This window comes from Microcystis sp. 49638_E5, from assembly GCF_021300285.1.
Classification (GTDB): Bacteria; Cyanobacteriota; Cyanobacteriia; order Cyanobacteriales; family Microcystaceae; genus Microcystis; species Microcystis aeruginosa_C.
The window spans coordinates 1-55,785 of sequence record NZ_JAJTDH010000033.1 but is presented as its reverse complement, the minus strand read 5'-3'; the positions used below and the strand labels follow the sequence as shown (position 1 = coordinate 55,785).

Annotated in this window: 55 protein-coding genes, 1 tRNA gene and 5 pseudogenes; 23 read left to right on the top strand and 38 right to left on the bottom strand. The window is 42.9% G+C overall.

Annotated elements, in window-relative coordinates:
- The 10 genes and pseudogenes from LW728_RS11335 to LW728_RS23200 form a co-directional block, all read right to left on the bottom strand.
- Nucleotides 1-2,298, bottom strand: a 2,298-nt coding sequence (locus LW728_RS11335; RefSeq protein ID WP_502845975.1) for a calcium-binding protein, incomplete at its 3' end; no start/stop codon positions are given.
- 127 nt (nt 2,299-2,425) lie between these two features.
- Nucleotides 2,426-2,554, bottom strand: a complete 129-nt coding sequence (locus LW728_RS11330) for a hypothetical protein (RefSeq protein ID WP_287666011.1) — start codon at nt 2,552-2,554, stop codon at nt 2,426-2,428.
- 115 nt (nt 2,555-2,669) lie between these two features.
- On the bottom strand, nt 2,670-3,647 hold the full coding sequence (locus LW728_RS11325; protein WP_287766711.1) for an RpnC/YadD family protein: 978 nt from the start codon (nt 3,645-3,647) through the stop codon (nt 2,670-2,672).
- Between the two features lie 19 nt (nt 3,648-3,666).
- A complete protein-coding gene (locus tag LW728_RS11320) occupies nt 3,667-4,002 on the bottom strand; it encodes a DUF4347 domain-containing protein (RefSeq protein WP_287766709.1) in 336 nt (111 codons plus the stop codon).
- Between the two features lie 360 nt (nt 4,003-4,362).
- The gene (locus tag LW728_RS11315) at nt 4,363-4,719 is read right to left on the bottom strand and encodes a type II toxin-antitoxin system VapC family toxin (RefSeq protein ID WP_002777558.1); all 357 of its coding nucleotides are present in this window, start codon (nt 4,717-4,719) and stop codon (nt 4,363-4,365) included.
- Between the two features lie 5 nt (nt 4,720-4,724).
- Complete coding sequence (locus LW728_RS11310; protein ID WP_002733873.1) at nt 4,725-4,985, bottom strand: hypothetical protein; 261 nt, start codon at nt 4,983-4,985, stop codon at nt 4,725-4,727.
- A 432-nt stretch (nt 4,986-5,417) separates the two neighbouring features.
- A complete protein-coding gene (locus tag LW728_RS11305; RefSeq protein ID WP_287766707.1) occupies nt 5,418-6,533 on the bottom strand; it encodes a TIGR03032 family protein in 1,116 nt (371 codons plus the stop codon).
- 341 nt (nt 6,534-6,874) lie between these two features.
- The gene (locus tag LW728_RS11300) at nt 6,875-7,213 is read right to left on the bottom strand and encodes a XisI protein (protein ID WP_002732736.1); all 339 of its coding nucleotides are present in this window, start codon (nt 7,211-7,213) and stop codon (nt 6,875-6,877) included.
- Nucleotides 7,198-7,617, bottom strand: coding sequence for an element excision factor XisH family protein (locus LW728_RS11295; RefSeq protein ID WP_002764234.1), 420 nt, complete (start codon nt 7,615-7,617; stop codon nt 7,198-7,200). Before LW728_RS11295 ends, LW728_RS11300 begins: the two co-directional genes overlap by 16 nt.
- Before the next feature lie 93 nt (nt 7,618-7,710).
- Nucleotides 7,711-7,824 (bottom strand): annotated as a pseudogene (locus LW728_RS23200) (TIGR03032 family protein); the annotation flags it as partial.
- 308 nt (nt 7,825-8,132) lie between these two features.
- Here LW728_RS23200 and chrA point away from each other — a divergent pair.
- On the top strand, nt 8,133-9,281 hold the full coding sequence (gene chrA, locus LW728_RS11290; RefSeq protein WP_287669301.1) for a chromate efflux transporter: 1,149 nt from the start codon (nt 8,133-8,135) through the stop codon (nt 9,279-9,281).
- 195 nt (nt 9,282-9,476) lie between these two features.
- Here chrA and hisG read toward each other — a convergent pair whose 3' ends face one another.
- The 3 genes from hisG to deoC all read right to left on the bottom strand — a co-directional run bounded on the left by hisG (nt 9,477) and on the right by deoC (nt 11,961).
- Nucleotides 9,477-10,127: an ATP phosphoribosyltransferase gene (gene hisG / locus LW728_RS11285; RefSeq protein ID WP_287669299.1), complete on the bottom strand. Its 651-nt coding sequence runs from the start codon at nt 10,125-10,127 to the stop codon at nt 9,477-9,479.
- 206 nt (nt 10,128-10,333) lie between these two features.
- Nucleotides 10,334-11,071 (bottom strand): HAD family hydrolase, encoded by a 738-nt coding sequence (locus LW728_RS11280; protein ID WP_002801430.1) that lies wholly within the window; start codon nt 11,069-11,071, stop codon nt 10,334-10,336.
- Nucleotides 11,072-11,283: 212 nt separating this feature from the next.
- Nucleotides 11,284-11,961, bottom strand: coding sequence for a deoxyribose-phosphate aldolase (gene deoC, locus LW728_RS11275; RefSeq protein ID WP_002801431.1), 678 nt, complete (start codon nt 11,959-11,961; stop codon nt 11,284-11,286).
- Between the two features lie 159 nt (nt 11,962-12,120).
- On the opposite strand from deoC, the gene acnB reads away from it, so the two are divergent.
- From acnB to ureC, 8 genes and pseudogenes are all read left to right on the top strand, one after another.
- Nucleotides 12,121-14,730, top strand: a complete 2,610-nt coding sequence (gene acnB / locus LW728_RS11270; protein ID WP_002801432.1) for a bifunctional aconitate hydratase 2/2-methylisocitrate dehydratase — start codon at nt 12,121-12,123, stop codon at nt 14,728-14,730.
- A gap of 139 nt (nt 14,731-14,869) precedes the next feature.
- Nucleotides 14,870-15,163, top strand: a complete 294-nt coding sequence (locus tag LW728_RS11265) for a BrnT family toxin (RefSeq protein WP_002735016.1) — start codon at nt 14,870-14,872, stop codon at nt 15,161-15,163.
- The gene (locus LW728_RS11260) at nt 15,111-15,377 is read left to right on the top strand and encodes a BrnA antitoxin family protein (protein WP_002746336.1); all 267 of its coding nucleotides are present in this window, start codon (nt 15,111-15,113) and stop codon (nt 15,375-15,377) included. The genes LW728_RS11265 and LW728_RS11260 overlap by 53 nt, the downstream gene beginning before the upstream one ends.
- Before the next feature lie 131 nt (nt 15,378-15,508).
- Entirely contained in the window at nt 15,509-15,862 is a 354-nt protein-coding gene (locus LW728_RS11255) for a hypothetical protein (RefSeq protein ID WP_287669290.1), read from the top strand.
- Nucleotides 15,831-16,091 carry an element excision factor XisH family protein gene (locus LW728_RS23195; RefSeq protein ID WP_039899558.1) on the top strand — a complete coding sequence of 87 codons (261 nt, stop codon included), beginning with the start codon at nt 15,831-15,833 and terminating at the stop codon, nt 16,089-16,091. Before LW728_RS11255 ends, LW728_RS23195 begins: the two co-directional genes overlap by 32 nt.
- 4 nt (nt 16,092-16,095) lie before the next feature.
- Nucleotides 16,096-16,438, top strand: a pseudogene (locus LW728_RS11250) (XisI protein).
- A gap of 178 nt (nt 16,439-16,616) precedes the next feature.
- Nucleotides 16,617-17,513, top strand: a complete 897-nt coding sequence (locus LW728_RS11245; protein ID WP_002801433.1) for a polyphosphate kinase 2 family protein — start codon at nt 16,617-16,619, stop codon at nt 17,511-17,513.
- Nucleotides 17,514-17,594: 81 nt separating this feature from the next.
- Entirely contained in the window at nt 17,595-19,304 is a 1,710-nt protein-coding gene (ureC, locus tag LW728_RS11240) for an urease subunit alpha (RefSeq protein ID WP_287669281.1), read from the top strand.
- A gap of 601 nt (nt 19,305-19,905) precedes the next feature.
- Here ureC and LW728_RS11235 read toward each other — a convergent pair.
- The 7 genes from LW728_RS11235 to LW728_RS11210 form a co-directional block, all read right to left on the bottom strand.
- The gene (locus LW728_RS11235; protein ID WP_002754850.1) at nt 19,906-20,061 is read right to left on the bottom strand and encodes a hypothetical protein; all 156 of its coding nucleotides are present in this window, start codon (nt 20,059-20,061) and stop codon (nt 19,906-19,908) included.
- The gene (locus tag LW728_RS11230; protein WP_287766705.1) at nt 20,058-20,450 is read right to left on the bottom strand and encodes a toxin-antitoxin system TumE family protein; all 393 of its coding nucleotides are present in this window, start codon (nt 20,448-20,450) and stop codon (nt 20,058-20,060) included. The genes LW728_RS11235 and LW728_RS11230 overlap by 4 nt, the downstream gene beginning before the upstream one ends.
- On the bottom strand, nt 20,440-20,730 hold the full coding sequence (locus LW728_RS11225; RefSeq protein ID WP_002754848.1) for a hypothetical protein: 291 nt from the start codon (nt 20,728-20,730) through the stop codon (nt 20,440-20,442). The genes LW728_RS11230 and LW728_RS11225 overlap by 11 nt, the downstream gene beginning before the upstream one ends.
- A 199-nt stretch (nt 20,731-20,929) precedes the next feature.
- Nucleotides 20,930-25,324 (bottom strand): AAA-like domain-containing protein, encoded by a 4,395-nt coding sequence (locus LW728_RS11220; protein WP_287766703.1) that lies wholly within the window; start codon nt 25,322-25,324, stop codon nt 20,930-20,932.
- Nucleotides 25,325-25,392: 68 nt separating this feature from the next.
- Entirely contained in the window at nt 25,393-25,728 is a 336-nt protein-coding gene (locus LW728_RS11215; RefSeq protein WP_002754817.1) for a XisI protein, read from the bottom strand.
- The gene (locus tag LW728_RS23190; RefSeq protein WP_002761389.1) at nt 25,716-25,847 is read right to left on the bottom strand and encodes an element excision factor XisH family protein; all 132 of its coding nucleotides are present in this window, start codon (nt 25,845-25,847) and stop codon (nt 25,716-25,718) included. Before LW728_RS23190 ends, LW728_RS11215 begins: the two co-directional genes overlap by 13 nt.
- 27 nt (nt 25,848-25,874) lie before the next feature.
- Nucleotides 25,875-27,491 (bottom strand): AAA-like domain-containing protein, encoded by a 1,617-nt coding sequence (locus LW728_RS11210; protein ID WP_287766702.1) that lies wholly within the window; start codon nt 27,489-27,491, stop codon nt 25,875-25,877.
- Nucleotides 27,492-27,759: 268 nt separating this feature from the next.
- Here LW728_RS11210 and LW728_RS11205 point away from each other — a divergent pair, with 268 nt between their 5' ends.
- Both LW728_RS11205 and LW728_RS11200 read left to right on the top strand, forming a co-directional pair.
- Nucleotides 27,760-28,008, top strand: coding sequence for a DUF433 domain-containing protein (locus tag LW728_RS11205; RefSeq protein WP_002743172.1), 249 nt, complete (start codon nt 27,760-27,762; stop codon nt 28,006-28,008).
- Nucleotides 27,999-28,367 carry a DUF5615 family PIN-like protein gene (locus tag LW728_RS11200; protein WP_185240764.1) on the top strand — a complete coding sequence of 123 codons (369 nt, stop codon included), beginning with the start codon at nt 27,999-28,001 and terminating at the stop codon, nt 28,365-28,367. The genes LW728_RS11205 and LW728_RS11200 overlap by 10 nt, the downstream gene beginning before the upstream one ends.
- Before the next feature lie 138 nt (nt 28,368-28,505).
- Here the strand turns inward: LW728_RS11200 and LW728_RS11195 are convergent, their stop codons facing one another.
- Complete coding sequence (locus LW728_RS11195) at nt 28,506-28,835, bottom strand: helix-turn-helix transcriptional regulator (protein WP_287766701.1); 330 nt, start codon at nt 28,833-28,835, stop codon at nt 28,506-28,508.
- The gene (locus LW728_RS11190; protein WP_223211100.1) at nt 28,832-29,173 is read right to left on the bottom strand and encodes a type II toxin-antitoxin system RelE/ParE family toxin; all 342 of its coding nucleotides are present in this window, start codon (nt 29,171-29,173) and stop codon (nt 28,832-28,834) included. The genes LW728_RS11195 and LW728_RS11190 overlap by 4 nt, the downstream gene beginning before the upstream one ends.
- A 227-nt stretch (nt 29,174-29,400) precedes the next feature.
- Here LW728_RS11190 and LW728_RS11185 point away from each other — a divergent pair, with 227 nt between their 5' ends.
- The 3 genes from LW728_RS11185 to LW728_RS11175 are packed head-to-tail and all read left to right on the top strand — an operon-like array spanning nt 29,401 to nt 30,386.
- Nucleotides 29,401-29,652, top strand: a complete 252-nt coding sequence (locus tag LW728_RS11185; protein ID WP_287107184.1) for a hypothetical protein — start codon at nt 29,401-29,403, stop codon at nt 29,650-29,652.
- Nucleotides 29,653-29,712: 60 nt separating this feature from the next.
- Nucleotides 29,713-29,976, top strand: coding sequence for a hypothetical protein (locus LW728_RS11180; RefSeq protein WP_002766985.1), 264 nt, complete (start codon nt 29,713-29,715; stop codon nt 29,974-29,976).
- Complete coding sequence (locus LW728_RS11175) at nt 29,973-30,386, top strand: type II toxin-antitoxin system VapC family toxin (protein ID WP_271935268.1); 414 nt, start codon at nt 29,973-29,975, stop codon at nt 30,384-30,386. Before LW728_RS11180 ends, LW728_RS11175 begins: the two co-directional genes overlap by 4 nt.
- 10 nt (nt 30,387-30,396) lie before the next feature.
- Here LW728_RS11175 and LW728_RS11170 read toward each other — a convergent pair whose 3' ends face one another.
- A complete protein-coding gene (locus tag LW728_RS11170; protein WP_287766699.1) occupies nt 30,397-31,716 on the bottom strand; it encodes a tetratricopeptide repeat protein in 1,320 nt (439 codons plus the stop codon).
- 291 nt (nt 31,717-32,007) lie between these two features.
- Nucleotides 32,008-32,081: transfer RNA gene (locus tag LW728_RS11165), tRNA-Arg, on the bottom strand.
- A gap of 43 nt (nt 32,082-32,124) precedes the next feature.
- Between LW728_RS11165 and moaC the strand changes: the two genes are divergently transcribed.
- Nucleotides 32,125-32,673 (top strand): cyclic pyranopterin monophosphate synthase MoaC, encoded by a 549-nt coding sequence (gene moaC, locus LW728_RS11160; RefSeq protein WP_287766697.1) that lies wholly within the window; start codon nt 32,125-32,127, stop codon nt 32,671-32,673.
- A gap of 121 nt (nt 32,674-32,794) precedes the next feature.
- Here moaC and bchH read toward each other — a convergent pair whose 3' ends face one another.
- Together bchH and LW728_RS11150 are read right to left on the bottom strand one after the other, a co-directional pair.
- Complete coding sequence (gene bchH / locus LW728_RS11155; RefSeq protein ID WP_287766696.1) at nt 32,795-36,460, bottom strand: magnesium chelatase subunit H; 3,666 nt, start codon at nt 36,458-36,460, stop codon at nt 32,795-32,797.
- 365 nt (nt 36,461-36,825) lie between these two features.
- A pseudogene (locus tag LW728_RS11150) lies at nt 36,826-37,107 on the bottom strand (flavin reductase family protein); the annotation flags it as partial.
- A gap of 543 nt (nt 37,108-37,650) precedes the next feature.
- On the opposite strand from LW728_RS11150, the gene LW728_RS11145 reads away from it, so the two are divergent.
- Together LW728_RS11145 and LW728_RS11140 are read left to right on the top strand one after the other, a co-directional pair.
- Nucleotides 37,651-37,935: a UPF0175 family protein gene (locus LW728_RS11145; protein ID WP_002754799.1), complete on the top strand. Its 285-nt coding sequence runs from the start codon at nt 37,651-37,653 to the stop codon at nt 37,933-37,935.
- The gene (locus tag LW728_RS11140; RefSeq protein ID WP_110578515.1) at nt 37,922-38,404 is read left to right on the top strand and encodes a PIN domain-containing protein; all 483 of its coding nucleotides are present in this window, start codon (nt 37,922-37,924) and stop codon (nt 38,402-38,404) included. The genes LW728_RS11145 and LW728_RS11140 overlap by 14 nt, the downstream gene beginning before the upstream one ends.
- Nucleotides 38,405-38,476: 72 nt before the next feature.
- Here the strand turns inward: LW728_RS11140 and LW728_RS11135 are convergent, their stop codons facing one another.
- A complete protein-coding gene (locus LW728_RS11135; RefSeq protein ID WP_287766694.1) occupies nt 38,477-40,207 on the bottom strand; it encodes a diflavin flavoprotein in 1,731 nt (576 codons plus the stop codon).
- A 365-nt stretch (nt 40,208-40,572) separates the two neighbouring features.
- Between LW728_RS11135 and LW728_RS11130 the strand changes: the two genes are divergently transcribed.
- Complete coding sequence (locus LW728_RS11130; protein ID WP_002754794.1) at nt 40,573-40,866, top strand: hypothetical protein; 294 nt, start codon at nt 40,573-40,575, stop codon at nt 40,864-40,866.
- A 330-nt stretch (nt 40,867-41,196) separates the two neighbouring features.
- Here LW728_RS11130 and hypF read toward each other — a convergent pair whose 3' ends face one another.
- The 3 genes from hypF to LW728_RS11115 are packed head-to-tail and all read right to left on the bottom strand — an operon-like array spanning nt 41,197 to nt 44,691.
- On the bottom strand, nt 41,197-43,461 hold the full coding sequence (hypF, locus tag LW728_RS11125; protein WP_287766692.1) for a carbamoyltransferase HypF: 2,265 nt from the start codon (nt 43,459-43,461) through the stop codon (nt 41,197-41,199).
- Nucleotides 43,462-43,511: 50 nt separating this feature from the next.
- Complete coding sequence (locus LW728_RS11120) at nt 43,512-44,186, bottom strand: ATP-dependent Zn protease (RefSeq protein WP_287668267.1); 675 nt, start codon at nt 44,184-44,186, stop codon at nt 43,512-43,514.
- A gap of 52 nt (nt 44,187-44,238) precedes the next feature.
- Nucleotides 44,239-44,691, bottom strand: a complete 453-nt coding sequence (locus tag LW728_RS11115) for a coiled-coil domain-containing protein (protein ID WP_287766690.1) — start codon at nt 44,689-44,691, stop codon at nt 44,239-44,241.
- Nucleotides 44,692-45,482: 791 nt separating this feature from the next.
- Here LW728_RS11115 and hisN point away from each other — a divergent pair.
- Nucleotides 45,483-46,289 carry a histidinol-phosphatase gene (gene hisN / locus LW728_RS11110; RefSeq protein WP_287766688.1) on the top strand — a complete coding sequence of 269 codons (807 nt, stop codon included), beginning with the start codon at nt 45,483-45,485 and terminating at the stop codon, nt 46,287-46,289.
- Between the two features lie 273 nt (nt 46,290-46,562).
- On the opposite strand, the gene rpe is transcribed toward hisN, so the two are convergent.
- Together rpe and LW728_RS11100 are read right to left on the bottom strand one after the other, a co-directional pair.
- Nucleotides 46,563-47,270: a ribulose-phosphate 3-epimerase gene (gene rpe / locus LW728_RS11105; RefSeq protein ID WP_002736739.1), complete on the bottom strand. Its 708-nt coding sequence runs from the start codon at nt 47,268-47,270 to the stop codon at nt 46,563-46,565.
- Between the two features lie 100 nt (nt 47,271-47,370).
- A pseudogene (locus LW728_RS11100) lies at nt 47,371-47,583 on the bottom strand (hypothetical protein).
- Between the two features lie 16 nt (nt 47,584-47,599).
- Between LW728_RS11100 and LW728_RS11095 the strand changes: the two are divergent.
- A pseudogene (locus tag LW728_RS11095) lies at nt 47,600-47,803 on the top strand (zinc ribbon domain-containing protein); the annotation flags it as partial.
- A gap of 30 nt (nt 47,804-47,833) precedes the next feature.
- Here the strand turns inward: LW728_RS11095 and LW728_RS11090 are convergent.
- Nucleotides 47,834-48,712, bottom strand: a complete 879-nt coding sequence (locus LW728_RS11090; protein ID WP_061433410.1) for an NAD(P)-dependent oxidoreductase — start codon at nt 48,710-48,712, stop codon at nt 47,834-47,836.
- 157 nt (nt 48,713-48,869) lie between these two features.
- A complete protein-coding gene (locus LW728_RS11085) occupies nt 48,870-50,738 on the bottom strand; it encodes a BRCT domain-containing protein (RefSeq protein ID WP_287766686.1) in 1,869 nt (622 codons plus the stop codon).
- A 469-nt stretch (nt 50,739-51,207) separates the two neighbouring features.
- Between LW728_RS11085 and LW728_RS11080 the strand changes: the two genes are divergently transcribed.
- On the top strand, nt 51,208-51,852 hold the full coding sequence (locus LW728_RS11080; protein WP_287766684.1) for a DUF3782 domain-containing protein: 645 nt from the start codon (nt 51,208-51,210) through the stop codon (nt 51,850-51,852).
- A 33-nt stretch (nt 51,853-51,885) separates the two neighbouring features.
- Here LW728_RS11080 and LW728_RS11075 read toward each other — a convergent pair whose 3' ends face one another.
- Genes LW728_RS11075 through LW728_RS11065 form a run of 3 tightly spaced genes read right to left on the bottom strand, consistent with a single transcriptional unit; the run spans nt 51,886 to nt 52,586 of the window.
- The gene (locus tag LW728_RS11075) at nt 51,886-52,071 is read right to left on the bottom strand and encodes a type II toxin-antitoxin system HicA family toxin (protein ID WP_002762193.1); all 186 of its coding nucleotides are present in this window, start codon (nt 52,069-52,071) and stop codon (nt 51,886-51,888) included.
- On the bottom strand, nt 52,068-52,292 hold the full coding sequence (locus tag LW728_RS11070) for a type II toxin-antitoxin system HicB family antitoxin (RefSeq protein WP_002734968.1): 225 nt from the start codon (nt 52,290-52,292) through the stop codon (nt 52,068-52,070). The genes LW728_RS11075 and LW728_RS11070 overlap by 4 nt, the downstream gene beginning before the upstream one ends.
- A 45-nt stretch (nt 52,293-52,337) precedes the next feature.
- Complete coding sequence (locus LW728_RS11065) at nt 52,338-52,586, bottom strand: DUF433 domain-containing protein (RefSeq protein WP_052276594.1); 249 nt, start codon at nt 52,584-52,586, stop codon at nt 52,338-52,340.
- Between the two features lie 281 nt (nt 52,587-52,867).
- On the opposite strand from LW728_RS11065, the gene LW728_RS11060 reads away from it, so the two are divergent.
- The gene (locus LW728_RS11060) at nt 52,868-53,056 is read left to right on the top strand and encodes a hypothetical protein (RefSeq protein ID WP_104397005.1); all 189 of its coding nucleotides are present in this window, start codon (nt 52,868-52,870) and stop codon (nt 53,054-53,056) included.
- Nucleotides 53,053-53,343: a type II toxin-antitoxin system RelE/ParE family toxin gene (locus LW728_RS11055; RefSeq protein ID WP_002744303.1), complete on the top strand. Its 291-nt coding sequence runs from the start codon at nt 53,053-53,055 to the stop codon at nt 53,341-53,343. Before LW728_RS11060 ends, LW728_RS11055 begins: the two co-directional genes overlap by 4 nt.
- A 766-nt stretch (nt 53,344-54,109) precedes the next feature.
- On the opposite strand, the gene LW728_RS11050 is transcribed toward LW728_RS11055, so the two are convergent.
- Nucleotides 54,110-55,069, bottom strand: coding sequence for a DUF1214 domain-containing protein (locus LW728_RS11050; RefSeq protein WP_287766682.1), 960 nt, complete (start codon nt 55,067-55,069; stop codon nt 54,110-54,112).
- Nucleotides 55,070-55,785: the final 716 nt, after the last annotated feature.

Below are 55,785 nucleotides of genomic sequence, written 5' to 3'. Positions count from 1 at the left end.
AAACTGAGTTCCCGTAATATTGAATCGTTCAATATTGCTGTAACTAGCAATGAGAGTGGAACCATATCGAGCTTTGACTGTATTTCCATCTGTATTGTAAACACCGTAATTGCCATTGTCGTAGTTATAACTACTGTAATCTAAAATCAGTGTATCTGTTCCTGCTCCCCCGTCTAGACTATCTCCTGCACCCGCAGAATTAGGAATAAGCGTATCATCTCCATCTCCACCTAAAAGGGTATCTTTACCATCGCCTCCTTGCAGTCTATCGTTACCTGCACCACCGCTTAACCAGTCATTTCCTTGATCACCAAAAAGGAAATCATTTCCTGCACCACCATCAAGAGAATCATTACCCACAGTACCAGCAATAAACTCACTTCCATCATCCCCAGGTAAAGCATCAAGAGTTAGCTCTTTTGCTCTTGTTTGTACCCTACGCCAATCATCGAGTAAATATTTTCGTGCATCCACATTATCAACATTTAAAATAGCTTGACCGTAGAGAATAGGATCAGCCTTATGGACACTATACTCCTTAGCAACACCCAAATCAGTAAATAAACCTTTGATATCAGAGTTGTATGAAGGTAGAGCGATTAAACGCTTCATATAGGGATCACCCCCTTGAATATTCAGCGTTTTCAACTGTTTAATAATGCCATTATATAAAGCTGTTTGTGCATTGGAGAAAGAATTTTTACCACTACCCCCAATATTAAAAACAAACTCTTTTTCATAATGTCCATACTCCGTTGCCGTAATGGTTAAAGGAGTTCCCCCAATCATTCCAGCAATCAACTGAAGCGTATCTGATGCAGATTGCCCCATCTGTTGAGCAACTTCTGGTTTTCCACCCTCTGCTTCAAAGCTAAATTGACTGACAAACTTACCCGTTGCAGCATTGTAATATACAGAATAATAAGCACGGGGATCTTTATTAGCGATCAGATTCCACGCCCATCCACCAACAACAGAGCCTAAAAAGTTTCCAATTCCGGGAACAATAAAACCACCGATTACCCCACCAATCGAAGCACCAAAATTATTTAAGTCAGCCCCCGTCCATACCTTATCGACATAATTAAAAAGTTGAGTGCTTGCAAAAGATTGCAATGCGCCAAACCCCGTATTAACAACCTCTCCAATAATTGATGCTTTTGTAAGGCTGAGGTTTATATTAGGATCTACTCCTAAATAATTAACAGCAAACGGTTTGCCAAAAGCAGCCTCAGTTAACCCAGAAAAAATATGATTAGTTAGTGAAGCAGTAACTTGATCAATCGCAATTTGAGCAAGGGGATCTTCTATATCAAATTTCTCTGAAAAAGCTTGACTAATTGCAGAACTACCAAAACCCAACAATGTATTAGTAAAGTTCCCATAAAGTCTTGTATATAAAGCTCGTGCTGGTATTGAGCTTCCCACACTTGCCAGTTGATAAGCTAAATTATCTCCTAACCACCCGCCAAGGGTTTTTGTTGCAGTTGCGGCAATTAATTGACTCCCGAAGTCTTCATTTCCATAGTGCATTGCTAACTTAGTAGCGAGAGTTGAACTAACATTTCCTAACCTAGTAACAGTTTGCCTTAGTTCCATTTCTCTAGTTGGCAACTGGCGCGTACCCATGACATTGAAGATTTCCTCTTCTGATGGAATATATCCAGCAACCAAAGTTTCTGCAAACATAACAAAGGCAGAAGCGGCTTTGTCTGCTATTCCCCAAAGAGAAGTGTTTAGATTGGTAACGCCTGCATCTTGAAGATAGTCTGTTAAATCATGTTCTATTGTTCCTAATAGCAGTGCGGGATTGTTTTCTGCATAAGTAACGAGGAGACTTGAAGTACCAGTAAAACCCAAACCATTAAGCTCTGTAGAAACTTGGCCTTTGGGATTGCCAGTAAGCATATAAAATGCGTCCACCGCCATCAGATGACCAGGTTTTGTGGCATAATCTGAGTATTTCGTGGGAACGGTAGAATCATCAGCCGAAAATTTATCTAATGTACTTCTGGAAATTTGAATAAGTTGCTGGTTTGTTACTTTTGGATTAGCTAAAAATTGATCAACGACTAACTTCGTAGCAGAATATCCATTAATAATATTGCCGCGATCGCTTGAAAATCGAGAAGTAATTGCATTGATAGCATTACTTATATCAGATGAGTTTCCTCTGAAACTCCACTGCGCTGGATTTAAATCAATATTTGGGTTGCTCATAGCTCTCAGTAATATGTTTTTCAATTGTAGAAAATGATCTAAAATCAAATTATTGGCAAAGCTTTTAGCTTTAACCATAATTTAGTAATGTAGAGTGGACATAGCCCACAAATTGCTTTGCTATTATTTATTCAGCCGAGTCAGCCGGTTTTTAAACAACTGCCTAACTAGCTGGTGTGGGTTAGGGTTGAAGACTGTCAAACCATCAATTAGCGGTTAAACCTTGATTTCTCACACCAGCCACCTGATTAGCTTGAACCAAGCCATCAGATTGAGCAAAATCGAACAAAACATCGTAAACAGCAGGAAAAATCGGCAACAGGGTAGAAGTCATGACATTAACTGCAAAGGTTTATTGCTAACAGTTTTAGCCTAACAATTGCCAATTTTTCAAGACCCCTGTAACAGAAATTAATATTTATACAGAAAACGGGTTTCTCAAAGAAGTTCTAGGATTGGATTTTTGCCAAAGACTGCTTAAATGTAGCTGCTAATTTTAGTAGCTCTTCTAAGATAGTAGGGTTAGTCATTTTGCCGATTATCTCTTCAATTTCTGAAGAAATCTCTCCAAACCGCACAGTTAAAACTGTTTTTATGTCATCACGGCTTTTTTCTAACGCGCCAATTTCCTTGCCAATTTCCTTGCCAATTTCCTCGCCAATTTTCTTACCGCGTTTTATTCCTCGCAATTCCATATTACTCATTAAAGGCATGGTTCTTTCCTCCTCAAATTGTTTGATTTTACTTTCTAAACTTGACTGTAATTCAGGGGATAAAGTCATCATATTGTCGATGATTTCAAACAGTTTAATTATCTGTTCCCTCTCGAACTCCTTTTCATATAATCCCCTGATTAACCTCCACTTCCACTGTTCCCGTTCTGGCAGCTTCCCAGTAGTCGCTTTTGTTTTCAGGTGTGCCATGACTATTATAGCAAAGGGATTGCTACTTGCTTCTAGTTCTGACCAGCTTTCCTCATAGTCCAGTAATTTGACTGTTGGGAATTTGAGGCTGACTTCACAGCCGGCGATAGTATAATTATAGGAATCTGGTCGCCAATTTACTCGTTCATCCCCTAAAATTGCCAGACTGATAACTGGTTTCTGATACAAATCAAAGGCCCGATAGTTATAAATATACATCCTCTGGGGGAAATTTTCTTCGTATTGACTTTGAATTTCAATATGAATCAAAATCCAGACTTCTTCACCCCTGAGTAACCAGACTTTATAGAGTTTGTCAGCGAAACGTTTTTTTGTCTTTGCTGAAGCGGTAATCCGTTTGAGTTCTTTTTCTAGAGATTCGGGAGTTTTTGTCCAATCAATTAGTTGGTGAACTTCAGGAAAGAAGAAGTATAAAAACGCTTCAAAATACTCGCTTAATGCTTCTTTCCAGGGTTCATCATAATTGGCTGTTGTTTGGTTCATTTGAGTTGTCCGCTTACTCTTAGGGGTGAAGCGCGATAGCGTAACGCACCGATTTAATAATACAGGTGGTGGTGGTAATCTGGGGATTTTGTTGTAAAAAAGTGGATATTTGTTCGATTCCGTCTTGATTGGGAGAGAGAATAACGGTGGCGACTTCTGGAATTACCCCAGCTTGTAGGGTTTGATAATCGGTAACACCAGCATCGAGGAAAACTACAGTATTTAATTCGGGTGCGGTTAAACGCTGATTTCTCGCACTATCCACCCGATTAGCTTGACTCAAGCCATCAGATTGAGCAAAATTGAACAAAACATCGTCAATAGCAGGAAAAATCGGCAACAGGGTAGAAGTCATGACATTGACCGCAAAGGTTTATTGCTAACAGTTTTAGCCCAACAAGCGCCAATTTTTCAAGACTTCCATAACATAAATTAACATTATATAGAAAACGGGTTTCTAAATAGACGTTTTCTCATGGTTTCTTGAAAAAAACCATTTTCTCAGTTTCGTGGGTTGTTGCAAGATATGCAATCTGAACGACGTTCATAAATTGTATTTTTATTAGTTTATGGGACACAAACAATTCCTAATCCTGCCATTTGACGAATATGGCTGGTTATAATTAAATTAAAAATGGATTTTAGGTTCGATCCCCCCTGCCCCCCTTGATAAGGGGGGTGCCGATAGGCGGGGGGATCTGACAACTTTTAACGCCTACCTACTTACCTTAAATATTTGTAAACGATGAGCCATAACTAAAATAGAACAATCTGTGTAACTCCATTTTTTATCATTGTACTTACAGAAAGCTTCCCATATTGCCAGATCATCGCCATCTGACACATTGATATAACGATGATCTTCTCTTAGTATTTGACCCACTTGGATTGAGGATCGACTAGATACCTTGCTCCGAATCCAAGTAACAGTTTCATCGAATACCGATTCGAGAATAATCCAATTATTATGAGGATTTTCTAAGTAATATTTTTGAGCGCTTTCGTGATGAGTTTCAGATTTGACAAAAAAGGCAATTAAAGCAGACGTATCAACAATAATTTCTTTGTCCACAATTTTTAATAAATAATTTCATCGATGTTTTCAGCGTAGTTAGTTACAACTTGACCCCGATTATCTTGTCCGATAATATATTTAGGCTCAGGTTGGACAATTTCTAAACTTCCACAAAGTTCCCAAGTACGAGTCTTGGTAATATCTGGTAATTCAGCTTGAACATAATTTTCCAAAGCTTTGATAACAATCTCTTGAACCGAGGATTTTTGTTCTTGCAAACGAGATATTAATTCGTCGGGAATTTCGATCAATATTTGAGTCATTGATAAACCTTAGAGATTAACGTTGTTTTACTAACATTATAGCCTGTTTGTGAATTATAACCAAGAGACGCAAATGCAATTACCTGAATCAGTTACCAAAAGGCTAACAACTGTTCACTGATTCAGGTGATTCGCCATAAGTCCAGAAAACGGGTTTCTGAAGATTGTCTCTCAATTACTCCCTCACAATGACAATTTTAGCGGGTCATGGCGAGAAGGCGATGGCCACAAGTCCAGAAAACGGGTTTCTTGAAGAAACCCGTTTTCTAGATATTAGGATAAGATTATTGGATTTTTGCCAAAGACTGCTTAAATTCTGCGAGAGAATTAGCAGTAGCTGCTAATTTTAGTAGCTCTTCTAAGATAGTAGGGTTAGTCATTTTAAGGAGTTGACATGATTTTTTCCTGAATAATAGGGTGAAAAGTAAACAATTAAGTCCCTAAAGAAGGCACCATCCAGACGGATTGAGTGCCGTCGAGGTCGGTATCCGGTCCAATCAGTGCCGGGTTGCGGTAGCCCGGTAGGACGGAGACAGCGAAAACCTCCTCCACGCCGCTATTGAACCAAAAAGTTGCCACCAGTTGACCGGTGGCCAGGTTGACAATAGCCAACCCGCACTGCAATTGATTACGCCGCTCATCCAGGGGTAAACCGCCAAAAATCGCCGTTTCCCGCACTTGGGACAACCCGACAAAGGCGTGACCTTCCCAACAGTCTAAACCCCGGGTAAAACCGGGCAATTCCGCGATGATTTCCGTGCTGCCAGTTTGGGGATGCCAACGGTTCAAGGTTCCATAACCGGAATTGAGAAAATAGAGATTACCCTGGTAAAGACGGGGAGAATGGGGCATCGCTAAACCCCGCAGAATCACCTCTCCCCTCGGCACATCAATTAAGCATCCCCCTTGAGCTTTATTCTCTCGCCAGAGGCTTTCCTCGTTGGTTTCCCCCAATGCCGTTACATAGGCGGGAGTGCCGCTATTTTCAGCCATAGCCAAGCCATTGAGGTGGCAGCGGTCTCCGGGGACTAACTCGGTAATAAAGGGCGGTTTCCACTGGGGGAGAAAACTCCAATTTCCTTCGATAGTTGCCAGACAGTTAAATAGGGTATTGACCACCCAAAGGCGATTACTGCCAAAGGCCAAATCATGACCCATAATCGGACCGGTGAGGTGAGAGGAGCGAGCTAAAAAGGCGATATCCTGTTCCCCTTCTGGTTTAATCTGGGGGGCAATCTCTCGATTGGCGGGTAAATGCCAAATTGCCTGACGAGCGCCCACAGTAATTCCGGTAGCGGTTCGGGTTAAACCCATTGCTTGGTCAAAATGGGCGAAACTCACCCGTATTTGTCCTTGATAAGTGCCAATGCTGGCCACTCGTCCCGCTTGGTAGGTGGAAATCAACACTGAGAGGTCAAGCTGGTTGAGTAATTCCGGCAGATTGAGGCTGTACTCATAATTGACCGGCACTGCTTGGCGCTGAGATGGACTCGCTGCTGGCTCTTGGGTATCTGAAAACTGGTTAGTCTTGGGCGGCAAGCTGTCCATAGAGTTTTTTTTGCATCGATTAGAATCGATTGTGATAATTGATTATTGTTTATGGTTTGTTGACTAAGGGGTTCTAATTAATCCCCCCTTGCCCCCCTTAATAAGGTTTGATCCCCCCTTGCCCCCCTTAATAAGGGGGGTGGTGATGGGTTTCAGTTGGCATTAATGGGGTTCATTATAGACAAATTAATCAATATTATTTATAAACTTTTCTTAACTTTTTTTGTATAAAATTTACCTGAACGGTAGTATTAAATACTTATGATTGAGTTTGTATAAAACACTTTTGCAATTTAAGCTTGTGTATAAAGTTTTATACACAGATTCAACATTTCTGGTCACTAAGCCACAGCAAATCCCGTATATTTGCGTATTTTAGGATAACGAAAACCCAGGACTATATCTTCTTTGGGAATACCTGCCTCCATCAAATCAGTAGCTATGCCTTCCTCCGTTTCATCACATTGAATCCAGACTTTATCGACAACCAAGCTAAGGTGAATTGGTGTTGCATGGAGATACTTATTGCCACTCCAACCGAAATCTAAAACTAGATAATGTCCTCGTTCATCATCAAATATAACCTGAGAAGTGTAGCCATCAGGTAAAGTAGCACGATAGTTAGCATGATTCTGGAGAACAGTCTTAATAATACCTTGATATTTTAATCGGGTATCCATTGCACGATTACCTCACTTTCATCATCAAAGACAATTAATTTCACAATCTGATTCTTTAGCAATACCTGCCCTAATTCTATACTAAAAACACTGTTAAAAGTTGGCTGAGATATGGCCAGATAAAGAACTCGCTCAACTTTCATCTCGTTAAGGATTTGACGATACAAGACGTACTGCCCCAAAGCTTGCTGTAAATCCTTTACGTCAGACTGTCCTACAAAGCTTTTCACTTCAACGACAATTTTCCGCAATTCTTTCTCCGCACTGATTAAGCGTTCTGCTCCCAAATCAGCGGATAAACGCTTCTTGCCAATTTGAAGTGGAAAAGGATCGTGAGTGATTGCCCACCCGTCCTTCTCTAAAGCAAGTTTTACAGTGTCGTGGTAAATATCTCTTGCAGACACAAAAATTCAGAGGATAAATACTCTAATCAGCAGTATAGCAAATTTTTCTGTTCTCAAGACCTCTTGTAAAAATCAAAAGACGAGTGCCTACAGCAATTCCGGTAGCAGTTCGGGATAATTGACCGGCACTGCTTGGCGCTGAGATGGACTCGCTGCTGGCTCTTGGGTATCTGAAAACTGGTTAGTGTTAGGCGGCAAGCTGTCCATAGAGTTTTTTTTGCATGGATTAGAATCGATTGTGATAATTGATTATTGTCTATGGTTTATTATGGTTTCAGTTGGCATTAATGGGTTCTATTATAGACAAATTAATCAATATTATTTATAAAGTTTTCTTAACTTTTTTTGTATAAAATTTACTTGAACGGGAGCATTAAATATTTATGATTGAGTTTGTATAAAACACTTTTGCAATTATGGAATTTTGGAATTGACGAAATCTAGCCAAGAATTTAACTTAAGCTTATTCTTTTGGATATAAACTTGATTCTAGAAAAACTATTGGTAATCAGAAAATGCTGACTTCATCGCCTCCTAATCTCTCGCAACTTGCCCTTTTATTTCTCAAAATCGGGATTATCGGTTTTGGCGGTCCGGCTGCCCATATCGCTTTAATGGAGGAAGAAGTGGTTAAGCGTCGCGCTTGGATGACTAAGGAGCGATTTCTCGATTTGGTGGGGGCAACTAATCTGATTCCCGGTCCTAATTCCACGGAAATGGCCATTCATATCGGTTATATTTTTGGTGGTTTAGCGGGTTTAATAATCACGGGGGTTTGTTTTATCACTCCTGCGGTGTTAATTACGGGTTTTCTAGCGTGGATTTATACTAACTACGGGACTTTACCCGATGTGGCTCCGATTTTTGCCTGGATTAAACCGGTAGTAATTGCGGTGATTTTTCAGGCACTCTGGCGCTTAGGCAAAAAGGCACTAAAAACCCGTCAATTACTCTTCATCGGATTGGGAGTTATCGGATTATTAATCTTAGGTTTAAATGAAGTTATCGCTTTACTGTTAGGCGGAATTATCGGGATGTTTATCCTAAAAAAATTCGCTACCTTTCCCCTGATTGTGGCAGGAATAGGCGGTGCGACGGCGGTTGCTACTCCTAGCAACATCCCACCGACATTAACAGGATTAGGGCTATTTTTTCTCAAGGTGGGTAGTGTTTTATTTGGTAGTGGTTATGTGTTAGTTGCCTTTTTAGAAGGGGATTTAGTGCAGGGGAAAGGATGGTTAACCCAGCAACAATTATTAGATGCTATTGCTGTGGGTCAATTTACCCCCGGTCCAGTGTTATCCACAGCCACTTTTATCGGTTATCAAATATTAGGAGTATCGGGGGCAATTGTGGCGACTCTAGCGATTTTCTTTCCTTCTTTTATCTTTGTTTTATTACTTAATCCTCTTATTCCTAAGCTGAGAGAATCGGCTTGGGCGGGTGCTTTTTTAGATGCAATTAATGCTAGTGCCGTGGCTTTAATGGTAGCAGTAATTTTTAATTTAGCTCTAGCTACTTGGTTACAACCCTACGGTAATTTACCTTTTAATTTATTGGCTATCATTCTATCTCTTGTCTCTGGTATTCTTTTACTACGTTTTCAGGTTAATTCTACTTGGTTAATTCTGACTGGTGCGCTCATTGGTTTGCTATTGAAATAATTAGGTTAGGGGGAAATAAGTAAATGGTTCTAATTAAATAGATTTTGCCTTTAATCCCCCCTTGATCCCTAGGGTTGATTCAAGGTAGGGTTGATTTAAGGTAGGGTTGATTCAAGGTAGGGTTGATTCAAGGTAGGGTTGATTCATGAATCAACCCTACCCTTGATACCCGCTTAATAAGGGGGCGCTGATTCGTTAAACTTTTGCCATTGATGTAGTTGGTTTTCTGAGCTTTTCTACCCAGTTATAAATCTGATCGCGATTTAGTCGATAGCTGAGGGGATGGGCGATTAATCGAGCGCTACTAGCAAATAATTCGGCAATTTCTACTAAACCATTTTCGCGTAAAGTTCGACCGGTGGAAACTAGGTCAACTATCGCTTCTGACATCCCCGTAATCGGGCCTAATTCTACGGAACCATAGAGAGGTATAATCTCGACGGGAATATCTAAACGACGAAAATAATCCTTAGCACAATTGACAAATTTTGAGGCGACTTTACCGTGATGGGGAATATCTAAGGGACTTTGATAGGGACTATCAGCAGGGACAGCTACCGACATCCGACAATAACCAAATTTTAGGTCAATTAAATTAGCCACATCGGGAGATTTTTCCAATAAAATATCATAACCGGCGATGCCTAATTGTGCCTGACCGTATTCTACATAAACGGGGACATCTGTGGCTCTGACTAATAAGGCTTTCGCTTGGTTAGTGGGATCAGTAATCTGTAATTGGCGATTTTTTGAGTCAAGAAAGGCACTAAAATCTAAGCCAATTTTCTGAAATATTTGGATACTTTCGTTTAGTAAAGCACCCTTCGGTAAGGCAATTGTTAGCATAGAGGGAATTATGAATTATGAATTATGAATTATGAATTGGGTAGTGGGGAAATTGAACTAAAACCCCAAAACGCCAAAACCCCAACACCTAAAACCTGTCTCGGAGTCTCCCGACAGCTAAAATCATAACTGATAACTATCCATCTTTTTAGGTAGGAGAATTGCCAGATTCTTGCTGTTGCATGAGTGCCTGTTGCCTCTTGCCTTCAGAAGCTGATAACCGAGATGGCAGTAAGTTCTCTAATGACCACATCAGCTAATTGTAAATCTTGATGGGTTTCCGGTTGCCAACTAATTGCGATCGCAGCTGCTGATTTTGCCTGTTTAGCCATTTCCCAATCGGCCCTAGTGTCCCCCACCATCAGGGTTTTGTCCACTGCGGTCCCCAAAGCTTGACAGGTTTCTTGCAATAATAGGGGATCGGGTTTACTTAAACCTCGATCGCAGCCCTGGGCAATTTTAATATAATTTAATAGGCTATTTTCCTTGACAAATTGCTCCACTCGTGCTGTGGTATCGGAGGAAAGAATCGCCAATTGTAAACCGGCCGCGTGCAGATAACGAATTACTTCTAAACATTGGGGATAGAGGGGATTTAAGCGGGGGGGAACCTTTTCATCGGCCGCTTGAAAGGCTACTTTTGCGATCGCCATGGCCGTTAACCAATCCCGACCGGTGGAAGCAATACAACCGGCAGCGGCGATATGATTATCTCTGCGGCTGCCCACTGCCATTAAACCAGCAGGATTGAGACTATTTGCCCCAATACCGAAAGTTTTAGTTAATAAAGACTCTAAACCAGGGATTCGCGATTCAATGGCTTGTATCCGGGCTATAGCTCGATCGTACCAGAAAGCTCGCGAATCCTCTAGCGTACCGTCCTTATCAAAAACAATCCCTTGAATATCTCTAAATTCTCGATTACCACAGCGAATTATCGGCAAATAAACCCCCTTATTTTTATTGAATGTCAGCCATCATTTTAGCTTTCAGGAGGCAGGATTCAGGAGACAGGATTAAGGATTCAGGAGATTATTTTTTATTTATTCTCCCCACACCCCACACCCCACACCCCACACCCCACACCCCACACCCCACTTCCCAATTCATAATTCATAATTCATAATTCCCTATACCTTTTAAACAGGATTTAGCATTACTCCTCAAAAGCGGCTTTTTGCTGACGGACTAAATCGACACCGCGGGAAGTTCCCAGACGGGTGGCCCCGGCCTGGATAAGAGCGAGCGCTTGTTCTAGGGTGCGAATTCCGCCGGATGCTTTAATTCCTACCCGGCCTTTGCTAATTTCCTTGAGAAACTTGACATCGCTAACCGTTGCACCTCCAAACCAGCCGGTACTGGTTTTTAGATAACTCACTCCTGCATCCATGCAAATTTCTGCCGCTAAACGTTTCTCGGTGTCTGTTAGTTGCGAGGTTTCCAGAATCGCTTTTACCGTCTGGCCAGTTTCCTGACAAATACTAGCAATTTCTTGGAATAATTCCTCGGATTTCCCATCTTTTAGCCAACCGAGATTAATAACGACATCTAACTCCTTAGCGCCATTATCTACAGCTTCTAAAGCCTCATAACGTTTAACTGCGGAGGTAGTGGCCCCTGCGGGAAAACCAATCACGGTAGAAACTAAAGTTTTTTTGCCGTGGAGTAACTGCACCGCTTGCTTAACGGCAGCGGGATAAACGCAGACGGTGGGAAAATGATATTGATCAGCCTGTTGACAGTAAGCCTCTAATTGTTCACTGGTGGCGGTGGGGATGAGGAGAGAATGGTCGATATATTGTGCTAAATCTAGATCAGAATCGGTGATAGCCATTATCTAAGCCTCAATATAGTCAATCGATCGCTATTTTCTCATTTTATGGAAGTCACACAGCAAAGTCATCTCTCGTTAACCTAGAAATTCAGAGACTAGCAAAAATCCAGTAACCTAGGAAGAAACCGTCACAAGTGAAGACTAGGAGACAATAGACCTATGTTAGAAGCGTATCATCAGCACGTTGCCGACCGAGCGAAATTAGGTATCCCTCCCCTTCCCCTCAACGCTCAACAAACGGCGGAATTATGCGAAATACTCAAAAATCCGTCCGAAGAACTCAAAGGAGAATTGCTGACCCTGCTGCGTGACCGTATTCCCCCCGGAGTTGACGAAGCGGCCTACGTTAAAGCGGGATTTTTAACAGGAATTGCCAAAGGTGAAATAAAATCTAACGTTATCTCCCCCCAGGGTGCGGTTAGCTTACTGGGAACCATGGTAGGTGGTTATAACGTTCATTCTCTGATTGAACTGCTGAAATCCAGAGATATTAATATCGCCGCCGCTGCTGCCAGCGCTTTAAGTAAAACCCTGCTGGTATTCGACGCATTTAACGAGGTTTTGGAATTATCCGACACCAATCCCTATGCTAAACAGGTTATCGATGCTTGGGCCAATGGCGCTTGGTTTATCGCTAAACCGAAACTTGCTAAAGAAATTACCGTCACCGTTTTCAAAGTACCCGGGGAAACCAATACAGATGACCTATCTCCCGCTCCCCACGCCACCACCCGGCCCGATATTCCCCTTCATGCTTTGGTTATGTTAGAAACCCGTCAACCCGGGTCCTTAGAAACCATTGCCGAATTGAAAAAATTAGGCCATCCGGTCGCCTATGTGGGGGATGTGGTCGGGACTGGTTCCAGCCGAAAATCGGCGATTAACTCGGTTCTCTGGCATATTGGCGATGATATTCCCTTTGTGCCTAATAAACGTGCTGGTGGCTATATTTTAGGCAGTAAAATCGCCCCTATCTTCTTTAATACGGCCGAGGATTCCGGTGCTTTACCGCTTGAATGCGATGTTAGCCAAATGAACACGGGGGATGTGATTAAAATCTATCCCTACGAAGGCAAAATCACCAACGAAGCGGGCGCAACTATTAGCACTTTTAGCCTCAAACCTGAGACAATTCTGGATGAAGTGCGCGCCGGCGGTCGTATTCCCCTCTTAATCGGTCGCAGTCTCACCGATAAAACCCGTCACGCCTTGGGACTTGAGGCTAGTACCCTATTTACTCGTCCAACTATGCCTAATGACACGGGTAAAGGTTACACCCTAGCGCAAAAAATGGTCGGCAAAGCTTGCGGTTTACCCGGGGTGCGGCCGGGTACTTCCTGTGACCCGATTATGACCACGGTAGGGTCTCAGGATACCACCGGCCCGATGACCAGAGACGAGTTAAAAGAGTTAGCCTGTTTAGGTTTTAGCGCCGATTTAGTCATGCAGAGTTTCTGTCACACGGCAGCCTATCCCAAACCGGTTGATATTCAAACTCATCACCAATTACCGGACTTTTTCTCTACCCGGGGTGGGGTGGCTTTACGTCCGGGAGATGGCATTATTCATTCCTGGTTAAATCGGATGTTATTGCCGGATACGGTGGGGACTGGCGGCGATTCTCATACTCGTTTTCCCTTGGGAATTTCCTTTCCTGCGGGGTCGGGTTTAGTGGCATTTGCCGCCGCTTTGGGAGTAATGCCTTTGGATATGCCGGAATCGGTTTTAGTGCGTTTTACGGGGGAATTACAACCAGGTGTAACTCTGCGCGATATTGTTAATGCTATTCCCTACGTCGCCATCCAAGAGGGTAAATTAACCGTGGAAAAACAGAACAAAAAAAATGTTTTTAACGGTCGCATTATGGAGATGGAAGGGCTGCCGGATTTGAAATTAGAACAGGCTTTTGAGTTAACCGATGCCACGGCGGAACGTTCCTGTGCTGGTTGTACGATTAAGTTAAGTACGGAAACAGTGGCGGAATATTTACGCTCTAATGTGGCCCTGTTAAAAAATATGGCGGCCCGGGGTTATAGTGATGCTAAAACTATCCTGCGTCGGGTAGCAAAAATGGAACAATGGTTAGCTAATCCCGTCCTGATGGAGGCTGATAAGGATGCCGAATATGCGGATATTATCACCGTCAACTTAAACGAGATTAAAGAACCAATTGTTGCCGCACCCAATGACCCCGATAATATCAAGTTAATGTCGGAATGCGCCGGGGATAAAATTGATGAGGTGTTCATCGGTTCTTGTATGACTAATATCGGTCATTATCGCGCCGCCGCTAAGATATTAGAAGGTGCAGGAGTTGCTAAGGCTAAACTGTGGATTTGTCCCCCCACCCGCATGGATGAAAAACAATTGCGCGATGAGGGAATGTATGGCATTTTTGCCGCTTCTGGGGCCCGTACCGAGATGCCTGGATGTTCCCTTTGTATGGGTAATCAAGCGCGGGTTGAAGACAGAGCGACGGTATTTTCTACCTCGACTCGTAACTTCAATAATCGCATGGGAAAAGATGCGCGAGTCTATCTCGGTTCCGCCGAATTAGCGGCGGTTTGTGCGCTGCTAGGACGCATTCCCACCCTTGAGGAATACCTGGCAATTGTCACCGAGAAAATTAATCCTTTTGCTGGCGATTTATACCGCTATTTGAACTTTAATGAAATCGCTGGTTTTGAGGATGAAGGCCGGGTAATTCCCCTAGAAGATTTACCTAAGATTGAGGATATTTTAGGTATTCCTTCCGGTGTTTTGAGTTAGTTGACCGGTTATGGGTCATTTCGATCGAGGCGAAAGATTTCTTTTGATTTCGATCAAGATGACCCCTCTAACGATCGAATTTTCGACAATTATAGGATTTTTTTCGATATACGGAATGACAACTCGATAAAATAAAAATATGAAATTCGAGTGGGATCGACAAAAGAACCGAGCGAATATCATCAAGCACGATCTAGACTTCGCGGACGCGCAGCGGATATTTGAACATCCCATTCGAGTTTCCCTTGACGAACGAGAAAATTATGGCGAAGATCGATTGATAGGAATCGGTACGCTCGATGGCCGAGTGGTAGTTGTCGTTTTTACAGAACCGAGTAGAGATACAATTCGTATTATTTCACTTCGTAAAGCTTTACCCTATGAACGAAAACGATATGAACAATACCTCCGAGACGAATTGGGAGAAAGTTGACGCTCTTACGGAAGAGGAAATCGACACATCCGATATTCCGCCCTTAACCGAGGAGTTTTTTAGTAAATCGCGGTGGTGGAAACCTGTAGAGAAAGTAAATGTTCTTGTTCAAGTAGATCCCGAAACCCTAGCTTGGTTTCAATCACAGGGCGAGGATTGTGAACAAAAAATGTCCGCCGCTTTACGGATTTATGCGGAGGCTCACAAAGTATAGTCAAGTTTAGTTCGGGTACAAGCCACACAATAAAAAAGTTCGCTATCATTTTGAGCGGGATGAAAAGCCACACAATCTCATTTACCAATAAATCGCCTTAAATGAAATGATAAAAGTGAGTACGAAAAATTATGATTATAGATGTACCGACTGGAGATGATTTTAAATCCTCTGGCATTGATTTTTTAAATCTGGCTTGGGATACGCTGATAAGTTTATCTACAAAACTTAAGGATGCGGAATATTTTTATAATGTGTATTATAGCGATGAGAATGAAGAAGTAATCGATCAATTGTCATCTGAGCAATATTGGAAACAAGCACAACGTCCATTGAGTACAGCCCTTTCCCTTATTCAACAAGGAACCGAATTTCGGTTCTTCGGTTTGTCTTATGCAATGGACGGGGTTATAAGGGATGAAACCCTTATAGAAACAGACATTACTGCGATTTTTGTCAATTGTTTGCGATCTGGAGCGAACTAATCAATTAAATCTCTTGCCAGATAAGGATTTAGTCGATTTATGCCACCCTATCGAACCATACCAAGTAACGAAGAACCATTGTAATAAATATCTTGTATGTATTAATTTCTTTATTTTTTTAATCGGACAAGAAATCTACGAAAAATTTTTTGCTCAAGCTGCCATACAAATAATCTTGCAAAAGTATCAAATTTTATTGTTAATTGTTGACACTAATCAGGAGGAATAGTTCAATGGATAAACTAAATTATTATCAAAGCATAATCAAGAAAATTCTCACAGAATATGCAGAAATTTCCTCACAAGTACCCGATCAAGACATAGAAAAAAATATTGATTTTTGACCATAATAGAAGCCAATATCTTTGGTTTAATATTGGCTGGAAAAATGGCAAACGAATTAAAGCGATTTCCGTTTATCTTCGTCAAAAAAATGACAAAATTTATATTGAAGAAGATTGGACAGAAGCAGGTATCGCCACGGAATTAATGCGCGTAGGAATTCCCAGTAGTGAAATAGTTTTAGCTTTTCAACCTCCCGAAGTGCGTCAGTTTACCGAATTTGCGATCGCCTAAAAATCATTCTTTACTTTCTCGTCAGATGAGGAGTAGCTAAAATCGAATATTTAAATATACTTGTTTCCAAGTCATTTCTGTCACTTCATCCTTGGCTCGCCGGTTCAAGAGTTAGATATTTTCCGAGCAAAAGTGCTACAATGTAATCTTAGGGGTCAAAACAATCAAGGAGAAGAGCATGGTCAGCAAAATTGATCGCCAAGCATTTTTACAATCCTTAATCGTGCCACCGGGTAAAGAAATTTCTCTGCACAAAGACTACGATCCCGGGTTTAAGCCAGACTACATTACCAAAGAAGATGCCACTTTGCTGCTGCAACAGGGTATCGAAAAAATGGCCGAGTTTCAAGATAAACTCTATGCCCAGGATACCTATGCCCTGTTAATTAATCTACAAGCCATGGATGCGGCGGGTAAAGATGGTACGATTAGACACGTTATGTCGGGCTTAAATCCCCAAGGCTGTCAGGTATTTAGCTTTAAAGTACCCTCGGCCGAAGAACTAGATCACGATTATCTCTGGCGATATTATAAAGCTTTACCGGAGCGAGGTCGTATCGGTATTTTTAATCGTTCCTACTACGAAGAATTATTAGTCGTGCGCGTCCATCAAGATTTATTGGAACGGCAAAAACTCCCCCCCGAAGACAGAACTAAGAAAGTTTGGCAGCGACGTTTTGAGGAGATTAATAATTTTGAAAAATATCTGGTTAATAATGGGGTTATTGTCCTGAAATTCTTTCTCAATGTTTCTAAAGGAGAACAGAAAAAACGCTTTTTAGAAAGAATTGATCGCCCCGAAAAAAACTGGAAGTTTTCCGAAAATGATGTCAAAGAAAGAGCTTTTTGGGGTGATTACATGAAAGCCTACGAGGAGGTATTCAATCATACCAGTACCGAATGGGCCCCCTGGTATATTATCCCGGCTGATCGCAAATGGTTTACTCGTTTAGCTGTGGGGGCGGTTATTTATCACACCCTCGAATCCCTTGGTTTAAAATATCCCACCGTTACCGAAGAACATCACCAAGCTTTACTGAAAGCCAAAGAAATCCTCGAAAACGAGCCAGATTAAAAATGGAAGAAAATCCCGAAAAAGCGATAATTGCCGGAAAATCGATCGTATAATCGATCTCGATTTTCAAGAATTCCCCCTATGAATTATCGCATTGATCGCCGCACCTATGCTGAAACCTACGGCCCCACCGTCGGAGATAAAGTTCGCCTGGCAGACACGGAATTATTTATCGAAGTCGAAAAAGATTTCACCACCTACGGCGATGAGGTAAAATTCGGCGGCGGTAAAGTAATTCGCGATGGGATGGGCCAATCCCCCATTTCTAGGGAAGATGGGGCGGTGGATTTGGTGATTACTAATGCCCTAATTCTCGACTGGTGGGGCATCGTTAAAGCTGATGTGGGCATTAAAGACGGCAAAATTTATAAAATCGGTAAAGCGGGCAATCCCCACATTCAAGATAATGTCGATATTATTATCGGTCCTGCTACCGAGGCATTAGCCGGGGAAGGGATGATTTTGACAGCAGGGGGGATTGATGCCCATATTCATTTTATCTGTCCCCAACAAATTGAGACAGCGATTGCGTCGGGGATTACCACAATGATTGGTGGTGGGACCGGACCTGCAACGGGAACTAATGCCACCACCTGCACCCCGGGAGAATGGAACATCTATCGAATGCTAGAGGCGGCCGAAGCTTTCCCGATGAATTTGGGTTTTTTGGGTAAAGGCAATAGCAGTCAGCCGGAAGGACTAGCGGAACAGGTAAAAGCGGGGGTAATTGGCTTAAAACTCCATGAAGATTGGGGAACCACTCCGGCAGCCATTGATACCTGTTTAAGCGTGGCCGATAAGTACGATGTGCAGGTGGCGATTCATACGGATACTCTCAATGAGGCCGGTTTTGTCGAGGCCACTATCGCCGCTTTTAAAAATCGCGTCATTCACACCTACCACACGGAAGGGGCCGGCGGTGGTCATGCTCCCGATATTATCAGGGTTTGCGGGGAAATGAACGTTTTACCCTCCTCTACCAATCCCACCCGTCCCTATACGACGAATACCTTAGAGGAACACCTCGATATGTTGATGGTTTGTCATCATCTAGACCGGAGTATTCCCGAAGATGTGGCTTTTGCTGAATCCCGCATCCGCCGCGAAACTATTGCCGCCGAGGATATTCTCCACGATTTAGGGGCTTTTAGCATCATTTCCTCCGATTCTCAAGCTATGGGACGGGTGGGAGAAGTAATTATCCGCACTTGGCAAACTGCCCACAAAATGCGGGTACAACGAGGCAGACTGACCGGGGAAACGGGAGAGAATGATAATCTGCGGGCAAGACGATATATTGCTAAATATACGATTAATCCTGCTATTACCCATGGTATCTCCGATTATGTCGGTTCCATCGAGGTGGGCAAATTAGCCGATTTGGTTCTCTGGAAACCGGCATTTTTTGGCGTAAAACCGGAAATTGTCCTGAAAGGCGGTTTAATCGCCTGGGCGCAAATGGGCGATGCTAATGCCAGTATTCCCACACCCCAACCGGTTTATATGCGTCCCATGTTTGCCTCTTTTGGTGGTGCGATCGCCAAAACTTCCTTGACATTTGTTTCTAAATATGCTATGAAAGCGGGCATTCCTGAGAAGTTAAAGCTGAAAAAAACCGCCGTAGCCGTGTCGAATACGCGCAATATCAGTAAGGCTAGTATGAAGCTTAATGACGCTTTACCGCGCATGGAAGTTAATCCCGAAACCTACGAGGTGCGTGCTGACGGCGAATTATTAATCTGTGAACCGGCTACGGTTTTACCTATGGCCCAGCGCTATTTCTTATTTTGAATTCGATTTCAGAAAACGGGTTTTTTGAAAAAATCCGTTTTCTTTTTGAATCAACGGTTAAGGATTAGTAGGAAAATTTGGGACTCTCTTGGATTTGGTGGGTAAAATGTATTCTAAGATACATTCCTCCTAGCGAGGGGGTGGAACGAACCACAAAGACACAAAGGACACAAAGATTGATCGATCATATTGTAAGTTAAACTTATCACACAGAACCTAGAAGAGCCAATTTGGGAAAAATAACTTAACTAATCCTGCCATTAGTGCAGTAACAATGGCAACAAAGATGGTTCGATTAGTAAATTCCAAGTTATCTAGGCGTTTATTCACACCTGTTAATTCTCCTTTAAGTAGCTGGTTATAATTAAATTAAAAATGGATTTTAGGTTTGATCCCCCCTTAGTCCCCCCTTGATAAGGGGGGTGCCGATCCCCCCTGCCCCCCTTGATAAGGGGGGTGCCGATCCCCCCTTAGTCCCCCCTTGATAAGGGGGGTGCCGATCCCCCCTGCCCCCCTTGATAAGGGGGGTGCCGATCCCCCCTTAGTCCCCCCTTTAATCCCCCCTTAATAAGGGGGGCATCTGACAACTTTTAACGCCTACCTACTTATCAAATTTAGCCAAGATTTTCAATCCTTCTTCTGGGTTGCCATTAGCTGCCATTTCCTTAAATCTAGTATAGGCATTAAATTCGGCTAAAGTGTTGGTGGAAAGATATTCAATCAGTTTATTGATACTGATTCCTTTTAGTTCATTCATAGAAAACTCCTGATTCTGGCGGTAATTTCCTGAAGAACTTCTAAGAGTGTTGGAGCAGCGGACGAGATTACATTTTCTTCACTGCTGTCATGTTTGTGATGGGGATAGGTTGGGAGGTTCAGCTTTTTATGATGTGGAGTATTATCATAACGGAAAATTAAGATATTCATGGTATTCATATACTGATAAGCGTACATATTACGATTAATAATTGTTTCGATATTGACAAACTCTCGAATATGCAGAACTGAATTATCAATGAATTTAATTTCGGCTCGAATAAATCCTTCATAAGTATCGCGTTTTTCACAATCTAGCGTAAAAAATTTTATTACTGAACAGGTTGCGATAATTGTTTGAATCTGTTGAAAATAATCTTCAATTAACAAATTCAATTCCTCTGAGTCTTTCTGCTTTTTCCTGTAGGCATTGTAGCATTCGCAATTCGCCAATCCATTCGTCAAGTTCCAGGGTTTCCTGAAATTCGTCGTTTTCGTAGCGATGCAGAAATTCTGCTGTGGACAGTTGATATTTGTCCTCAAATTCTCGCAGTCGTTGTTCGGTACGCTGGATACCCGCTTCAGTGGAACGTAGGGCTTCAGCGATTGCGCCTTCGATTAGAGGTTTGAGGGAGCCGGAGTGATGAGAGATGAGTTTGAGTTCCTTCATAATAGGAAGTCTTGTAGCTACTTTTGCATTATAGACAATTGCTAAGATATCCAGAGGGCGCAGGTTGCTTGTGCCACTACACTAGACCTCTCCAATAATTGTCAAACTAAGGGCTGAAGTCCTTTTGATCTATGGTCAATTTTTGGGTTCATTTTTTCTCTTTTCTCCTTCTCTCTCAGATTATACTTTTGACTTTTGACTACTGAGTAGACTGAATCATAGGCGGAATGTCGGTTTTAGCGTCGTTGGCGAGTTGGTTGGCGCGGCTGACGGGATCAAAACGGAGGCTAGGATTCCACTTTTGGGCGATTTTAAAGCCTTCAATTGCTTCGTTGATTTTGCCTTCCCTAGCTAAGGCTTCGCTGTATTCGACGAGGTAGGGGGCGCTGGCTTGGGTGAGGTCGGGGGTTTGGCAGGTTGCTAGTTTAGCTAACGCTTGAGGATTGACGATTAAATAGTTTCGGAGCCAGTGGCAACCTCGAACCAACAGGCGATCGAGATTTTCCACAGGCCAAACCCTCACCGTCCTGTCAGATGAGGCGGTGAGGATACGTTGTCCATCGGGGCTAAACGCCGCCGTATAGACCACGCCTTCATGACCGGAAAGTAGGGCAAGTTGGCTCCCCGTCCGGGCATCCCACACCCTCGCCGTCTTGTCTTGTGAGGCGGTGACGATGCGTTGTCCATCGGGGCTAAAGGCCGCCGCTATGACCCTGGATTCATGACCGAAAAGTAGGGCAAGTTGGCTCCCTGTTTTGGCATCCCACACCCTCGCCGTCTTGTCTTGTGAGGCGGTGACGATGCGTTGTCCATCGGGACTAAATGCCGCCGCTATGACCACGCCTTCATGACCGGAAAGTAAGGCAAGTTGGCTCCCTGTTTTGGCATCCCACACCCTCGCCGTCTTGTCTTGTGAGGCGGTGACGATGCGTTGTCCATCGGGACTAAACGCCGCCGCATTGACCCAGGATTCATGACCGGAAAGTAGGGCAAGTTGGCTCCCCGTCTTGGCAGACCACACCCTCACCGTCTTCCAAGAGGCGGTGACGATGCGTTGTCCATCGGGACTAAACGCCGCCGCCCCGACCCCGGATTCATGACCAGAAAGTAGGGCAATTTCGCTCCCCGTCTTGGCAGACCACACCCTCGCCGTCGTGTCAGCTGAGGCGGTGACGATGCGTTGTCCATCGGGACTAAACGCCGCCACATTGACCCAGGATTCATGACCGGAAAGTAGGGCAAGTTGGCTCCCCGTCTTGGCAGACCACACCCTCGCTGTCTTGTCATACAAGGATGAGGCGACGATGCGTTGACCATCGGGACTAAACGCCGCCGCTGTGACCCTGTCTTCATGACCGGAAAGTAGGGCAAGTTGGCTCCCCGTCTGGGCAGACCACACCCTCGCTGTCTTGTCAGCTGAGGCGGTGACGATGCGTTGTCCATCGGGACTAAACGCCGCCACTGTGACAGTGAATTCATGAACGGAAAGTAGGGCAAGTTGGCTCCCTGTTTTGGCATCCCACACTCTCGCCGTCTTGTCCCAAGAGGCGGTGACGATGCGTTGTCCATCGGGGCTAAACGCCGCCGCTGTGACCCTGTCTTCATGACCGAAAAGTAGGGCAAGTTGCCTCCCCGTCTTGGCATCCCAAACCCTCACCGTCTTGCTATACAAGGATGAGGCGACGATGCGTTGACCATCGGGGCTAAACGCCGCCACTGTGACACCGGAAAGTAAGGCAAGTTGGCTCCCTGTCTTGGCATCCCACACCCTCGCCGTCTCGTCAACTGAGGCGGTGACGATACGTTGTCCATCGGGGCTAAACGCCGCCGCTCTGACCACATCTTCATGACCGGAAAGTAGGGCAATTTCGCTCCCTGTCTTGGCAGACCACACCCTCGCCGTCTTGTCAGCTGAGGCGGTGACGATGCGTTGTCCATCGGGGCTAAATGCCGCCGTATAGACCCTGTCTTCATGACCGGAAAGTAGGGCAAGTTGCCTCCCCGTCTGGGCATCCCACACCCTCGCTGTCGTGTCAGCTGAGGCGGTGACGATGCGTTGTCCATCGGGGCTAAAGGCCGCCGCCTCGACCCCGGAAAGTAGGGCAAGTTGGCTCCCTGTTTTGGCATCCCACACCCTCGCCGTCCCGTCAGATGAGGCGGTGACGAGGCGTTGTCCATCGGGGCTAAAGGCCGCCGCCTCGACCCCGGAAAGTAGGGCAAGTTGGCTCCCCGTCTGGGCATCCCACACCCTCGCCGTCCCGTCAGACGTGACGATGCGTTGTCCATCGGGGCTAAACGCCGCCGTCCAGACAGTGCCTTCATGCGCCAATAGGGTTTGATGCTGCCAGGGCTTAATCGCCCGATTCTCGACCTGATCCAAAATAGTCTGGAGGGTATAGATGGGGCTGGCGGCAAAGCCCTTTTGCCCCTGGGTTTGCACCAACTGTTGCGCCTCTTCACCCACGCGCATTGCATCCACTAATCCCCGTACCTGTTCATATTGGGCGCGATTGAGCGATGCCTGTCCTGCTTTTTCCAGTCTATTGACGGCTAGGATCGTATTTTGATCGCGTTCTGCTGCGGCTAAGGTAGTTTTGGCTTTGTCCACAGCCGCTTTAGCAATTTTGGCAGCAGTTTCAGCTTGTAGCTTTTGGGTAGTGGCTAATTGTAATTGCTCTTTGGCAGCCGCCGTTGCCTCTTCTGCTTGAATTTTGTCCTGATTTACTTGACTTAACTGAAGCGTTGCTTTCTGCACTTGTTCCTGAGCCTGTTGGTATTGCTGTTGGGCGGCTCTTTCTTTTGTCTGCGCTTGCAGATACTTTTCTTGTGCTTTTCTCGTGTTTAGATGGGCTCTTTTGAGATTATCGTTCGCCTTCTTTTCGTTAATTTTAGTTTGCGCTAAACTGCGATTGAGACTGATTTTATCCTTATTAAGTTGGTCTTTATCTTGTTCAAGTTGTTTTTTCTCTCTCTCCATTTCTTGTACATCCTGCCGTGCTATTTTCAAATCATCTACCGCCTTTATCGAAATAGGAACGGCAATAGCAGCAATGGCAATAGCTCCCAATGCCCCCAACAAACTAAGCTTATTCCGTCGATTGGCTTTTTTGATGATTCTATCGGATTCCTCCCTTGTTTCTAATAATTCTTGGTTCGCTGTCTCTAATTGCGATTCCGCCTGTTCCCTCGCCGCCGTCAAAATCTGATTCGCTTCCGTTTCCGCCGCCAATCGCCTTTCCATATCCCGTTTTTCGACATCCTGGCTATCATCTAAAAAGCGTTCATCTTCTTTACTCAAACGCTTTCCTTTTGCCCAAGTCTCCGCATCTCTTAACGCCTGTCCCCGCAACAAAAACGACTCTTTCTGCTCCTCTTGTGCCTCCTGCCAAGCCTTAAACGCCTCCCCATAAAACCCCGGACGCAAATCCGCCAAAGCGCGAGCCACCCACTGCCCATTAAACACCTGCGCGTAGATGGGGTTATAGACTTTCAACCTGCCCTCTCGCTTCACCACCAAACCCGTCAGCCGCAGTTGTATTTGCTCGTAGCTCTCATCGGCAATGATCCCCCCTTCCTTGAGAGGCGGGGATGGGGAGAGGGGGGGGATGGGGAGAGGGGGGGGTTCAGCATCCAAAACTTGCTGATAAATCCCTAGCAGTCGCCCCCGCAGCCGTTCGTCACTGCGTAAAATCCTGTCTCGTATCGTTTTCAAATGCGGCGGCACGTCCTGCGCCTCCCAATTATCGATAAGCTGGCTCGTCACCACCTGCGCCACCAAATCTGGGGGCGATAGGCGCAAATCTGCCTCCTGCACTACCAAATTCAAGACCCGCTGCGTCAAAAACGGCTGTCCCCCCGTCCAATACAACACCGCTTGCAGCACCGCCTGCGGATCGTCCACCTTGCCCACCAAACCCTGCATCAACGGTTGAGCTTCCTGGAGTTGAAAGCCACTCATCTCCACCGCCCGACCGATATTAAACGCCAAACTATGCTTACTGACAATCAGATCGGAAGGTGTTGCCACCCCTAAAAACGCAAAAGTCAGCCGCCGATAACGCAGATCTTCCGCCCGCCGCTCAAAGAAAGAGCGAATCAGAATGAAAAAACCATCGGTATCAAACTTGAGACTGAGCAGGTTATCAATTTCTTCGACAAAAATGACGACATCTTGCGAGAGTTCTGCCAGCAATACGCGATCGATAAAATAAGTAAAGCGTTCGACCGCCGAAATCGACTGAGCCGCCAGATCCTTCCACCAACTCGAAAAATCGATTTTCTCTTGTAAATGCAAATCATCGATCAAGCGTTTTATGGTTCCGGCATACCACTGATCCTCGCTCAAACTGGTTCCCCGGGTTTGCGGGTCAATGACCGCACAAGCCACCCCCTCTGCCGCTAACTTCTGCATCACCCGCACCCGCAAACTAGACTTGCCCATCTGCCGCGAGTTAAAGACAAAACAATATTCTCCTGATTTCAGGCGATCGTACAATTCGCGATCGGCCTGTCGCTCTACATACCCACGATATTCGGCAGGTAAGCTCCCGCCTACTTGATAGCTAAAAGGAGTCGAGGAAGTTGGGTTTGTCATCTGATACCAAATTGCTAAAAATATGTCCCAGAAAACGGATTTCTTTAAGAAACCCGTTTTCTAAGAGGTTAGGCGATCGCGTAGCCCGTGTAACCGCGTACATCCGCCGGATGAAAAGCGAGGACAATATCCTGCTGGGGAACACCCGCTGCCACTAGCTCATGGGTTACTCCGTCTTCGGTTTCATCTCGTTGTACCCAGATTTTCTCGTTGATAATATCCAAATGAATTAAACAGCCATGCACGCGAGTTTTGCGATCCCATCCGAGCGTCATCAAAAGATAGCTATCTCGAACTTCATCAAAAATCGGCTTACAAATCAATTCGCCGTGAGAATAAGGGATTTCAGTATAAGGAATCAAAACCGATTTAATAATATGACGATACTGATCTAATTTTTCCATTGCGAAATGACCTCCTTTTCAGCATCAAAAACAATAAACTTGAGATTTTCATCTTCGATTAAAATTTGTCCGATTGGCTCTTCAAAAAATGAATTATAAATCACATCTCTAATCGCCAAATCTAGTTTACAATAAAGTGTTTTTATTTAATTTCCTTCCAAGCGATCGCAAAAATACTGACGATAAAGATCGCAGCGAGGTTTCACATTATTATCAACCCGCACCACTAATCCCATACTGTCCAGTTTAAACGACTCCTCAGACCGCAAACGTACCGGCGCTTCAGAAGTAATAACCAATTTCATGGCTGCCCCCAGTTCAGGATAATCTTCCAAAGTCTTCAAATGTCCCCGCAGATAATCGCTGTAAATTCCCGCTTCTGTGGGAGCCGTCCGCAAAAATTCCGCCAAAGAAAGATACCCCGCTGCAATGTGATAGAGTGCCGAGCGCACCATGTAGGGATGCCCTCCAATTAACCCCATAAATTGTTCGAGTTCCCCCTCTGTCCAAGTTAATCCGTGCCGTGCTACCAACTCCTGTACCTGTTCAGGCGTAAACTCTCCCAATTCGATGGGCAACCCCACATTAAAAGGCGATTGATTGATATCCCGTTGGGCATAGGACTCTTGAGAATGGACGATGATCAGCCGCAATTTCTGCCACAGTTTTTTAATCTTGGAACTTTCATGCCAGCCGCGCAATAATCCGCATAAATCCGTCTCGATATCTGCGTATTTAAAGATGCGATCAAAGTTATCGATCGCCAACACTAACGGGCGATCGTCCCCCTCTAATAAATACTTCTCAAAATAATCCGTACTGTTATCGTTCGCTCCAAAAATATCATCCCAATACTCTTCAATCTTGACCCTTACTCCCAGTGGTTTACCCACCGACGCACAAAACCACTGCATGAACTTGTCGAGATCGTCAAAGAACTTTTGATTGGTCTGTTCCAGATCGATCGTTACCGCACGATAGCCTAGTTGAGATGCTTGGGCAAGTACCTTCGCCATCAGGGACGATTTGCCCATATTGTGGGGCGATTTAATCCGAATCAGGGAGCCAGGCCTTTGAATTTCCTCATAGCACCGTTCTTCGTAAGGGGAAGTAATATAAAAGCGAGAGTCAATGCTAACTTGTCCTTCTGGAGATTCCAAGCTAATTTCCTGTTGTATCTTGTCTGGAGTAACTGTTGGCTTGAGGGGTTCCGATTGCGTTGGCATCTCAGTGGCTTTTGCGGATTGTTGCGGCTCTGGCAAGACAGTGGGCTGTTTGTCAGTTAACACTGTCGCCATTTCCATTGCCGCCTGCCGAATCCCCTCAGCAATATTTAAAAACGCCTCACCCCGATTACTCCAAGTCGTCACAGGCTTGGCATTTTTTGGCAAAGCTTGCAACTTACCAAAAGGCGCACCACTCCAATCCACCGGCTTCAAAATAATCGGAATCACCCGCGCCTCCCCCGCATCATGCCGTGCGATCGCCCGTTCCATTTCAAGATCATAACAGTAGTCAGAAGCGATAAAGTTTTCACTAATCAACAACAGAATAATCTCGGCTGAATTGAGATTTTCATCAATGGCTTGTCTCCACTCTGTTCCAGCACTAATTTTGCGATCGTGCCATGATTTAATCACTCCCTGTCTTTGTAATGACGCGAGGTGAAGTCCCAAAGTTTCCCGCAGTTTCTCATCCCGGTGAGAGTAAGAAATAAATACATCGAGCGGTGTGGATGATATGTCTGGATTAGGTAAAATCATGGCTCTCAGTTTTACGATTTCAGAAAACGGTTTTTTTCAAACTATTGATTTCAGAAAACGGGTTTTTTCAAAAAACCCGTTTTCTCGTCTAACTTGTTATACTATACTACTACAACTTAAAACCTCACCATTCCCTAATCTTCCCTACGGGGTTGGAGACAAGCTTTGCACCCTCACTGAAGGAGTAATTTCCCACTTCCACTCGCAACTATAGAATTAGCTATAATAAAATTACCACAGGTATCATCTTCATATTTCTGGAAACTATATGACCTTAAAACAATTAGACCGAATTACTTTTAACTCCAAAATTATGGCAGGTCAAGCCTGTATTCGAGGAATGCGTATTCCTGTTTCTTTAATTCTTAATCTACTTGCTAACGAAAAGCCGATAGAGGAAATATTAGAGGAATACCCTGACCTAGAAAGAGAAGATATTCACCAATGTTTATTATATGCTTCTTGGTTAGCCAGAGAACAAGTTCATCATTTTGAATTAATCGAGCAATGGAGATAGAGTTTCTAGCCGATATGGGGATTTATCTGCGTACAGTCTCATGGTTAAGAGAACAAGGTTATGATGTCGTTCATCTTCGAGATGAAGGCTTACAAACTTTATCTGATCAGGAAATTCTTGCCAAAGCAAAAAGAGAAAAGCGGATAATTTTAACTGTCGATCTAGATTTTTCTCAACTTCTCGCTATTAGTGGTGATAATTTACCAAGTGTCATCCTATTCCGTTTAGGCAATGAAAACTACAATCTAATTAATCAGCGTTTAACTATAGTTTTACGAGATTGTACAAAAGCATTAAAGACGGGAGCAATTGTGTCAGTGACAGATCGTATTTTTCGGATTAGACTTTTATCAATTTAAGATTTTTGCTTTATAGCGTTCATGGAGTCTTCCCGTTAATTCCATCTTAAATATTGTGTTCCAAAAGCGAACACCTTTATTATTGAGTACAAATTATAACATTGGCAAATAATCTCCCTGTCCTCTGTGTCTCTGTGGTTAATTACACTTCGTTTCTGAATAGTCACTAATAATTATAGGTTCTTTGTTGGGAATTTTGACAATAATTTCGACAGTTCCACCTAAGGCGTTAACTACTTCGCGCAGTGTATTTAGCTCTAGATTTTGCTCTTGTTTAAGTTTAGGTACTATTGATTGCTGTACTTCAAGATGCTCTGCCAATTCTGATAAAGATAAACCTAGTTTTTCCTGCAAATACTTAAGCGTAAGTTCCTCCAGATAAATTTGGGAAGCTCTTGCTTTAATAATTGCTTGTCGTTCTCCACAAAGTTTATTAAATTCTTCCGAGAAGTTGGTATATTCTTTCATGACTTTTCTTCCTTAAGTTTTTCCAGATATTTTTGATAACGTTGATCTGCTATAGGAATATTTTCTTTGTACCATCTTTTGTTACCTGACTTGTTCCCCCCAACAAGTAAAATTGCTTGTCGATGAGGATCAAAGGCAAATAAAACACGCCAAGGTTCACCTTTATACTGAATACGAAGCTCTTTCATATTCTTAAAAGAAGCTCCTTCAATGGTATCAACTCGTGGTCTCCCCAGTGCTGGTTTAAGTTTCATCAATACAGTTAAAACAGCAAATACTTCATTTTGAAGTCCCTGTTCTTGTTGATAAAACCAGAACCTAAAATCTGGATCAAATATAATATTCTATTCCATAAATATAATATAGTCTGTACATAAAATAATGTCAAGCTTTCAGTTAAACATTCGGCTCTCTTGCCATCATCATTATAAATTATAACATTGGCAAATAATCTCCCTGTCCTCTGTGTCTCTGTGGTTAATTCCCCTCGATAATCTCCGTACCTCAATCCAACTTGAAAATGCTATAATAAAAGTAACCTATTATCACTAAGGAAACTTTAATCATGACTAACTTAAACAATCATTCAACCTCTAACACATCCGAAGAGCCTGAGTTATCAATGGAAGAACTCGATGCTAAATGGGATGCACTAGAAAATGACCCAGAATTTTTAGCAAAACCTTTTTGGCAAAAAATTATAGAAATTGGTAACGTTGTTCCCCAATCAGAATGGCGAAAACACTTTCCCAGAGACTTTGCGCGTAACGCGGAACATTATATGTACGGCGCACCAAGAGAAGATGAGGAAAAATAACAAACACAGAACTAACGTCAATTCAAAGTTATAATATATGTAGTAAACCAATCCCACTAAATGATTATGAATCCCCCAAACAATCCCACTCGCACAGAAGAAATTCCGACAATAGAGGAACTTCCGACAATAGCTGAATTACAAGCAAAATTCGCTCAACTTCAAGCTGATCCCGAATTCCGCAAAAAACCTTTTTGGCAAAGAATTGCAGAAATTGGCGCACTTGTTCCCCAGTCAGAATGGCGAAAACACTTACCTACAGACTTTGCGCGTAATTTTGAACACTATATGTACGGCGCACCAAGAGAAGATGAGGAAGAATGAGAAAAATTTTCTTAGATACATCCTATTTGCAAGCACTCGCTGATTATAGAGACAATCTCCATGAACTTGCCACACTAATGACAGTAAGACTAGGAAAATTTACAGGAATTACTAGCGAAATGATTTTGACAGAATTACTTAACGCATTGTCAGGAAGAGGAGATTATCTACGCCAATCTGCTATTAACTTAACCAACGATTTGAAAAACGATTCTACTATAGAAATCATTCCCCAAACCAGTGAACAATTTCAGCAGGCTTTTGATTTTTACCAAAGACGATTAGATAAAGGATACAGTTTAACTGATTGTGCTTCCATGCAGATTATGAGACAACTGGAAATCTCTGAAATATTAACCTTTGATAAGCATTTTCAGCAAGAAGGATTTAGCGCATTACTCAGAGAATAGTCAGTAAACTTTACTTCACTTTAATTTTTTTCCTCGCTTCATATAACCATTGCTCCTCCTCCGTATTAATTTCCCTCCCTTCGGCTAATTTAAGACATTTACGCCAATTTTCCTGAGATAATTTCTTGTCTTCTTTTTCTAAAAGTTGAGCATAAATACAAAAAGCAGCACCGGGATTGCGGATAAATTTCTGATAAGCTGGATTTTCAGCGATACCAATAGCAACTAAAAGATTAGGAACTGCATCTTCACTGCGATTTTGCTTAAATCTGGCCCAGCCTAGATTTTTATAAATACTATATTTTTGTACTGCTAAATTGCGTTTCTCCTCTTCAGTAAATTGGTCTAGTTTTTCATCTTTTTCTGCTAATAATCTCTTAGCTTTTTCCAGTAACTCTACCGCTTCTGCATTCTTATTATCTCGCAGATACCAATAAGCGAGATTATTATAAGCATCTATAAAACCACCTTTTGCCGCAATTAAATAGTGTTTTTTCCCATTAGTCAAATCCTGTAACTCTTCATAAAGTGTTGCTAACTTATAATGAGCATCTAGATTATCTGGATCTAACTCAATTGCTTTTAAATACTTCTCTTCGGCTGAAGCTAAATTAGGAAATTCTTGACTTGCTGGCGGAGGAGATTGTAAACGGTTGCCTTCTTGCTTATAAAGCTCAGAAAACCAAGAGAAATGTAACCAAATGCTTAATAGTAAGGCAAAAATTATTACTGTTACCAAAAACTGTACTTTTTCATGCCAATATTCAGCAATCCTCAGAAATTTCATTAACTTAACAAAACTCTTTTGTCGCTCCTGTGTCAGCGCATTTTGAGCCTGTAACAAAGAAATAAAAGTCGAAAATATCACACCCCCTACTTCTAGCAAACCTGAGCCACCACCAAGAAACCGAGTAGCAATCGTTCCGATTAATGTAAAATTAACCCCTAATAAAACCAGCTTACCGCTTCTCAATAGCCAATCAAAGCGATTGCAAGGATGCAGAGATTCCCTGCTTTCTAAATGCCACCACCAAGCTTGAGCAGAAATAGGTAAAGTCTCCCGATATTCAGCTAAGTCAAGAACTTGAGTAATTTTGTAACTTTTCTGTTTTAATCTATTATCTTGTTCGATTAATTTTAACGACATATCAACGGAAATTTCCGCCTCAGCTTCCATTTGTTTATGAAGAGCATCTCTGGCGGCAATAATTTCTAAAGCCTGTGCTTTTTTCAGAGATTTATTATGAGAAGTATCTAAATAATTTAGAGCATTCTGGTAACGCTCTAAAGCAACTTGAAAGGGTGTCGGCACAGGTGCAGGAGAATTCATATTATACTAAATCCGTTGAGCATAGGTTACTTATAAGGACAGGCAAAAGGCAAGAGGCAAAAGGCAAAAGGGGGAATAAATAATCAGTTTTTAATAACCAGATTTAGTATTATACAATCCTAAAAGTTTAGTTTCTTTCACTGTTTGAGGGTAAAAAATACTCCAGCAAAACTGGCTGATGATACTAAATCCTGTTTAAAAAGTATAGGAAAGTGGGAAGATGGGGCAAAAAACCAAAGGAATTAGGAACCATAGGTTCCTAATTCCTGTAGTATATGCCATTGTATGTAACGGGCTTGGAGAGACTCGAACTCCCGACCTTGTGGTCCGTAGCCACACGCTCTAATCCACTAAGCTACAAGCCCTTGTTTTTCTCAACAGTAAACTACTATAGCACAGGTTCATTCAATGACGCAAGAGGGTAAAGAAAAATTATGTCATCTCGACAGCCAAGGCGAGGCCCAGATGGTGGATGTATCGGAGAAAATGCCCACTAAACGCACTGCTATCGCCCTAGGACAAGTGAGAATGCTAAAAACGACTTTTGAAGCCATAGAACAGGGAAATGCGCCTAAAGGTGACGTTTTAGGGACGGCCAGACTAGCGGGAATTATGGCGGCCAAACAAACTTCCTCCTTAATTCCCCTTTGCCATCCCTTACCCCTGCAAAAAATCAATGTTCAGATTATCCCGAAAGCAGAGTTACCCGGCTACGAAATTCGGGCAGAAGTGGTGACAAAATCGGAAACCGGTGTAGAAATGGAGGCTTTAACGGCGGTATCTGTGGCAGCCTTGACTTTATACGATATGGCTAAAGCGTTAGAAAAATCAATCCTGATTGAAAATATCCGTCTGCTGAGTAAAACAGGAGGAAAATCAGATTATCATCACCGAAAAACTAATGCGCGGGGGGTTTGGGGGCGGCGCCACGCCCCCAACGGGGGGTTTGGGGGGTAGAACCCCCCAAAGGCTTGGATTGAGTGGTAAAATCGGAAGTAATGACCGATTTTAGCCGAGAGTGTCCCCGTAAAAATCCCAACTTGGTAGATTGACAAAAATGAGATGCAGCCTAAAAAACCTAAGTAACCCCTTCTAATTTTTCATCGGTCAATTGATATAATTCCTGTAATTTCTCTAATTTGTCGGGGTCTGCTTGCCAAAAACCGCGACCCTGTGCTTCTAACATTCTACCGACAATATTACGGAAAGCTTCGGGATTAGCTTGACGCAATTTTTCCGCCATTTCTGTATCAAAAGCGTAGGTATCGGCTGCCTGATCATACACCCAATCGTCACTAAAATTAGCCGTACCGCCCCAACCAATTAAAGCGGTCATTCTTTGGGAGATTTCGTAGGCCCCACCGGAACCTTGATTAACCATGGCATTGGCCCATTTAGGATTGAGTAATTTACTGCGGTATTCTAAGCGCAAAACCTCCTCTAATTTGCGGGGAGTTGTATCATTGGAAAAACTCTCGACAAAACTCGTCATCACCCGTTTACCGCTTTGTTTTTCTGCGGCTAATTTTAATCCTCCTGTATTGCCGTAGTATTCCTGAATATCGGTTAAACCGTATTCTACCGAGTCAATTTCTTGGATAATACTTTCACTGGTTTTTAATAACTGTTGTAGCACTTCTGGCCGCGCTTGTCCCTTATCTTGACGACCATAACTAAAAACATTACGCTTTTCCCAAGTTTTCGCTAATTCGTTGTCATTGTCCCAATTTCCCTCCACTACTTGGTCATTAACTAAAGAGCCAAAATCCCCAGCAGGATTGGAAAATAAACGAGCGCTGGCATTGTCAATTCCTTGACTTTTTAAGGCTAAATAGTGCTTACGGATATAATTATCATTTTCCGATTCTTCTATCTCAGCTGCCCGCTGCATTAAATCATCCAATAACTCGATAATATTGATAAAAGTATCGCGAAAAATTCCCGATAAATTAGCCAAAATATCGATGCGCGGGTGTCCAATTTCTCCTAGAGGTTTTAATTCATACCTGACAATTCTTCCTGTCCCCTCTTTCACTGGTTCCGCACCGACTAATTCTAAGAGAATACCCAGGGATTCACCCTTAGTTTTAATCACATCTAATCCCCAGAGTAAAACTGCTACAGTTTCGGGATATTTTCCTTTTTCGGTTAAGTTTTGTTGTAGCAGTTTTTTGGCGATTTCTCGTCCGCGAGTGTAGGCTGCGGGGGAAGGCATCCGGTAGGGATCCAAAGCGTGTATATTGCGTCCTGTGGGTAAAACTCCCGCACCATCCCGGAGTAAATCACCCCCCGGTGCCGGTGGTACATATTCCCCATTTAATCCCCGCAAAAGATTAGTTAATTCTTCGCTATTTTGTCCTAATAAATTTTTAATAGCAATGCCTTCTTTAAGCTTTTCATTGGTTGCTTCGTCAGCGATAATTTGCTGAAATTCTCGCTCAGATAAATCTGTGAAATAAGCGTCAAGATAACCTTTTAATTCTTCCTGATTGGGAGCAGTTCCTAGGGTGTGTAAACCCGAAGAAAATAGTCTTTGTTCGACGATTTGTAAGTAATTATACACCTTGACAAAATAATCGGTTAGTGCATAGCGGCTAAATAATTTGGCATTTTCTAAAGTGAATTCTATTCCCTGTTTTTCTGCTTCCAGAAAAGGACAATCTTTAGAGATACCTGTATCAATAATCTTTTGCAGGATACTATCTCTTAAAGCGTAATTTTTCTCAGGATTTTCTCGAAACTCGGCAATCAAATCTCGCAAAATCATCAATTCTTTATATAATCCCGCTCGTCCGTAGGGAGGCACATTATGGGAAATTAACACCCCATAACCGCGACGTTTAGCTAGGATAGATTCCGAGGGATTATTAGCGGCATAAATATATAAATTCGGTAAATCTCCTAATAAAATATCTGACCAAGAATAACTGGTATTTCCTAGGGGTGAACCGGGCAGCCATTCGACGGTTCCGTGCATACCAAAATGAACGATAGCATCGGTCTTAAAATCTTTTTGCAACCACTGATAAAAGGCTGCATACTGAGGGTGAGGAGTTAAATCTTTTTCAAACATTAACCGCATCGGATCCCCAGCAATTCCTAAAGGTGGCTGCACTCCAATCCAGATATTACCTAACTCAATACCCCCTAAATGATACTGATCGCCAATAGTTTTTATCCCCGCATCTTTCAGAGATTTCCAGTGTTTTTCAATGCGAGAAGTTAACAGATAACCTAGCCAATTTTCTAAAGTTTCTATCGATAAACGATTTTGTTTAGAGAGATTTTCATCATCGGCAAATTTAACTTTTTGAATAATTTCTTCCCCGTCTTCGGGAATTGTTCCCACATTATAACCCTGCGCTTGTAAAGCTTGTAAAAACTTAACTAAACTCCGGGGAACATTTAACAAAGCAGCCGTACCAACTGCCCCATAACCCGGGGGAAATCCATAGAGAATGATGGCTATTTTCCGTTCTTGCGGAGGGGTTTTATGTAACTTAATCCAACTGTTTAAACGTCCAGTTAAACGCTGTAATCTTTCGGGGATTAAATATATAGTTTCCCCCACTAATCCCCCCAGAGGAATTGTATCAATTGCTCCATCTAATTCCGGTAAAGCGTATAGAACCACACTCTGTAAACCACCGATTCCCTGTCTTGTCCAAGAATAAATATCTTGAATCAATAAAGGGGCAGCGATAAGATAAGGAATATTTTTAGCGGACAGAATTCGTTTAGCCACTTCTACCTGTCTTCCTGCTTCCATAGAACCCGCAGGACCCCCCACCAAAGGAAAGCCAATCGTCGAGACAATTGCATCTACTGTCACCGCATCTTCACTTAAAGAAGGAGTTTCAATGATTCCTTTTTTTCTTTGCTGAATTTCGTAGTCTGTGGTTAACCAATCCCGAACAATTGTATGGCCTTCTACTCCGTTAATAAACACGGGTAGGGGAATTAAATTAGCCGTTTCAAAATGACGGATTAATTGATTAATATAGGGTAGTTTACTGATAACGTGCTTCCGATAAAGCAGCAGTGCCACCACTGGTTTATCAAGAGATTTATTTTTTTTATACCAAGTCAAATATTCTTGGGGAGTGAGAAAATAACCCTGATAATCGGGGTGTAATAGTCCCTTATTGGGAGTTTCGATAACTTCGGGTATTTCCCGTACTTTTAATCCTAGATATTTTTGGGCAATTACCCAACACATAGCGGCAACATTTTCGGTTCCTCCCGCATTCCAATAACCGTAAATAATTAACCAATTACGCAAATCTTGAACTTTTTTAGCGGGAATAAATTTCAGCAGTTTCGGACCAGTTTTGAGGAAACTGAGATAACCGGCTAACTTATCTTCTTCCTTGCCACTGGAAAATTTACTTAAGATAAATTGAATTGGTTTTGGCATTCCTTTTGGTTTATCCCCGATGGCAAATTCTCCCAAACGGGTTAAACTCATTAACTCTAAAGCAGACTCAAAAACTAAGCGAATCGGAATCTCTGCCGCTCGTTGCCGCAGCCAAGTAACTTGATCGTAATCGAAGATCAAACTAGCAAAAAAAACGTCGGCATTGGCTAAAGCTTGCTCGACTATTTCCGGTTCGCTAGTCAAGGATTTATCGCTGAATACTTTTACTTCTAAATCGGGACATTTAGAACTAGCCAACAGGCCCGATTGCCGATATAAATTGGTGTTAAAGGTTTCAAAGCCAACAATTAAAACAATGCTTTTCATAAGAATATATTTTTATACTAAATCTGGTTATTAAAAACTGATTATTTATTCCCCCTTTTGCATGAGTGCCTCTCCTGATATGTAGCTTATACTCAACGGATGGCCGTATTACCAATCCAAGCCTTTGGGGGGTTCTACCCCCCAAACCCCCCGTTGGGGGCGTGGCGCCGCCCCCAAACCCCCCGCGCATTAGTTTTTCGGTGGGATGCTTACACGCAGCCGCTGATACATCTGTAATAATTTAAGAGTCACTGCACTTGCGGGAGTGTCTATCCTGATATGTAGCCTGATTTAGTATTAGATTAGACCAATCAGGGTGCGTTATCCTGCCTGAAAACACCCCCTGAAATGATCATAACGACAAATTAATAATAACTGCCAGATTTGCGATGATGGATGGCGGTTAAACCTTGGTGTAAAACCTTACCTTTTTCTGCGATCGCATAAATCAACCAATGATCACCGCACTCCATTCGTTGTTCTACCCGACATTCCAGATAAGCGAGCGCTTCGGCCAAAATCAGCCCACCGTTCTCAGCTTTAGTGGTTTCGATATTAGCGAAACGATCTTCTCCTGGAGTAAAACGTTTGAGAAAATGCTTCATTAAAGCTATATGTTGTCCTTCTTGGAGGATATTAAGGACAAAATCTCATTTTAAGGTTTCATGACATTAAAACCCTTGCACCCAGAGGGGTTAATAATTCTTAACGAATCTCTAGATCGCTGAAACAACGCAAAATCGTTTCAAAATGAGAATTGCTGCCACTATCTCACCTGCATCGGTCTAACACCCCCTTAATAAGACTTATAGCAGAGAACGAGTTAGTTAGGACAACCTAAATCGCTAAAATTCAGTTCTGGCAAGGATTTTCCTTCTTCCTTCTGCCCGCTGCTATAATAGCGCACTGTGCGGTTTAATCACCTCAATCAGGAGTCAGGAGACGATGCCAAATCAGATTATACTTCATCTTTATGAGAAACGCTGTAAGCTGTAATAATTAAGAGGCATCTTAAAAAAAGTCAGAAACCCTTCTGTTCCCTGTTCCGGAGTTCTCTTGTCTCTAAAGTTATAGTCATTTCAATTAAGATTGAGAATATCAATGCTAGAGTTAATAAGGGTTTAACTGGTCTAGAGTGTATCAGACTTATCTGAAATGACTATAACTTTATTTTTAACTAGGTACTTAGAATGAAAAATGAAATATTAAATCTAGAATTTTCTCCCGATGTTCTTGCCGCTTTAAAAATAGGAATTGATGAACTCGGTCAAGAAATTAAACTTCTGGCCGCTATTTATTATTTTCAAGAAAAGCGACTTTCTTTAGGAAAAGCGGCGGAATTAGCGAGAATTAATCGCCTAGAATTTATGGATATTTTGTCTAAAAAAGGGATTGTATTGTTTGATTATGACGAATCGGCGTTAGCGGTTGAATTAAAGGGAATAGAAAAACTGGAGCCTGATGATTGTAAGTAACGCTACTCCCCTCATCGCTTTTGCGCGAATTGGTCAACTCGGTCTTTTACAAGAAATAGTTAAAAGCATCATTATTCCTAAGGCGGTAGCTCTTGAAATCAGCACTTACGATCAAGACAAAACTGGCTCGATCGATCTATTACGAGAACAGTGGATTTCTGTCCGAGAAATCGCCTCTCAACAGCAGGTTTCCTTACTATTACCGACTCTAGATCGAGGAGAATCAGAAGTCATCGTCCTTGCACTAGAACAAAAAGCCTCTTTAGTGCTTATCGATGAATTAGCTGCTCGTCAGGTGTGTAAATCTCTCAATATTCCAATTACAGGTTCGATCGGTATTTTAATTAAAGCAAAACAGTTGGGAAAGATCGCTGCAGTCAAACCTTACATAGAAACGATGCAACAACAAGGCATATACTACAGCCAGAAATTTATCGATCTTGTTTTACAAACAGTAGCAGAAGGATAGGGGAGAGTATTGTTCACTTTCGGGATCAGCCGAAACCCTTGTTTTTTGCGATCCCTTGCCCGTCACCATGAGTTAATAATAACTGCCAGATTTGCGATGATGGATGGCGGTTAAACCTTGGTGTAAAACCCTGCCTTTTTCTGCGATCGCATAAATCAACCAATGATCACCGCACTCCATTCGTTGTTCCACCCGACATTCCAGATAAGCGAGCGCTTCGGCCAGAATCGGCCCACCGTTCTCAGCTTTAGTGGTTTCGATATTAGCGAAACGATCTTCTCCTGGAGTAAAAGGTTTAAGAAAATGCTTCATTAAAGCTATATGTTGTCCTTCTTGGAGGATATTAAGGACAAAAGGCGTACCGCTATAAAGCAGAGACTCGATCGCTCGTTCTTTCGCCACGGCAATAGTCAATCCGGGGGGGGTAAACGTCGCTTGCGACACCCAAGAGGCTAACATGGCGCCGCGCAATTCTCCCAATTCGCAGGTGACGATACAGAGAGAACCCACCAAACGGCCCAGCGCCTGCGATCGCCGATCGCTTTGGGATTGGTTAACATTAGTTTTCGGTTGTCTGCTTTTGCGAGCTTTTTTGACTGCTTGAGCGAAATCGGTTCCCGCTTCCTCACAGGTCTTTAAAATTGCCTCCGTGGGCTTAAATTTAACCCGAATTGGCTCAAAACCGAAGCGATAACCGCCATCCCGGAATTTACCTTCCAAAAGATCGATCGCTTCCCCACTCCAACCGTAGGAGCCAAAAACCCCCACCAGCTTGCTTTTATCGCCATTTGCTAGGGTAATCCCCAAGGCGGTTTGGATGGGAGTCGGTGCGTGTCCTCCCAAAGTGGGGGAACCAAAGATAAAACCGACACTTTTTTCGATCGCCGTTTTGATCTCGTCCGGTTCAGCGAACTCGGCATTAATCGCCGTCACTGCTACTCCCGCTTTCGTGATCCCCATGGCGATCGCTTGAGCAAGGGTGGCGGTGTTGCCGTAGGCACTGGCATAAATCAGGGTGATTGTCAACTCTTGATACTTTTGTACTGCTAACCATTGTTGATAGGAAAGGGTCAATTCGTGCATCGCGTAACGCACCAGAGGACCGTGACCAACAGCATAAAATAAGGGCGATTTAGCGGCTAATTTCTCCAAAGCGTTGCTAATTTGGCTGGCATAGGGAGCCATGAGACAATCGAAATAATAACGCCGATCTTCGTTATAAACGCTCCAACCCTCATCAAAAATTTGGTCGCCACAAACGTGCGCTCCGAATAATTTATCGGTGTAGAGAATATCGGTTTTGCTGTCGTAGGTACAGAGTTGATCGGGAAATCTGGGGTTAGGAGTGGGGATAAATTCTAATTGATGGTTTGCCCCTAAATTTAATATTTCTTCCCCCTTGACAACCAACAGATTTAATGCTTCGGTTTCGAGAATTTTTTTCAGGGAAATTGCCCCCGGATTAGAACAAACAAAAGTGACTTGAGGAGCGATTTCTAAAAGTGCCTTGAGGGTGACGGCACGATTGGGGTTAACGTGACCGAGGATAATATAATCAATAGTTTTCGGATCGATTCTTTTAGTTAAAGCCTCTAAAAATATAGCCGAGAATGATTCCCCCGGTGGATCAAAAAGAGCGACCTTTTCACCTTTAATCAGATAACTATTGGCGGTGGTTCCCTTTTGTAATCCGTATTCGATCTCGAATTTTAACCGGTCCCAAGTGCGGGAACGAAAGACAAAAGTATCGACGGCGATCGGTGCTACTTGTACATCTCTCGGTTTGACAATTGCATTATTCATAATTTTAGTTACCAGTTATCAGTTAAGTAGTCAATTAGTTAAGCGGCAACTTGAGGCTGTGATCATTTTTTACTAGGCAAGTTTGGCATCAAAGTCAACACTTGATTTTTGACTAAATACAGCCTTTTATCGCTAGGGACGAGTGGGGAAATTTATAGGTTATCTTGCCAGCAGGAAGGACATCAATATCTACAGTACACTATCTCTGGGAAGAAACCTAGCTTCTAGCAATTGGCTCGCGGGTAACGATACTCCTCTGGGGGGATTTGCCAGTCTATTGAGAAATTCTAAAGGGAAGGTGATCCCCAGAAGGGAAGTGCTAGTCTGAGGGAAACCCTGCTCTTTCCCTATCAGGCAAAGTTTTTATGAGCTATCAGCACTCGTCTTTTGACTGCACTAGCGCCAATTTTGAGAAAGCCGCTTTGAGTCATTTTCGCACTCTTGTGGCTTTTTTACCGGACAATTGCCGTATTTACCGGCAAACTTGGGAATTTTCTACGGTTCTCTGTCTCGATTTTCTAGCCTGTTTGCAGGGACTAGCAATCACTCGTCAAAATTTTGCCCATCTAGTTAATGTGACACAAGAACTGGGTTTAGGTCAAGCAATCATTTTGAAAGTAGGCAATAAAATCGTTGAGTGGCATCGTTTAACAGTCTAGAAAAAAATCGGCTCTCTGTATTCTTTGTGTCTCTGTGGTTTATCTTTAACGCTTATAACTACCTCTTACCTCTTGCCTCTGGGTGCATCTCATTTTTGCACTCTCAAAAATTAATTATGCAAGAACTCTATAGTAGGGTTGATTCATGAATCAACCCTACCCAAACCCTGGAGCGCATTAGTTTTTCGGTGGGATGCTTACAGGCAGCTGCTGATATGTCTGTAATAATTTAAGGGTCACTGATAATTGCTGATTGTCGGTATTTTTGCAAATGTGAGATGCACCCATTGCCTCTTGCCTATCCTAACCAAGAAGTTAATTTTATCCTATCTAGAACTGTTTGAGTTGAGAACAGGCCCCGATAATTTGACCAAGGCTAATACCACCATCATTAGTGGGAACAGTTTGCTGCCAGTAGGGTTGAAATCCCGAAGCTTGTAGGCGATTAATTGTTCTTTCCGTCAGATAACGATTTTGAAAACAGCCTCCCGTCAGGAGAATTTTTTCTCTACCTATTTTCTGAGCAATTTCTACAATAATCTCATATAAACTATTATGAAATTTAGCGGCAATTATGCCGATTTGTACTTGTTTTTCTAAATCCTCAACAACTCCTAAAATTATCTGATTCCAATCAATAACTATGGGGGAGTCGGCGGATAAAGAAAAATGATAATATTCTTCGGTTTTAATGCCTTCAAGAGCAAATTCTAACTGCATTGCTGCCTGTCCCTCAAAACTTAATTGATAACATAAACCTAGAATCGCCGCCACACCATCAAACAAACGCCCGACACTAGAAGTTAAAGGACAATTAATTTTTTTTGTTAACATTTGCCTAAAAATCGACCATTCCTGTTCACTAAAAGCTGATTTTATCCTATCAGTATTTTCCATAACTTCTAGTAATCCTAAAGCCACTCGTCTGGGTTCTTTAACTGCTTTTTCTCCTCCCAGTAATGGCCAGGGTTTAAAATGGGCGACTCGCTGCCAAGAATCGGCAGCAATATGGATAAATTCTCCCCCCCAAATTGTGCCGTCTAAACCGTATCCTGTTCCATCCCAAGCAACCCCTAAAACTGGAGGTTGTAGCTGATGTTCTGCCATGCAGGATAAAACGTGAGCGTAATGGTGTTGAATGGGAATAACGGGCAAATTTAAGCTATAAGCGTACTTGGTTGCTAGATATTCAGGATGAGCATCACAGGCAATAACTTCGGGTGCAAACTCGTATAATTTTTTTAAACTATCGAGGATATTTTCAAAATGATTGACGGCATTAACTGTATCTAAATCGCCTATATGTTGACTGATAAAAACTTGATTTTTTTGGTAGATAGCCACGGTATTTTTAAAATAACTTCCCACGGCCAGAATCGGGGGAAAATCTCCCTCATTAACTTTAACGGGAAAGGGAGCATATCCCCGCGCTCGCCGCAAAATCATCGCTTTTCCCGCCATTTCCCTGATAATAGAGTCATCCACTGGTCGAAGGATGGGACGATTATGAACTAGAAATAAATCGGCAATTTTTCCTAATTTTTCTAAAGCTTCTTTTTCCTCAATACAGATAGGTTCATCGGCTAGATTACCACTGGTTGCTACAATAGGAAAGCCCAATTCTGCTAATAAAAGATGATGTAGGGGAGTATAGGGTAACATGACTCCTAGATAGGGATTACCCGGAGAAACGGCAGCATAAATATCATTTTTTCGCTGTTTAATCAGGACAATTGCTGCTGCAGGAGACTGCAATAATTGCGATTCTAAAGAAGATACATAACCATGTTTTTTCACTAACTCAAGATTAGGATACATCACGGCAAAAGGCTTATCCGGTCGCTGTTTACGTTGTCGCAATTTTTGCACTGCTTCCGTATTTCTTGCATCGACAACTAGGTGAAATCCTCCTAATCCTTTTATCGCCATAATTTTTCCCTGTTCAATTGCTCTAGCAGTGGCGATTAAAGCTTGATCTTTTTCCGCTAATACAGAGCCTTGACTATCTAAAAGACTAATTTGGGGTCCGCAACGAGGACAGGCATTCGGTTGGGCATGAAAACGGCGATCCAGAGGGTTTTCGTATTCCCTTTGACATTCGGGACACTGATTAAAACCCCTCATAGTTGTGGCACTGCGATCATAGGGTAAACTCTCGATGATACTGTAGCGAGGACCGCAGTTAGTGCAGTTAGTAAAAGGATAGCGATAACGACGATTATTAGGGTCAAAAATATCGGCTAAACAATCGGGACAAGTGGCTAAATCGGGCAGAACAATTGTATTCTTTTCACCGCCGCTGCTCCGGCGTATGCTAAAGTTTTGATAACCGACGGTATTTAACCATTGAGTCTCAATATTTTCAATTAGCGATTGAGGGGGTTTTTCTAAAGATAATCGATTCAAAAAAGTTTCTAGTTTGTCTCGATTGCCCTCGACTTCAATAAAAACTCCCGCTGCTGTATTATTAACCCAACCAGTTAGGTTTAATTCCGTTGCTAATCGATAAACAAAAGGACGAAAACCGACTCCTTGTACTGCTCCGCGCACAATTAAAGCTAATCGCTGCTCGGATTGAATGCTCTGATTATTCATAAATAATTTAACGGGGAAATCATCAAATCTATCCCTGATTACTTTTCCCGTTATACTAAACTTTCACTAATCACCCGACAGCATTCTTCCACACTGGCCCTTTTTTCCATAGCTATCACTAAAGCTTGATAGGCAGTCTGTTGTTTTTCTAAAAGAGTTTTTGCCTGTAATAAACTCCAGCGCTCTTTTTGGGCATAATTATTCTCAGGAACCCCCGCTAATTTTAAGGCCGATTGCAGATAAAATCGATCGCTTTCTCCCCCTGCCGCTTTACCATAAACTAAGGTTTCGGCAGCAATTCCCGCCATCCACACCGTAGAAATTCGCTCTAAAAAAGCAGGAAAATCGGTAAAGTTCTTGACTTTTTGCCCTAAATCTGCTAATTCAAATTGAACGCCGCCGACTCCCTCTTGGCCTTGACGAAAGGCTTCCCAAGCGGTCAAACTATAACTGGCGATCGGAATACCCAAAATATAAGCGGTGAGAAAATGTCCGGCTTCGTGGTAAATAACTCTTTGACGGTGTTTACTAGGAGAAAGAGCATCCAGTAGTAAAGTCACGCCCCGGTTATTAAAGGTGAGAGTATCAACGGTAACTAATCCCAAGAGGCTAAAAGTAGCCAAAGCGGGGACAAAAGGCGAAATAGACAGCAAAGGGGTGACAAATACGGAAAGAGTGATCGAAAAAACGGTAATCGCGATCAGATTTAAAGCTGTCTGTTCCATAAAAATTAATAAAAATATACAAATGCTTAATACTATGTTACATTGCCTAGTTTTATTTTCCCCGAATCAACCAACCAATTACCCCACCCACAAAAGCAGTCACAATCGATATACCGATCTGTTTCCAGTTTTTTACTTCCCCAATTTTTTCAGCTAAATCGGGAATTTTTCCCACGGATGCCTCGATGAGTTGCACTCTTGCATTTAAACCCGTGATTTTTGCGTCTAAAGTCCTGATTTCTCCCTTAATTTCCGTCTGTCCTATCTCTAGGACTTGAATTTCTCTTTTGATCTCTCCGACGCTATTCTCGATCGCTTTTTGTCCACTCTCCAAAGAGGTTAAACGAGTTTCGATCGCTTTTTGTCCACTCTCCAAAGAGGTTAAACGAGTTTCGATCGCTTTTTGTCCATTCTCCAGAGAGGTTAAACGAGTTTCGATCGCTTTTTGTCCATTGATAATCAGATTTTCTAACCTTTTTAGGTCATTTTCCGTAAAAGCCGTCATCAGCTAAACTCCTAATAGATTAATTTTTTCTCGTCTTGAGATTGAGTCGATCGTTGACTAATTTAATTATGGAGTCAAAATCAAACTGTTACCCACTGATAGTTCTAGCTTCGACGCGGCAATAGGGATTTAGGGTGATAGGCAAATTTCCGCTAAATCCCTCACCTCCCCACTTCCCCACTTCCCCACTTCCCCTTTACCATAAATAAACATTATTGTTTTCCTGTATGGATAACTTTTATTGATGAACATCGCTCGCACTATGCAAGAGGCAATAGGGATTTAGGGTGATAGGCAAATTTCCGCTAAATCCCTCACCTCCCCACTTCCCCAATTCCCCACTTCCCTTTACCATAAATAAACATTATCGTTTTCCACTATGGATAACTTTTACTGATGAATATTGATCGCACTATCCAAGAGGCAATAAGTATTTAGGGTGATAGGGAAATTTCCGCTAAATCCCCCACTTCCCCAATTCCCCACTTCCCTTTACCATAAATAAACATTATTGTTTTCCTGTATGGATAACTTTTATTGATGAATATCGCTCGCACTATCCAAGAGGCAATAAGTATTTAGGGTGATAGGGAAATTTCCGCTAAATCCCTCACCTCCCCACTGATAATTCATAATTTATAATTCCCACCTCCCCACCTCCCCACTGATAATTCATAATTCATAATTCCCACCTCCCCACCTCCCCACTGATAATTCATAATTCATAATTCCCCATCTCCCCTTTACCATAAATAAACATTATTGTTTTCCTGTATGGATAACTTTTATTGATGAATATTGATCGCACTATCCAACTAGCTCATCAATTAGCGGACACTTCTGGAGAGATTATCCGGCGCTATTTTCGGCAGCCCCATCTAGAAACCGAGACAAAACTCGATCAAGTTTCCTCAATAGTAACAATCGCCGATCAAGAAGCTGAGGAGGCGATGGTGGCGATTATTCGGCGAGAATTACCCGAAGATGGGGTTATTCGGGAAGAAGGAGCCAATATTCCCGCCCAAAGTGGTCGTTATTGGGTGTTGGATCCGATCGATGGAACATCCTCTTTTGTCAAGGGATTACCGATTTTTGGGACTTTAATCGGCCTAGTGGCAGAAAATCAACCGATTTTAGGAATTGTCGATCAACCGATTTTAGGCGATCGCTGGTTAGGAGTGAAGGGAAAAGGGAGTCTTTATAATAACCGGATGATTGTTAATCCCTATCGTCAGGATCGGGAACTTGTCTTAAAAAATGCCTGTTTAGCCTCCACCACTCCCTTAATGTTTATCACAGAACGACAACAAGCGATCGCTCGTCAGCTGCAAAGCGTCTGTAAACGTACCGCTTTTGGGGGTGATTGTTATAACTATATGATGTTAGCCACTGGCTGCACTGCCATGCCGATGGTAATCCTAGAATCAGACCTGAAATACTACGATTTTTGTGCTTTAATCCCGATTATTGAAGGTGCCGGCGGAATAATTAGCGATTGGTCTGGTAATCCCCTACAAGCTGATTCTAGCGAAGTTTTAGCCGTCTCTAATTCGGGTTTATGGCAGCAGGTTTTAGAACAAATCAGCAGAGTGGGTTAGTGCGAATGCCAAGATAATTAAGGCTGGCTGAATAAATCTAAAAACCTTGTTGGGTAAGACTTTTAGACTTTTTGTCAATCAAAAAGTACCAGTTATGGGAGTGATCGTGGGAAAATTACGGGACTTTTTCTCTGAAAATTAGGTAATTGACCAGATGGGAATCAGTAAAAACCTACACCCCACACCCCACACCCCACACCCCACACCCTGTCCCCACAAAAAACTTTTTCAGCAGACCCTAATTAATCAACAGCTAACCCACCCCTGCGGCAATTAAACCGTGGCTAATTGAGGTTGGGGACGTTTGCTGTTACGGATACCTTCGATCGCTGCCGCGTAATCGGGGGCATTAAATACCGCCGAACCTGCTACGATCGCATTAGCACCCGCTTCGAGAACTTGCCAAGTATTAGCCGGTTTCAAGCCGCCATCCACTTCAATCCAGGGATCCAAGCCTTTTTCATCGCAGATTTGGCGTAATTGACGGATTTTGGGGACAACTTCCGGGATAAAACTCTGGCCACCAAAACCGGGGTTAACGCTCATAATTAGGACTAAATCGCACAAATGCAGCACATATTCGATTAAATCTAGGGGAGTGGAGGGATTTAATACCACACCCGCTTGTTTACCGAGTTCGCGGATCTGACAAAGAGTACGATGGAGGTGGGGAGAAGCATTATGTTCAGCGTGAACAGAAATAATGTCAGCACCCGCTTTCGCAAAGTCAGCCACATATTTTTCTGGTTCGACGATCATTAAATGCACATCTAAAGGTTTTTTCGTATAGGGACGAATAGCGGAGACAATCAGGGGTCCAATGGTGATATTCGGGACAAAACGACCATCCATCACATCAACGTGAATCCAATCGGCTCCTGCCTTATCCACAGCCTCGATATCGGCTCCTAATTTACTAAAATCCGCCGATAGGATCGAGGGAGAGACAACGATCGATTTCGAGCTTCCGTTTTGGGTCATGGCTAACTATAGAATTTCGTGTTTATATTTTCGTAACAATCTTATCAGCAATCAGTGATCAGTGATCAGTAATCAGTGATCACTAATCGGATTTGAGTTTTCAGTCGGGGTAATCCCAGGGCATTTTGTATAAATTGTAACAGACAAAAATTTGTGATTGTTGTATGGCAATAACCGCTACTGACACGACTAAATCCTTATCTGGCAAGAGACTTAATTGATTAGTTCGCTCTAGAGCAAAAACAATTGACAAAAATCGCTAAATGCCTTTCTCTATAAGGGTTCCATCCCTTATAACCCTCGTCCATTGCATAAGACAAACCGAAGAACCAGATATTCGTAGTTGGCAATGTCCTAAGTGTGGAGAAACCCACGATAGAGACATCAATGCTGCTAAGAATATTCGAGATGAAGGTTTACGAATTTTGGCGGTAGGGCATACAGCTACTGCTTCTGGAGGGAGAGTAAGACCAAGTAAAGGCACTGCTTTTGCAAGGCATCTCCCCGTGAACGAAGAATCCCCACGCCTTTAGGCAACGGGAGTGTCAAAGCCAACAAAAGGCTTAATCGTAGGCACGAATCATCGCTTGGGTTCCCTGTTTAATTCCCTTGCCTTCGTCCAATTCCGCTACTACTTTAAATAAAGCTTCTGCTAAATCTGTCCCGGGCAGAATTTCCCCGGCTGTCTGGGCAGTTTCTTTGACTAATCGCAAATCTTTTAAAATATGTTCAATCATAAAAGCCGGCTGTAAATCTTGGGCGAGGATTTTTGGTCCCAAATTTTCCAACGCCCAAGAACCCGCCGCCCCCGTTTTACAGACTTCTATGACTAAATTGGGGTCTAATCCTTGAATTTTTGCCATTTTTAGAGCCTCACACAGCGCCACCATGTGAACCGCCCCCAAGACTTGATTACAGAGTTTTACTGCTTGTCCGTTGCCGATTTCGCCACACCAGCGAATAGTTTTACCCATGGCTTGAAAACAGGGCAGACAAGTCTGAAAATCCGCTTCTTTCCCCCCCACCATAATAGTTAAACTGCCGTTTTTCGCCCCAATATCGCCCCCAGAGACGGGAGCATCGAGAAAACGGAGATTATTTTCCTCTAGCTTTTTACCAATCATCCTAGCGGCTTGAGAGCCAATGGTACTCATATCCACCACCAGAGTTCCCACCGCTGCCGATTCCATGACACCCCCCGGTCCTAAAATTACCGCTTCCACGTCAGGCACATCCCCGACGCAGGTAAAGACAATCTCGGCATCCCTGACGGCGGCGGCGATACTAGAACAAATGTTCGCACCTGCTGCCCCAGCAATGGTTATCCCCGGCACCTCTGGGGTACGATTCCAAGCATTGACAGCAAAACCTTGACGGACAAGATTAGCCGTCATCGGCGCCCCCATCACTCCTAATCCTAAAAAGGCAATTTTTTGACTCATAATTTTGGTAATCAAGGGAAAGGGAATTATGAATTATGAATTATGAAGTGGGGTATATTTTCAGTGAACAGTGAACAGTAAACAGTGAACTGATAACTGATAACTGATAACTGATAACTGATAACTGATAACTGATAACTGATAACTGATAACTGATTTAGGATTCTACCATTTGCAGAAATTGGGCTTCTGAAAGGGTTTTAATGCCTAATTTTTGAGCCTTTTTGAGTTTCTCACCGGGAGCTTTACCGAGGAGAATATAATCAGTATTCGCACTGGGGGAACCAGTAACAGTACCACCGACATTAATAATCAATGATTTCGCTTTCTCGCGACTGATTTTGCTGAAGGTTCCTAGTATAACTACGGTTTTTCCCCTTAGGGGATTTTCTGCGGATTCTTGACTCGTTTGGACTATCTCCGCTGCGGGTTGCACTTCTAAACTTGTATCGGCAACCGTGATTTTTTCTGCTGCTACTACAGGGGTTTCCTTGGCAATCACCGGGGGAGTTTCCGGTTCCTCTACTACCGGAGTTTCCTTGGCAATCACCGGGGGGGTTTCCGGTTCTTCTACTACCGGAGTTTCACTAATAATTGCTTCTGGTTCATTAGTGCTAATAGGGGCAGTTTGTGGAGAGAAATCGTCTCTTTCTTGCTGTAGGTTTTGAATTTTAACCTCTAAAGCGGCGATTTCTGCTTGCTTAGTTGCTAACTCACCCTCAAACTTAATTTTTTCTTTTTCTAAAGCTTTAGCTGCCGTTTTTTGGGCTTCTAAATCTTGAGTTAGTTGGCGATTTTGTTGGCTTAATTCCTCGATATGACGGGAAGTTGTGGTTTCTAATTGGTCTTTTTCGGAACTTAACTGGTGTAGTTGAATCTCTAAATTAGAAATGTTTTCCCGATAGGTTTCTAGCTGTTGGGGTAACTGGGTTAATTCCTGTAATTGCCCTTCTAAATCAGCAATTGTTGCCTGAGAATCAGCCAATTGTTGGGGTAACTGGTTTAATTCCTGTAATTGCCCTTTTAAATTAGCAATTTTTTCGGCAGCAGTGGTTAATTCTGCCGATAATTCCCCTTTCTGGACTTCTAAAGCTTGTAACTCCAGTTTAGCCGCTTCGAGACGAGCGCCGAGACTGTCCTTTTCGGCGGTTATGGCTGTCACTTGAGCGACGGTTTCTTGGAGTTTTATAGTTAAATTGTCGCATTCTTTGCCTAAAGAGAGCGATCGAGTTTGACTTACGGCTAAATCTTCGCTGAGAGACTTTTTTTCCCGCTCTAACCCGCTAATTTGATCCTGTAAGCTGGCTATTTCCTGCTGTCCTCGCTCATACTGTTCTGTTTGGTGAGCCAGATTCTGTTCTAAGGTTTGAATTTGACCTTGCAAGTTGGGAATTTGGGCGGCTAAATCGCTTAATTCTTGGTTTTTATGGTCTAAATCGGCCACTTTCGCCCTTAATTCCTCAGCTTTTTCTAGCTCTTGCTGTAATAGAGTTTTATCCTGTTCTAGGGTCTGAATTTGACTATAGAGAGAGGTGGTCTGTTTTTTGGTCAAATCAAATTGACGGTTAATTTCACCTTTTTGCTGCTCTAAAGTTTGAATCTGTGCCTCTAGGCTAGTAATTTGGGCTTTTTCTGCCTCTAACTGCTCCATCAAACCAGCTTTCTCCGCTTCTATTTCCTTAGCGGTGGTTTTCAGGTGTTCAATTTCACTCTCACCTATCTGGACAGCTTGCTGGAGGGACTGGAGAGAATTTTCTAAATCCGTAGCTTTGTGCTGTAATTGGGCGGAATGTTGTTCTATGTAAATTATTTTGGCGTGCAGCTGCTGATTTTCGTCTTTTAAATCTGATTGCGCCACGTCTAAACCCTTGACTTGAGCCAACAAATCTGAGTTACTTTGCTGTAATTGCGCTTGTGCGGCTAAAAGGGCGGTATTTTTGCTGACGAGACCAGAGCGCGACCAGAGGAATAGTCCTCCGAAAACAGCACTTAAACCTAATCCTTCATAAATTAATTCGTTGAGCATATCTACCCTCCTAGACAAGCGAAAAACAGTCACCTAACCGAACTGATGCGGCAATTTTGGTTATAGACCTACATCTCTACTTATATCAGTTACGGGGTGCATTCGGGGAAAGGGCGGGGAAAAAGTCACTTCTTTCCTCCCGGTGTAAAAAGGTGATTTAGCTATTCGCGTTATGCTAATTTGTACCTGATCCCATTCTTGGGTGATTTCCAGGTCAATTTCTTCCTGATGATTAAAATAGTAGCCCATGGCCGCAGGAGCTATGGTTGATAATTATCCATTGTCCTTGCCTATTATCCATTGACCGCGATCGCCTTTTGACCTTTGACCCCTTCCCCTTGAACTGCGATCGCTGATTTGTTGATAGTCAATAATTGATTGAAAAAACACGGATGAGAAGCTAGGGACATTTCTTCTGGGCCAAGTCGCTAGAATGGGACTAGACTCCTCAAGCTTGAAGAATCTTCCTATGTCAGACGCTGTAACGATCGCCGATATTTACAAGTTATTTGAAAGAACTGAGGCCCAATTTGCCGAGTTTCAAAAGGAAGCTGATCGCCGCAGTGCCGAAGCCGATCGCCGCAGTGCCGAAGCCGATCGCCGCAGTGCCGAAGCCGATCGCCGCAGAGAGGAAGCTAATCGCACGATGGAAGAATTAAAAAAACAGGTACAAGAAACGACCAAAGCGGTCAATAGCTTAACAACTCCTTTGTGTCTTTTTATAGAAGAAATGGTAGAGCCTGCGGTCGTGGGTTTATTTCAGGAATGGGGCATTGATGTCACCCAAACGATGAGTCGCTTGAAAAGTAAGCGTTCTGGGGCGGCAATGGAGATTGATATTGTGGCGGTGAATGGGAGCGAGTTGGTGGCTGTGGAATGTAAATCTCGACTGTCGAGGGATGATGTAGATGATTTTGTCAGCCGATTACAGCGATTTAAGGTTGCTTTCCCCCAATTTCGAGAGTTTCGGGTTTATGGGGCAGTGGCAGGCATTGAAATTGATCAGGGGATAGATGTCTATGCCTATCGGCGCGGTTTGTTTGTGATTAAGCAGTCGGGGGAAACGGTTAAAATTATTAATGATGCTCAGTTTCAACCTTTGGGTTTTGCTTAAGCTGTTTAATCAGCAGCTTAACAGGAGTCGCACTCATGGTTCTGGTATTTGTAAATCTCGACAAATTTTTCGCGTCAAGAATTCATTGATTTCACGATGGCGCGGAATGGCTGAAGATTTCTGATTGACACGATTTACATAAATCGTATGATTGCCGCCTTCTCTTAAGAATTCACAGCCATAATTTTCTAAATGACGAATTAAGTTTATACGTTTCATGCAGCCCAGAAAGTAACAGACTCTCGAATCACTTCTTGTCCTTGCAGTTGCTCTTCAGCTAATATACGATTAGCTTCTAAAACTAGCTCAATTGCTTCTTCTAAATTACTTCTAGTTTCTTCTAGAGTCTCTCCTTGAGTATTAGCTCCTGGCAATTCTTCGACAAAACCAATATAGCCTTCGGGAACTTTCTGGAATATTTTTGTTAGTTTTAGTTGCATGATTTACCTCAGAATTTTAAATTATATCACCCACCATCATTAAAGTTAGCGGTGCGTTACGGCTGCTGAAGTGAAGCTAACGATATAATCGGATACAGCCCAAGCTGCATAATTAAGAGCCTGACGAATATCTTCCTCCTCCAACTCTGGATAAGCCTCTAAGATTTCCTGAATAGATAACTGACTAGCCAACAGTTTCAAAACAAATCCTACAGTGATACGCATTCCTCGAATCATTGGCTGTCCAAGACATATTTGTGGATTAACAGTAATACGGTCTAGCTCTCTAATCACCGTGGAACTCCTGAGATAAACTCCTCCTGTATTGTTACATACAGCAATGAATGTTGAGCAAGTTTCTGCGCTGCTGCGTGTGAATTAAGCGGCGACGAGAGTAAATATACAGCATTTATCCACCAACTAACACCAATCACGGGTTGAGGTTTCGTTGAGGACATCGAGAGGGAAAAGCCTTTTTGGATATTCTGAGCGTTAGCGGTGGTTTTAGAATACACCATCTCTAGGAGCCTATCTTGCTATAATGTAAACTGTCAGGAGTCATTTTGGAAACCATCATGGAAATAAATAACATTAAACAAAAAGCCAGAAATTTAATCGATAAATTGCCGGATAATTCTACATGGGATGATTTGATGTATGAGATTTATGTGAGACAGGCAATTGAAGCAGGATTAGCCGATAGTGAGGCGGAAAAGGTTATTTCTGTGGCAGAAGTACGCACTAAGTTCAAGCTAGAGCCATGAAAGTTTTCTGGACAGAAACCGCCGTTAATCATTTATCATCCATCTACAACTACATATCACAAAACTCCCCTCAATATGCTCAAAGACTGGTGGAAAGATTGACCAGACGCTCAGAACAGATTGCTAATTTTCCCTTTTCGGGTCGTCTTGTTCCGGAGTTTGAAACTGAGCAGATCCGAGAAGTTATCGAGGGTTCTTATCGCATAATTTATTATATCAAGCCTGAGCAAATCGATGTTATTGCGGTACTTCATGCTGCCCGAAATATTGAAAATCCACAAGATTAACGATAATCCAAGACCATTGGGGGAGTAAATTAATGGCAGCAGTGAAGATTACCAAAAAAGGGAAGAAAGCTTCAACGGGTTAGCTATCCCTCTGGGAGGAGGGCTCTCCTAGGTTTGGTGGGTAAAATGTATTCTAGGATACATTTCTCCTAGCGAGGGGGTGGAACGAACCACAAAGACACAAAGGACACAAAGATCGATCGATCATAATGTAAGTTAAACTAATCACACAGAACCTAGAAGAGCCGGAGGAGTGGGAGGCCAATAGTCCAGAAATTATTGAGGTGGCTCATCAGTTCATCTTGACTAATTGTCACAACCCGCAGCGGGCGATATTTCTCGATTGATCTTAAATCTTTGGTTGAGACTGCAAGAAAGCTCATGTTACGCTACTGCGAACCCATCCTACAAATAATTGTGTCTCCCTACTTAATTCTACAGGGGATGATACACAGGTAAATTAAATGTAATTTATTATGTTTAATTAATAGTAATAGAATTGGTGCGTTACGGCGGATTGTTGGTTTTATTTTATTATCCGAATTAGTAACCGCAAACACGCACCCTACTGGATTGTTTCAGCTAATTTGGTGTATTAGAAAAATGCTATAAGTTCTATAATCTAAGACTTTAAGCCGAAATCTATTGCCCTATTTTAGCTGAAACAATCCACTACACTTTTGCTTTTTTTGTAGTAGGGGCAATTGATGAATTGCCCCTATAGATAGCGTTTAGGTGTAAACCAGTACAAACTTCACCAAATGAATCACTGGACGGGTACAGCGTCAGGTAGTTTGTATGTTCCATTCAAGACAGACTCACCGGGACGATAAATCCGCATAGCGAAATTCCAGCCCTCGGTTACATCTACCCGATTGGAAACATTGCCACAGTTCTCTTGCGATCCGAAATACACGGTGAAGGTGCCGTCGGGGTTTGGCTTTACATTGGAGGAATTGACGATGTTGTTCTCGTTTTCCTTGTCCATGTAGCCGTCACTGCCATACACGGTGATGGACCAGAACGCCTCATTATCTGGAACATCATAGGTCGCTTTGTGACAAATATTGTAATCATGATCCCCATCGTAGTTTAGATAGATTGCGTCCCATTCAGGTAAAAGCCCCCACCCAGTGGCTACCACGATGTGACGGGTATCCTCGTTGACCTGGCCACGCGGTCCCATCATCCCCGTCACACTGCTGTATTGGACTGCATCCTTTTGATACTGCAAAGTTAGGGCTTGCAGCGATTCGTTGTCCCACTTGAACTCGGGCAGTGGATCGGCACTGTTGGCATTGATGCTGAACTGATCCTGCAACTTGTGGACCTGCTCCAATTCCTCCGGGTCTGTGGGATCGAACACTTGGATGCGGACGAAGAGACCCAAGTATTTGGTGTCCTGGGGCAATTCATGCGTTCCGGCTTCGTAGATCACCTTGGGGCAATAGTGTTCGTTATCCACGAGTTCAACCGATACGTAGCGATCTTTCGGCAATGTAGGGACGGTGATGGTGGCGCCTTTGTCCGTATCGACAACGCTCTGGGAGTAGAGAGTGTCCCTGTTCATCCGGATGATGCTTTGCTGGTCCAGCGGCGTGATGCTGCGTAAGTGGTAGAAGCGATTCAGGCCTCCCGCCGTTTTAACGATGGTGCCAAACTGCCGATCGCATTCGGCACGGATATAGGTCTCTGGTGTGACCAGGACATTGTTATTTTCTGCCATGATTGTCTCCTAATTGAGTATTCTGAACCAGTTCGTTTCTTGACACTCACCGGCCTAGAAGCGCGGTGATTCTTCGGGAAGGCACTCATGGAAAACCACTGTGTATGAACTAGGACAAGACTCCTACTCCCCTGGCGATGCCAATTGCCGCTACTCCCGCCGATTTTATCACAATTGGGGCTACTTTTTTGGTCTGTTGTTCGCTTCACTCGCTTAAAGTCTTTGCTTGTGGGGGCTGGGTCTGGAGTGCTACCGCACCGAAGACCACCGTTGGACGGTGAGCTTTGTTGAACCGTTCGGTCAGCCGCCTTTTAACACAGGTGTCACTGTCCGTTTCACCCACCTTTAAGGTCAACGTAGCTACCCTGATTCTACTAGACATCTCCAAAAATTATAGCTCAGTCACAGCTTGCTTTTAGTCTGTGTACTAATTAGATAGTTCGATAGCTGAAATGTATATCTATCGTTGCTAATTCAATTTCACTGAGGAAATATGAGGCAATTAAAATAATTTTTATTCGGGTAGATTCCTTAACTAGAAAGACTTTTGGTCTTGAGATAATATTAGGTCGAGGTCTAATGTAAAGCCGTCCTTTTAGGACCTGTCCTTTAGTCACATCTTTCTTAACATTTCAAACCTTTGTAGCACAAGGCTTTCAAGACTCGGTTAACAATTTGTAATATTCCTTGTTGACACCCTTACTGACAAAGAAAAA

Coding starts and splice junctions, on each gene's coding strand:
- LW728_RS11300 (WP_002732736.1), bottom strand. CDS start 7,213: ATGGATACCCGATTAAAATATCAAGGTATTATTAAGACTGTTCTCCAG.
- LW728_RS11320 (WP_287766709.1), bottom strand. CDS start 4,002: ATGACTTCTACCCTGTTGCCGATTTTTCCTGCTATTGACGATGTTTTG.
- deoC (WP_002801431.1), bottom strand. CDS start 11,961: ATGGCTATCACCGATTCTGATCTAGATTTAGCACAATATATCGACCAT.
- LW728_RS11115 (WP_287766690.1), bottom strand. CDS start 44,691: ATGACGGCTTTTACGGAAAATGACCTAAAAAGGTTAGAAAATCTGATT.
- LW728_RS11175 (WP_271935268.1), top strand. CDS start 29,973: ATGAGAAAAATTTTCTTAGATACATCCTATTTGCAAGCACTCGCTGAT.
- LW728_RS11135 (WP_287766694.1), bottom strand. CDS start 40,207: ATGAATAATGCAATTGTCAAACCGAGAGATGTACAAGTAGCACCGATC.
- chrA (WP_287669301.1), top strand. CDS start 8,133: ATGCTGACTTCATCGCCTCCTAATCTCTCGCAACTTGCCCTTTTATTT.
- hisG (WP_287669299.1), bottom strand. CDS start 10,127: ATGCTAACAATTGCCTTACCGAAGGGTGCTTTACTAAACGAAAGTATC.
- LW728_RS11265 (WP_002735016.1), top strand. CDS start 14,870: ATGAAATTCGAGTGGGATCGACAAAAGAACCGAGCGAATATCATCAAG.
- LW728_RS11140 (WP_110578515.1), top strand. CDS start 37,922: ATGATTGTAAGTAACGCTACTCCCCTCATCGCTTTTGCGCGAATTGGT.
- LW728_RS11325 (WP_287766711.1), bottom strand. CDS start 3,647: ATGAACCAAACAACAGCCAATTATGATGAACCCTGGAAAGAAGCATTA.
- LW728_RS11215 (WP_002754817.1), bottom strand. CDS start 25,728: ATGGAAAAATTAGATCAGTATCGTCATATTATTAAATCGGTTTTGATT.
- LW728_RS11170 (WP_287766699.1), bottom strand. CDS start 31,716: ATGAATTCTCCTGCACCTGTGCCGACACCCTTTCAAGTTGCTTTAGAG.
- moaC (WP_287766697.1), top strand. CDS start 32,125: ATGACGCAAGAGGGTAAAGAAAAATTATGTCATCTCGACAGCCAAGGC.
- LW728_RS11195 (WP_287766701.1), bottom strand. CDS start 28,835: ATGAAAGAATATACCAACTTCTCGGAAGAATTTAATAAACTTTGTGGA.
- LW728_RS11210 (WP_287766702.1), bottom strand. CDS start 27,491: ATGATTTTACCTAATCCAGACATATCATCCACACCGCTCGATGTATTT.
- LW728_RS11185 (WP_287107184.1), top strand. CDS start 29,401: ATGACTAACTTAAACAATCATTCAACCTCTAACACATCCGAAGAGCCT.
- LW728_RS11130 (WP_002754794.1), top strand. CDS start 40,573: ATGAGCTATCAGCACTCGTCTTTTGACTGCACTAGCGCCAATTTTGAG.
- hypF (WP_287766692.1), bottom strand. CDS start 43,461: ATGAATAATCAGAGCATTCAATCCGAGCAGCGATTAGCTTTAATTGTG.
- LW728_RS11225 (WP_002754848.1), bottom strand. CDS start 20,730: ATGAAGGAACTCAAACTCATCTCTCATCACTCCGGCTCCCTCAAACCT.
- acnB (WP_002801432.1), top strand. CDS start 12,121: ATGTTAGAAGCGTATCATCAGCACGTTGCCGACCGAGCGAAATTAGGT.
- LW728_RS11145 (WP_002754799.1), top strand. CDS start 37,651: ATGAAAAATGAAATATTAAATCTAGAATTTTCTCCCGATGTTCTTGCC.
- LW728_RS11055 (WP_002744303.1), top strand. CDS start 53,053: ATGAAAGTTTTCTGGACAGAAACCGCCGTTAATCATTTATCATCCATC.
- LW728_RS11245 (WP_002801433.1), top strand. CDS start 16,617: ATGGTCAGCAAAATTGATCGCCAAGCATTTTTACAATCCTTAATCGTG.
- ureC (WP_287669281.1), top strand. CDS start 17,595: ATGAATTATCGCATTGATCGCCGCACCTATGCTGAAACCTACGGCCCC.
- LW728_RS11080 (WP_287766684.1), top strand. CDS start 51,208: ATGTCAGACGCTGTAACGATCGCCGATATTTACAAGTTATTTGAAAGA.
- LW728_RS11075 (WP_002762193.1), bottom strand. CDS start 52,071: ATGAAACGTATAAACTTAATTCGTCATTTAGAAAATTATGGCTGTGAA.
- LW728_RS11310 (WP_002733873.1), bottom strand. CDS start 4,985: ATGACTCAAATATTGATCGAAATTCCCGACGAATTAATATCTCGTTTG.
- LW728_RS11060 (WP_104397005.1), top strand. CDS start 52,868: ATGGAAATAAATAACATTAAACAAAAAGCCAGAAATTTAATCGATAAA.
- LW728_RS11120 (WP_287668267.1), bottom strand. CDS start 44,186: ATGGAACAGACAGCTTTAAATCTGATCGCGATTACCGTTTTTTCGATC.
- hisN (WP_287766688.1), top strand. CDS start 45,483: ATGAATATTGATCGCACTATCCAACTAGCTCATCAATTAGCGGACACT.
- LW728_RS11220 (WP_287766703.1), bottom strand. CDS start 25,324: ATGACAAACCCAACTTCCTCGACTCCTTTTAGCTATCAAGTAGGCGGG.
- LW728_RS11305 (WP_287766707.1), bottom strand. CDS start 6,533: ATGGACAGCTTGCCGCCCAAGACTAACCAGTTTTCAGATACCCAAGAG.
- LW728_RS11260 (WP_002746336.1), top strand. CDS start 15,111: ATGAACGAAAACGATATGAACAATACCTCCGAGACGAATTGGGAGAAA.
- LW728_RS11050 (WP_287766682.1), bottom strand. CDS start 55,069: ATGGCAGAAAATAACAATGTCCTGGTCACACCAGAGACCTATATCCGT.
- LW728_RS11070 (WP_002734968.1), bottom strand. CDS start 52,292: ATGCAACTAAAACTAACAAAAATATTCCAGAAAGTTCCCGAAGGCTAT.
- LW728_RS11090 (WP_061433410.1), bottom strand. CDS start 48,712: ATGAGTCAAAAAATTGCCTTTTTAGGATTAGGAGTGATGGGGGCGCCG.
- rpe (WP_002736739.1), bottom strand. CDS start 47,270: ATGACCCAAAACGGAAGCTCGAAATCGATCGTTGTCTCTCCCTCGATC.
- LW728_RS11255 (WP_287669290.1), top strand. CDS start 15,509: ATGATTATAGATGTACCGACTGGAGATGATTTTAAATCCTCTGGCATT.
- LW728_RS11200 (WP_185240764.1), top strand. CDS start 27,999: ATGGAGATAGAGTTTCTAGCCGATATGGGGATTTATCTGCGTACAGTC.
- LW728_RS11205 (WP_002743172.1), top strand. CDS start 27,760: ATGACCTTAAAACAATTAGACCGAATTACTTTTAACTCCAAAATTATG.
- bchH (WP_287766696.1), bottom strand. CDS start 36,460: ATGAAAAGCATTGTTTTAATTGTTGGCTTTGAAACCTTTAACACCAAT.
- LW728_RS11330 (WP_287666011.1), bottom strand. CDS start 2,554: ATGACTTCTACCCTGTTGCCGATTTTTCCTGCTGTTTACGATGTTTTG.
- LW728_RS11180 (WP_002766985.1), top strand. CDS start 29,713: ATGATTATGAATCCCCCAAACAATCCCACTCGCACAGAAGAAATTCCG.
- LW728_RS11085 (WP_287766686.1), bottom strand. CDS start 50,738: ATGCTCAACGAATTAATTTATGAAGGATTAGGTTTAAGTGCTGTTTTC.
- LW728_RS11235 (WP_002754850.1), bottom strand. CDS start 20,061: ATGAATGAACTAAAAGGAATCAGTATCAATAAACTGATTGAATATCTT.